The 55,070-nt window shown below is 69.5% G+C and carries 60 protein-coding genes and 1 riboswitch (1 of these 61 running past the window's edge); of the genes, 38 read left to right on the forward strand and 22 right to left on the reverse strand.

Features of this window, described 5'->3' with window-relative positions; all coding sequences use genetic code 11:
• Positions 1-317 precede the first annotated feature (317 nt).
• From pgeF to ACWF7A_RS33675, 7 genes are all read left to right on the forward strand, one after another.
• Complete coding sequence (gene pgeF / locus ACWF7A_RS33645) at positions 318-1,022, forward strand: peptidoglycan editing factor PgeF (protein ID WP_452254541.1); 705 nt, start codon at positions 318-320, stop codon at positions 1,020-1,022.
• Positions 1,019-1,717 carry a YggS family pyridoxal phosphate-dependent enzyme gene (locus tag ACWF7A_RS33650; RefSeq protein WP_452254542.1) on the forward strand — a complete coding sequence of 233 codons (699 nt, stop codon included), beginning with the start codon at positions 1,019-1,021 and terminating at the stop codon, positions 1,715-1,717. Before pgeF ends, ACWF7A_RS33650 begins: the two co-directional genes overlap by 4 nt.
• A 67-nt stretch (positions 1,718-1,784) precedes the next feature.
• The gene (locus tag ACWF7A_RS33655) at positions 1,785-2,438 is read left to right on the forward strand and encodes a cell division protein SepF (RefSeq protein WP_452254543.1); all 654 of its coding nucleotides are present in this window, start codon (positions 1,785-1,787) and stop codon (positions 2,436-2,438) included.
• An 18-nt stretch (positions 2,439-2,456) separates the two neighbouring features.
• Positions 2,457-2,732, forward strand: a complete 276-nt coding sequence (locus tag ACWF7A_RS33660) for a YggT family protein (RefSeq protein ID WP_089950699.1) — start codon at positions 2,457-2,459, stop codon at positions 2,730-2,732.
• Between the two features lie 48 nt (positions 2,733-2,780).
• Positions 2,781-3,596, forward strand: a complete 816-nt coding sequence (gene wag31 / locus ACWF7A_RS33665) for a DivIVA-like cell division protein Wag31 (protein WP_189158708.1) — start codon at positions 2,781-2,783, stop codon at positions 3,594-3,596.
• A 15-nt stretch (positions 3,597-3,611) separates the two neighbouring features.
• Positions 3,612-4,106 (forward strand): hypothetical protein, encoded by a 495-nt coding sequence (locus ACWF7A_RS33670; protein WP_452254544.1) that lies wholly within the window; start codon positions 3,612-3,614, stop codon positions 4,104-4,106.
• Between the two features lie 46 nt (positions 4,107-4,152).
• Positions 4,153-4,383 carry a hypothetical protein gene (locus ACWF7A_RS33675; protein WP_452254545.1) on the forward strand — a complete coding sequence of 77 codons (231 nt, stop codon included), beginning with the start codon at positions 4,153-4,155 and terminating at the stop codon, positions 4,381-4,383.
• Here the strand turns inward: ACWF7A_RS33675 and ACWF7A_RS33680 are convergent.
• The 4 genes from ACWF7A_RS33680 to ACWF7A_RS33695 all read right to left on the reverse strand — a co-directional run bounded on the left by ACWF7A_RS33680 (position 4,367) and on the right by ACWF7A_RS33695 (position 6,850).
• Positions 4,367-4,822: a hypothetical protein gene (locus ACWF7A_RS33680; protein WP_452254546.1), complete on the reverse strand. Its 456-nt coding sequence runs from the start codon at positions 4,820-4,822 to the stop codon at positions 4,367-4,369. The genes ACWF7A_RS33675 and ACWF7A_RS33680 overlap by 17 nt on opposite strands.
• Positions 4,822-5,286 (reverse strand): hypothetical protein, encoded by a 465-nt coding sequence (locus ACWF7A_RS33685; RefSeq protein WP_452254547.1) that lies wholly within the window; start codon positions 5,284-5,286, stop codon positions 4,822-4,824. The genes ACWF7A_RS33680 and ACWF7A_RS33685 overlap by 1 nt, the downstream gene beginning before the upstream one ends.
• A gap of 74 nt (positions 5,287-5,360) precedes the next feature.
• Positions 5,361-6,509: a BTAD domain-containing putative transcriptional regulator gene (locus tag ACWF7A_RS33690; protein ID WP_452254548.1), complete on the reverse strand. Its 1,149-nt coding sequence runs from the start codon at positions 6,507-6,509 to the stop codon at positions 5,361-5,363.
• Positions 6,506-6,850, reverse strand: a complete 345-nt coding sequence (locus ACWF7A_RS33695; protein WP_452254549.1) for a DoxX family protein — start codon at positions 6,848-6,850, stop codon at positions 6,506-6,508. The genes ACWF7A_RS33690 and ACWF7A_RS33695 overlap by 4 nt, the downstream gene beginning before the upstream one ends.
• A 250-nt stretch (positions 6,851-7,100) precedes the next feature.
• Between ACWF7A_RS33695 and ileS the strand changes: the two genes are divergently transcribed.
• Together ileS and ACWF7A_RS33705 are read left to right on the forward strand one after the other, a co-directional pair.
• The gene (gene ileS, locus ACWF7A_RS33700; protein ID WP_452254550.1) at positions 7,101-10,205 is read left to right on the forward strand and encodes an isoleucine--tRNA ligase; all 3,105 of its coding nucleotides are present in this window, start codon (positions 7,101-7,103) and stop codon (positions 10,203-10,205) included.
• Positions 10,206-10,325: 120 nt separating this feature from the next.
• Entirely contained in the window at positions 10,326-11,282 is a 957-nt protein-coding gene (locus tag ACWF7A_RS33705; RefSeq protein ID WP_452254551.1) for a hypothetical protein, read from the forward strand.
• 52 nt (positions 11,283-11,334) lie between these two features.
• Here the strand turns inward: ACWF7A_RS33705 and ACWF7A_RS33710 are convergent, their stop codons facing one another.
• The gene (locus ACWF7A_RS33710; RefSeq protein ID WP_452254552.1) at positions 11,335-11,811 is read right to left on the reverse strand and encodes an SRPBCC family protein; all 477 of its coding nucleotides are present in this window, start codon (positions 11,809-11,811) and stop codon (positions 11,335-11,337) included.
• A 56-nt stretch (positions 11,812-11,867) separates the two neighbouring features.
• Here ACWF7A_RS33710 and ACWF7A_RS33715 point away from each other — a divergent pair, with 56 nt between their 5' ends.
• Positions 11,868-12,404, forward strand: a complete 537-nt coding sequence (locus ACWF7A_RS33715; RefSeq protein ID WP_452254553.1) for a TetR/AcrR family transcriptional regulator — start codon at positions 11,868-11,870, stop codon at positions 12,402-12,404.
• On the opposite strand, the gene ACWF7A_RS33720 is transcribed toward ACWF7A_RS33715, so the two are convergent.
• Entirely contained in the window at positions 12,405-13,337 is a 933-nt protein-coding gene (locus ACWF7A_RS33720; protein ID WP_452254554.1) for a M28 family metallopeptidase, read from the reverse strand.
• Between the two features lie 130 nt (positions 13,338-13,467).
• Between ACWF7A_RS33720 and ACWF7A_RS33725 the strand changes: the two genes are divergently transcribed.
• The 5 genes from ACWF7A_RS33725 (at position 13,468) to ACWF7A_RS33745 (ending at position 18,928) form a co-directional block, all read left to right on the forward strand.
• Positions 13,468-14,955 (forward strand): potassium/proton antiporter, encoded by a 1,488-nt coding sequence (locus tag ACWF7A_RS33725; protein WP_452254555.1) that lies wholly within the window; start codon positions 13,468-13,470, stop codon positions 14,953-14,955.
• A gap of 72 nt (positions 14,956-15,027) precedes the next feature.
• Positions 15,028-15,142, forward strand: a riboswitch (SAM riboswitch).
• Positions 15,143-15,179: 37 nt separating this feature from the next.
• Positions 15,180-16,511 (forward strand): aminotransferase class V-fold PLP-dependent enzyme, encoded by a 1,332-nt coding sequence (locus tag ACWF7A_RS33730; RefSeq protein WP_452254556.1) that lies wholly within the window; start codon positions 15,180-15,182, stop codon positions 16,509-16,511.
• Between the two features lie 23 nt (positions 16,512-16,534).
• Complete coding sequence (lspA, locus tag ACWF7A_RS33735; RefSeq protein WP_452254557.1) at positions 16,535-17,278, forward strand: signal peptidase II; 744 nt, start codon at positions 16,535-16,537, stop codon at positions 17,276-17,278.
• A gap of 101 nt (positions 17,279-17,379) precedes the next feature.
• Positions 17,380-18,264: an RluA family pseudouridine synthase gene (locus ACWF7A_RS33740; RefSeq protein ID WP_452254716.1), complete on the forward strand. Its 885-nt coding sequence runs from the start codon at positions 17,380-17,382 to the stop codon at positions 18,262-18,264.
• 73 nt (positions 18,265-18,337) lie between these two features.
• Entirely contained in the window at positions 18,338-18,928 is a 591-nt protein-coding gene (locus ACWF7A_RS33745; protein ID WP_452254558.1) for an NAD(P)-dependent oxidoreductase, read from the forward strand.
• On the opposite strand, the gene ACWF7A_RS33750 is transcribed toward ACWF7A_RS33745, so the two are convergent.
• On the reverse strand, positions 18,917-19,813 hold the full coding sequence (locus ACWF7A_RS33750) for a LysR family transcriptional regulator (protein ID WP_452254559.1): 897 nt from the start codon (positions 19,811-19,813) through the stop codon (positions 18,917-18,919). The genes ACWF7A_RS33745 and ACWF7A_RS33750 overlap by 12 nt on opposite strands.
• Before the next feature lie 23 nt (positions 19,814-19,836).
• Here ACWF7A_RS33750 and ACWF7A_RS33755 point away from each other — a divergent pair, with 23 nt between their 5' ends.
• Positions 19,837-20,601, forward strand: coding sequence for an inositol monophosphatase family protein (locus tag ACWF7A_RS33755; RefSeq protein ID WP_452254560.1), 765 nt, complete (start codon positions 19,837-19,839; stop codon positions 20,599-20,601).
• On the opposite strand, the gene ACWF7A_RS33760 is transcribed toward ACWF7A_RS33755, so the two are convergent.
• Positions 20,598-21,437: an AsnC family protein gene (locus ACWF7A_RS33760; RefSeq protein ID WP_452254561.1), complete on the reverse strand. Its 840-nt coding sequence runs from the start codon at positions 21,435-21,437 to the stop codon at positions 20,598-20,600. The two genes, ACWF7A_RS33755 and ACWF7A_RS33760, sit on opposite strands and share 4 nt — an antisense overlap.
• A gap of 287 nt (positions 21,438-21,724) precedes the next feature.
• Between ACWF7A_RS33760 and dnaE the strand changes: the two genes are divergently transcribed.
• The gene (gene dnaE / locus ACWF7A_RS33765) at positions 21,725-25,237 is read left to right on the forward strand and encodes a DNA polymerase III subunit alpha (RefSeq protein WP_452254717.1); all 3,513 of its coding nucleotides are present in this window, start codon (positions 21,725-21,727) and stop codon (positions 25,235-25,237) included.
• Here dnaE and ACWF7A_RS33770 read toward each other — a convergent pair.
• The gene (locus ACWF7A_RS33770; RefSeq protein WP_452254562.1) at positions 25,234-26,829 is read right to left on the reverse strand and encodes an MOSC domain-containing protein; all 1,596 of its coding nucleotides are present in this window, start codon (positions 26,827-26,829) and stop codon (positions 25,234-25,236) included. The two genes, dnaE and ACWF7A_RS33770, sit on opposite strands and share 4 nt — an antisense overlap.
• Entirely contained in the window at positions 26,829-27,305 is a 477-nt protein-coding gene (locus ACWF7A_RS33775; RefSeq protein ID WP_452254563.1) for a CGNR zinc finger domain-containing protein, read from the reverse strand. The genes ACWF7A_RS33770 and ACWF7A_RS33775 overlap by 1 nt, the downstream gene beginning before the upstream one ends.
• 78 nt (positions 27,306-27,383) lie before the next feature.
• Here ACWF7A_RS33775 and ACWF7A_RS33780 point away from each other — a divergent pair, with 78 nt between their 5' ends.
• Genes ACWF7A_RS33780 through ACWF7A_RS33805 form a run of 6 tightly spaced genes read left to right on the forward strand, consistent with a single transcriptional unit; the run spans position 27,384 to position 32,333 of the window.
• Positions 27,384-28,238 (forward strand): DUF427 domain-containing protein, encoded by an 855-nt coding sequence (locus tag ACWF7A_RS33780; RefSeq protein WP_452254564.1) that lies wholly within the window; start codon positions 27,384-27,386, stop codon positions 28,236-28,238.
• Positions 28,235-28,891, forward strand: coding sequence for an SDR family oxidoreductase (locus ACWF7A_RS33785; RefSeq protein ID WP_452254565.1), 657 nt, complete (start codon positions 28,235-28,237; stop codon positions 28,889-28,891). Before ACWF7A_RS33780 ends, ACWF7A_RS33785 begins: the two co-directional genes overlap by 4 nt.
• A 1-nt stretch (position 28,892) precedes the next feature.
• Positions 28,893-29,297, forward strand: a complete 405-nt coding sequence (locus ACWF7A_RS33790; protein ID WP_452254566.1) for a VOC family protein — start codon at positions 28,893-28,895, stop codon at positions 29,295-29,297.
• Positions 29,298-29,333: 36 nt separating this feature from the next.
• Entirely contained in the window at positions 29,334-30,539 is a 1,206-nt protein-coding gene (locus ACWF7A_RS33795; protein ID WP_452254567.1) for a cytochrome P450 family protein, read from the forward strand.
• Positions 30,540-30,549: 10 nt separating this feature from the next.
• Complete coding sequence (locus ACWF7A_RS33800; protein WP_452254568.1) at positions 30,550-31,806, forward strand: adenosylmethionine--8-amino-7-oxononanoate transaminase; 1,257 nt, start codon at positions 30,550-30,552, stop codon at positions 31,804-31,806.
• An 11-nt stretch (positions 31,807-31,817) separates the two neighbouring features.
• Complete coding sequence (locus tag ACWF7A_RS33805) at positions 31,818-32,333, forward strand: RICIN domain-containing protein (protein WP_452254569.1); 516 nt, start codon at positions 31,818-31,820, stop codon at positions 32,331-32,333.
• Here ACWF7A_RS33805 and ACWF7A_RS33810 read toward each other — a convergent pair.
• Entirely contained in the window at positions 32,330-32,572 is a 243-nt protein-coding gene (locus ACWF7A_RS33810; RefSeq protein ID WP_452254570.1) for a glutaredoxin family protein, read from the reverse strand. The genes ACWF7A_RS33805 and ACWF7A_RS33810 overlap by 4 nt on opposite strands.
• Before the next feature lie 36 nt (positions 32,573-32,608).
• Between ACWF7A_RS33810 and bioD the strand changes: the two genes are divergently transcribed.
• The 4 genes from bioD (at position 32,609) to ACWF7A_RS33830 (ending at position 35,217) form a co-directional block, all read left to right on the forward strand.
• Complete coding sequence (gene bioD, locus ACWF7A_RS33815) at positions 32,609-33,328, forward strand: dethiobiotin synthase (protein WP_452254571.1); 720 nt, start codon at positions 32,609-32,611, stop codon at positions 33,326-33,328.
• Between the two features lie 68 nt (positions 33,329-33,396).
• Positions 33,397-34,413, forward strand: coding sequence for a biotin synthase BioB (bioB, locus tag ACWF7A_RS33820; protein ID WP_189158691.1), 1,017 nt, complete (start codon positions 33,397-33,399; stop codon positions 34,411-34,413).
• Positions 34,413-34,610, forward strand: a complete 198-nt coding sequence (gene bsaP, locus ACWF7A_RS33825; protein ID WP_452254572.1) for a biotin synthase auxiliary protein BsaP — start codon at positions 34,413-34,415, stop codon at positions 34,608-34,610. Before bioB ends, bsaP begins: the two co-directional genes overlap by 1 nt.
• A gap of 13 nt (positions 34,611-34,623) precedes the next feature.
• Positions 34,624-35,217, forward strand: a complete 594-nt coding sequence (locus ACWF7A_RS33830; RefSeq protein ID WP_452254573.1) for a DUF2567 domain-containing protein — start codon at positions 34,624-34,626, stop codon at positions 35,215-35,217.
• Positions 35,218-35,247: 30 nt separating this feature from the next.
• On the opposite strand, the gene ACWF7A_RS33835 is transcribed toward ACWF7A_RS33830, so the two are convergent.
• From ACWF7A_RS33835 to ACWF7A_RS33850, 4 genes are all read right to left on the reverse strand, one after another.
• Complete coding sequence (locus tag ACWF7A_RS33835) at positions 35,248-35,970, reverse strand: putative hydro-lyase (RefSeq protein ID WP_452254574.1); 723 nt, start codon at positions 35,968-35,970, stop codon at positions 35,248-35,250.
• Positions 35,967-37,211, reverse strand: a complete 1,245-nt coding sequence (locus ACWF7A_RS33840) for an MFS transporter (protein ID WP_452254575.1) — start codon at positions 37,209-37,211, stop codon at positions 35,967-35,969. Before ACWF7A_RS33840 ends, ACWF7A_RS33835 begins: the two co-directional genes overlap by 4 nt.
• A 612-nt stretch (positions 37,212-37,823) precedes the next feature.
• Entirely contained in the window at positions 37,824-38,504 is a 681-nt protein-coding gene (locus tag ACWF7A_RS33845; protein WP_452254576.1) for an LON peptidase substrate-binding domain-containing protein, read from the reverse strand.
• A gap of 10 nt (positions 38,505-38,514) precedes the next feature.
• On the reverse strand, positions 38,515-39,210 hold the full coding sequence (locus ACWF7A_RS33850) for an NUDIX hydrolase (protein WP_452254577.1): 696 nt from the start codon (positions 39,208-39,210) through the stop codon (positions 38,515-38,517).
• A 73-nt stretch (positions 39,211-39,283) separates the two neighbouring features.
• Here ACWF7A_RS33850 and nadA point away from each other — a divergent pair, with 73 nt between their 5' ends.
• Genes nadA through nadC form a run of 3 tightly spaced genes read left to right on the forward strand, consistent with a single transcriptional unit; the run spans position 39,284 to position 42,761 of the window.
• Positions 39,284-40,303: a quinolinate synthase NadA gene (gene nadA, locus ACWF7A_RS33855; protein ID WP_452254578.1), complete on the forward strand. Its 1,020-nt coding sequence runs from the start codon at positions 39,284-39,286 to the stop codon at positions 40,301-40,303.
• Entirely contained in the window at positions 40,303-41,916 is a 1,614-nt protein-coding gene (locus ACWF7A_RS33860; protein WP_452254579.1) for an L-aspartate oxidase, read from the forward strand. Before nadA ends, ACWF7A_RS33860 begins: the two co-directional genes overlap by 1 nt.
• Positions 41,913-42,761 (forward strand): carboxylating nicotinate-nucleotide diphosphorylase, encoded by an 849-nt coding sequence (gene nadC, locus ACWF7A_RS33865; RefSeq protein ID WP_452254580.1) that lies wholly within the window; start codon positions 41,913-41,915, stop codon positions 42,759-42,761. The genes ACWF7A_RS33860 and nadC overlap by 4 nt, the downstream gene beginning before the upstream one ends.
• On the opposite strand, the gene ACWF7A_RS33870 is transcribed toward nadC, so the two are convergent.
• Positions 42,732-43,157 (reverse strand): hypothetical protein, encoded by a 426-nt coding sequence (locus ACWF7A_RS33870; protein ID WP_452254581.1) that lies wholly within the window; start codon positions 43,155-43,157, stop codon positions 42,732-42,734. The two genes, nadC and ACWF7A_RS33870, sit on opposite strands and share 30 nt — an antisense overlap.
• Before the next feature lie 99 nt (positions 43,158-43,256).
• Here ACWF7A_RS33870 and ACWF7A_RS33875 point away from each other — a divergent pair, with 99 nt between their 5' ends.
• Positions 43,257-44,756 (forward strand): ABC transporter substrate-binding protein, encoded by a 1,500-nt coding sequence (locus ACWF7A_RS33875; protein ID WP_452254582.1) that lies wholly within the window; start codon positions 43,257-43,259, stop codon positions 44,754-44,756.
• A 4-nt stretch (positions 44,757-44,760) separates the two neighbouring features.
• On the opposite strand, the gene ACWF7A_RS33880 is transcribed toward ACWF7A_RS33875, so the two are convergent.
• Together ACWF7A_RS33880 and ACWF7A_RS33885 are read right to left on the reverse strand one after the other, a co-directional pair.
• Positions 44,761-45,252, reverse strand: coding sequence for a hypothetical protein (locus ACWF7A_RS33880; protein WP_452254583.1), 492 nt, complete (start codon positions 45,250-45,252; stop codon positions 44,761-44,763).
• A 10-nt stretch (positions 45,253-45,262) separates the two neighbouring features.
• Complete coding sequence (locus tag ACWF7A_RS33885) at positions 45,263-45,751, reverse strand: hypothetical protein (protein ID WP_452254584.1); 489 nt, start codon at positions 45,749-45,751, stop codon at positions 45,263-45,265.
• A 27-nt stretch (positions 45,752-45,778) separates the two neighbouring features.
• Here ACWF7A_RS33885 and ACWF7A_RS33890 point away from each other — a divergent pair, with 27 nt between their 5' ends.
• Positions 45,779-46,900: an aminotransferase class V-fold PLP-dependent enzyme gene (locus ACWF7A_RS33890; protein WP_452254585.1), complete on the forward strand. Its 1,122-nt coding sequence runs from the start codon at positions 45,779-45,781 to the stop codon at positions 46,898-46,900.
• Here ACWF7A_RS33890 and ACWF7A_RS33895 read toward each other — a convergent pair.
• A complete protein-coding gene (locus ACWF7A_RS33895; RefSeq protein WP_452254586.1) occupies positions 46,884-48,179 on the reverse strand; it encodes a M14 family metallopeptidase in 1,296 nt (431 codons plus the stop codon). The genes ACWF7A_RS33890 and ACWF7A_RS33895 overlap by 17 nt on opposite strands.
• 132 nt (positions 48,180-48,311) lie before the next feature.
• On the opposite strand from ACWF7A_RS33895, the gene hisD reads away from it, so the two are divergent.
• Genes hisD through ACWF7A_RS33915 form a run of 4 tightly spaced genes read left to right on the forward strand, consistent with a single transcriptional unit; the run spans position 48,312 to position 51,482 of the window.
• Positions 48,312-49,628: a histidinol dehydrogenase gene (gene hisD, locus ACWF7A_RS33900; RefSeq protein WP_452254587.1), complete on the forward strand. Its 1,317-nt coding sequence runs from the start codon at positions 48,312-48,314 to the stop codon at positions 49,626-49,628.
• Entirely contained in the window at positions 49,625-50,731 is a 1,107-nt protein-coding gene (locus ACWF7A_RS33905; RefSeq protein WP_452254588.1) for a histidinol-phosphate transaminase, read from the forward strand. Before hisD ends, ACWF7A_RS33905 begins: the two co-directional genes overlap by 4 nt.
• Complete coding sequence (gene hisB / locus ACWF7A_RS33910) at positions 50,728-51,327, forward strand: imidazoleglycerol-phosphate dehydratase HisB (RefSeq protein WP_452254589.1); 600 nt, start codon at positions 50,728-50,730, stop codon at positions 51,325-51,327. Before ACWF7A_RS33905 ends, hisB begins: the two co-directional genes overlap by 4 nt.
• Complete coding sequence (locus ACWF7A_RS33915; RefSeq protein WP_258947977.1) at positions 51,327-51,482, forward strand: hypothetical protein; 156 nt, start codon at positions 51,327-51,329, stop codon at positions 51,480-51,482. The genes hisB and ACWF7A_RS33915 overlap by 1 nt, the downstream gene beginning before the upstream one ends.
• Here ACWF7A_RS33915 and ACWF7A_RS33920 read toward each other — a convergent pair.
• From ACWF7A_RS33920 to soxR, 3 genes are all read right to left on the reverse strand, one after another.
• Entirely contained in the window at positions 51,479-52,084 is a 606-nt protein-coding gene (locus ACWF7A_RS33920; RefSeq protein ID WP_452254590.1) for a class I SAM-dependent methyltransferase, read from the reverse strand. The genes ACWF7A_RS33915 and ACWF7A_RS33920 overlap by 4 nt on opposite strands.
• Positions 52,081-52,605 carry an RNA 2'-phosphotransferase gene (locus ACWF7A_RS33925; protein WP_452254591.1) on the reverse strand — a complete coding sequence of 175 codons (525 nt, stop codon included), beginning with the start codon at positions 52,603-52,605 and terminating at the stop codon, positions 52,081-52,083. The genes ACWF7A_RS33920 and ACWF7A_RS33925 overlap by 4 nt, the downstream gene beginning before the upstream one ends.
• A gap of 964 nt (positions 52,606-53,569) precedes the next feature.
• The gene (gene soxR, locus ACWF7A_RS33930; RefSeq protein ID WP_452254592.1) at positions 53,570-54,034 is read right to left on the reverse strand and encodes a redox-sensitive transcriptional activator SoxR; all 465 of its coding nucleotides are present in this window, start codon (positions 54,032-54,034) and stop codon (positions 53,570-53,572) included.
• Between the two features lie 55 nt (positions 54,035-54,089).
• Between soxR and ACWF7A_RS33935 the strand changes: the two genes are divergently transcribed.
• On the forward strand, positions 54,090-54,752 hold the full coding sequence (locus tag ACWF7A_RS33935; protein WP_452254593.1) for a thiamine pyrophosphate-dependent enzyme: 663 nt from the start codon (positions 54,090-54,092) through the stop codon (positions 54,750-54,752).
• A protein-coding gene (locus ACWF7A_RS33940; RefSeq protein WP_452254594.1) for a transketolase family protein crosses the window boundary here: on the forward strand, positions 54,752-55,070 show its beginning. 575 nt of this gene lie beyond the right edge of the window; 319 of the gene's 894 nt are visible here — the first part of the coding sequence; its start codon is at positions 54,752-54,754; its stop codon lies off the right edge, out of view. Before ACWF7A_RS33935 ends, ACWF7A_RS33940 begins: the two co-directional genes overlap by 1 nt.

A 55,070-nucleotide genomic window follows, 5' to 3' on the forward strand; every position in this document is an offset into this window, starting at 1 on the left:
TTGCGTTGGCGGTGGGGTCCCATCACGAGCCGAGCCAAGAGCGAGCCACATGCCTGAGGGGGTGTCAAGCGGACGAAAAGCGTGTCCGCTTGACACCCCCTCAGGCATGCAGCAAGAGCTATGGCGCGACTCGTGATGGGACCCCACCGCCCAGCTCTTATGGAAAGACGGCTCGCCTTCGGCATCGCGGTGAGTGGGTGGGCCTGCACTGAGCTTGTGCTCTCGGACTGCTCGCCTTCGGCATTGCGATGGGTGGGCTCTCAGCGCGTCTTGGGCGTGGTCGGTGGGTGCTTCGTCGTGCGAACTAGGGTGTAGGCGTGCGCATTCGTCGTGTTGTCACCACCCGCGCCGGTGGCGTGTCCAAGGCGCCCTTCGACTCCTTCAACCTCGGCGATCACGTCGGGGACGACCTGCGGGCTGTCGAGGCCAACCGGGCGAGACTGGCCGAGGGGATCGGGCTGACGCCCGACCGGTTGGTCTGGATGGAGCAGGTGCACGGGCGGACTGTCGCCACCGTGGACGGGCCGCAGGGTGAGCCTCTTGAGGCCACTGATGCTGTTGTGACGAAACGGGCCGGGCTCGGGCTTGTCGTGTTGACGGCCGACTGCGTGCCGGTCCTTCTTGGTGATCAAGAGGCTGGTGTTGTCGGGGCTGTCCACGCTGGGCGTGTCGGGGCTCGTGTCGGGGTTGTGGTCGAGGCTCTCAAGGCGATGATGGCGTTGGGGGCCGAGCTCGAGCGCATCGAGGTGTTGCTGGGGCCCTCGGTGTGCGGTGAGTGTTACGAGGTGCCCGCCGAGATGCAGAAGGACGTCGAGAAGCACCTGCCCGGCAGCGCCTCCAAGTCACGGAAAGGTACGCCTGCCCTGGATCTTCGGGCCGGGTTGTGGAACCAGCTGGGGAGCGCTGGGGTCGGGAAGATCGGCGTGGATCCCCGGTGCACGTTCGAGGAGAAGGATCTCTTCAGTCATCGGCGGCAGGCGCCTACCGGGCGTCTTGCGTCGGTCATCTGGATCGAGCCGTGAACCGCGCCGAGGAGTTGAAGGAGAACCTCGCCGAGGTCGAGGAACGCATCGCCAAGGCCTGTGAGGTGGCGGGGCGGGATCGCGAAGAAGTGATGTTGCTCGCGGTGACGAAAACCTGGCCCGCCAGTGATGTGGAGATCCTTTACAGGCTTGGTTTGAGGAACTTCGCGGAGAACCGCGATCAGGAGGCGAGTCAGAAAGTCGGCCAATTAAGACATCTCGAAGAAGCGAGATGGCACATGGTCGGGCGGTTGCAGCGGAACAAAGCCAAGTCCGTCGTCGAGTGGGCCGATCAGGTCGACTCCGTGGACAGCGTGCGGCTGGCCGAGGCGTTGGCGAAGGCCGTGCATTCGCGAGGCACGACTTTGGACGTCCTGCTGCAGGTCAGCATCGACGGCGACACGTCGCGCGGTGGGGTTGCTGTTGCGGATGTGGCGGAACTGGCTGGCGTGATCACTCGTTCGGGTGATCTTATTCTCCGAGGTGCGATGACTGTCGCGCCTCGGACGATGAAGCCTGCGCAGGCGTTTCAAGCGTTGGTTTCGGTGGTATCTCGCCTACGTGATGATCATCCCACTGCCACCCATGTGTCAGCGGGAATGAGCGGTGACCTGGAAGATGCCATCTCGCACGGATCGACCTGTGTGCGTGTCGGAACGGCGTTGCTCGGCAGTCGGCGACTAACCTCGCCATAGGTTGTCGGGAACCTCGGGACCGTCCGCACCGTCCCTAAGAGTGGGGAACCGCCGAGGAGGGGCTGGAATGAGCGCTTTGCACAAGCTGAAGGCCTACTTCGGGATGGTCCCCGCCGAGTACGCAGACGACCCCGGCTACGACGACGACCGAGGTCGCTACGGCGACTACCGGTCCGAGTACGCGGCCGAGGCCGACGACTACGACCCGTATCCGCGGCGCAGCCGCGTGTTCACACCGGGCCGGTCGGAGCTCCAGGGCTCCGGATACCGGGCCGACATCGACGAGTCGGACGACTACGAGCCGGAGCCGCGGCGCGGGGGCAGCCCCTCGAGCACGCGACGCTGGAGCGCCGATGCACCCGTGCACGGCGCACTCGCTGTCGAGCCGCAGCGCGAGCCCGTGAGCAGGCTGCGTCCCGTGGCCGAGCCGGCAGGCAACCCGTTGGCGCGCATCACCACGCTTCACCCCCGTACCTACAGCGAGGCGCGCACGATCGGGGAGCACTACCGCGACGGCACTCCTGTGATCTTGAACCTGACCGACATGGACGACGCGGACGCGAAGCGTCTCGTCGACTTCTCGGCCGGTCTCGCGTTCGCTCTGCGCGGGTCCATGGACAAGATCACCAGCAGGGTGTTCCTTCTCTCACCGCCGAACGTTGACGTCACGGCGGAGGACCGCAGGAAGCTGGCGGAGGGTGGGTTCGGGAACCACGGTTAGAGTTGACCCGTGGACCCGATCCGTCTCGTCATCTTCTACGTCCTGTTCGCGTTCTCCCTGTTCCTGACCGCGCGTGTCGTGGTCGAGATGGTGCGGACGTTCGCGAGGGAGTGGCGCCCGGCTGGCGGCGTAGCCGTGACGCTTGAGACCGTGTACACGGTCACCGACCCACCTGTCCGTGCGCTCCGTCGGGTGATCCCGACTGTGCGGATCGGAGGCGTCGGGCTGGACCTATCGATTATTGTGCTGTGGCTGGTCGTTATCATTCTGATGCGATTCGCAGATCCCAGGTGACGGGGAACCGTGGGATGACCGCAGCCCAGGAGTGCGAGAGGTGATCCGATGCCGTTGACCCCCGCTGACGTGCACAATGTTGCATTCAGCAAGCCGCCGATTGGCAAGCGGGGCTACAACGAGGACGAGGTGGACGCGTTCCTCGACCTGGTTGAGGGCGAGCTCGCCCGCTTGATCGAGGAGAACAACGACCTCCGTCAGCAAGTCGAGCAGCTCGACCAGCAGCTCGAGACGTCGCGCGCCGACCTCGACGACGCGCGGGCCAAGGCTTCGGCCAGCCCCATGACGAGCCGCATGCCGGTGGAGGAGCCGCGCCGCCTGGCGCCGGTCCCGCCTCCCTCGGTGATGGAGCAGACGTCCCCCGGTGGTGGCGGAGACCACCACGTGCAGGCCGCGAAGGTCCTGGGCCTTGCCCAGGAGATGGCGGACCGGCTGACGGGCGAGGCGAAGGCCGAAGCGGACGGCATGCTGTCCGAGGCCCGTACGAAGTCCGAGCAGCTGTTGTCCGAGGCTCGCGCCAAGGCCGACACGATGGTCAACGAGGCGCGCACGCGTGCCGAGACCATGCTGAACGACGCGCGGACGCGTTCGGAGACGCTGGAGCGGCAGGCCCGTGAGAAGGCCACCGCGCTGGACCGTGACGCGCAGCGCAAGCACGCCGAGGTGATGGGCAACATCACCCAGGAGAAGAACACGCTCGAGAAGCAGATCGACAAGCTGCAGACGTTCGAGCGTGAGTACCGCACCCGCCTGAAGACGATGCTCGAGTCGTCCCTGCGCGACCTCCAGGACCGCGGCCCCGCCGCACCGTCCGAGGGTCGTTCCCAGGGCTACTCGTTCGGTGCACGCGCCGAAGCGGGCTGAACTACTGTTCGCTAGGTGCTCTTCGTAGTTCTGCTTCTGGTGCTGGCAGCCCTCGGGTTGCTCGTTCCCGCACTGGCCACGTCCAACACGATCTGGGCGTGGTCCTCCGTGGGCGCGAGCGTGCTCGCCGCCCTGGTCCTCGCTTGGGACTGGTGGCGGAGGCGTCCGGGGGACCCCGCTGCCGACGCGCAGAGTGTAGATCAACAGGCTGTAGCTGATGATCAACGGGTAGTCGATTCGGCAGAAGCCGACACGCCGCCCGCTGACGAGGAACCACCGGAAGAGGACACCGACGCGGCAGACCTGCTCGTCGTGGCTGATCTGGTGGACGAGGTCCGGGTGCTGGACGAGCGGCCCCGGTACCACCTGAGCTCGTGTTCCTGGCTTGCCGGGAGGCCCACGCTGGGCCTCCCGGTGCAGGAGGCACGGCAGTTGCAGTTCACGCCCTGTGCGCTGTGCACCCCTGACGCGGTGCTGGTGCGCAGGAGTCGCACGACACAGTCCGGCTGAGTCGCACGCGAATGGTCCCGGCCTGGGGTGAGATGTCCCCGGGGCCTTGGTCCGCGTTGCGGTTGTCGCCGCATTCCTCTTCGTCACCGCCGCCGTGCCGGCCCATGCCGGGCTCGACGGGTGTGTGCCCGCCGACCTGCGGGAGAAGGCCGGTGACCTCCCGCACCACCTGGAGTTCGCGCAGTCGCCGGCGGAAGCGCATCCGGCGGCGACGTTGGACGTGGTGCTCCGCAGGCGGAACGCGACCACCGGTCAGGACGTCAGCGCCGGTAGCTGATCTTCGCGCGGAACGTGGTGCCCGGCTCGTCGCTGCCGTGGTGCTCGACGGCTCCCTCGAACTCGGAGATGTTCCCGTCGGGCCCGTACGCGAGGTGCTCGACGGTGAACACTCCGCGGTCGTCGGGTGGCCCGAGGCCGCGGTTCACGACGCGCACCCACTGGTCCCTGTAGCCGCCCTCGGTGATGCGCTGCCCGTCGTGGCGGGCCAGGTCGATCTGCAGGTACTCGCCGCCGGTAGGGGCGTTCGCCTTGACCCGGATCATGTGGTCGGGGTGTTCCCAGACCGAGAACAGGTCGGGCGGTGCCCACGTGCCCGAGCGACCGTCCGCGGGGGACGAGTGCGGCTCGGAGTCCCAGATCAGGTAGTCGGTGCCGGCGGCGGACGCCGGTGCGGCGGTGGCCATCAGCAGCGCTGCGGCGAGCAGGGCGGTGCGCATCAGGCGCCGCTCCGGTAGCTGATCTTCGCCCGGAACGCGTTGTCGGGCTTGTCACCGCAGCGGTGCTCGACGGAGCCGTCGAGTGCGGTCGCGAGTCCCCCCTCGTCGAGGTCGACACGGTCGATGGTGAAGTCCGCCTTGTCGTCGGCGCAGTAGAAGCCTCCACCGATGACGATCGCCCGCTCGTCGGTGTAGGTGCCCGGTGTGATCGGCAGTCCGTCGTGGCGAGAGAGGTCGACGACGTAGTAGGTCCTGGCCTTGCTGCTTTCGACGTCGATGTGCAGGGTGTTGTTGCGCCGTTGTCCCACGATGAACTCCGCGTCCGGCGTGCTCCACTCGCCGCTGACGGAAGAGATCGGGAAGGCGTTGGCCTCGGCGTCGAACGTGAAGGTCGACGGCTCGTCGGCGGAGGCGACTCCCGCGCCCAGCAGTGTGAGAGCGCAGGTCAAAGCTAAGACACGCATCTGATCCCCCCAGAGAGATGGTCTGTGGGGCCAGTCTGGCGCAGGAGTGGAAGGCCCGGCATGAGTGCTTCTACTCAGAGCACGACCGGGCGCGCGCCGTGGGCCGTGACGAGGCCAGGCAGGCGTTCGCGGCTCGTCACGACGACCCGGCAGCGCGGGGTGCCCGGCAGGAGCGGCACGACCTGCGCGGTGTTCGCGGCGTTGTCGAGCACGATCAGCATTCGCCGGTCGGCCAGCAACGTGCGGTAGAGCGCTGTCTGCGCGTGTGGCTCCGGTGGGATGCCGTCCTGGCTGGTGCCGAGCGCGGTGAGGAACTCGCGGACCACGTCCGCCGGGTCGGAGCCGTCGAGAGCGACGAACAGGTGGCCGTCGGGGTAGTCGGTGGCGTGTTCGTGCGCCCAATGCAACGCGAGTCGTGTCTTGCCCGTGCCCGCCGGTCCGGTGATCGTCACGATCGGACCGTCCAGGTCGAGGGCCGCCAGTTCGGCCGCCATACCGGCGAAACCCTTCGGGGCTGGCGGAAGTCGGCGTGGGCTCCACTGTGGACGTTCGATCAGCGACGCGTGCAGGTCGCGCAGTGCGGGGCCGGGGTCGAGGCCCAGTTCGTCCGCCAGCCGGGCGCGCAGGCCCGAGTAGTAGGCGAGTGCGTCTGCGCGTTGGCCGGCGCCGATCAACGCACGCATCAGTTGCCCCGCGAGTCGTTCGTCGAGGGGACGTTCGGACGTGCGCGCGGTCAGTTCAGCGACGAGAGAGAGGTGTTCGCCGGCGGCGAGGCGGGCGTCGGTGCGGTCCAGTTCGGCGGCGGTGATCTCGCCCGCCAGTGTCTCGCGCAGACCGTCGAACCACGTGCCGTGCAGCCCCTCGAACGGTTCGCCGCGCACGAGCGCCATGGCCTCGTCGGGCCGTCCGTGCGTCACGAGGGAGCGGAAGCAGTGCAGGTCGATGGACAAAGGATCGGCCTCCAGCACGTAGCCGCCGGAACGGCGCACGATCGGGACGTCGTCCAACGCCGTGCGCAGCCGTGACACGTAGCTGTAGAGCGCGGCCTTCGCCTGCCGTGGCGGCGCGTCACCCCACACCCGTGAGAGCAGCTTGTCGACGCCGACGACCTGGTTGACGTCCACCAGCAACACCGCCAGAACGCTCAGCTGGCGTGCGTGACCCACGTCGACGAGGGCGCTGCCCCGCCGGACCTCGGGTGCGCCGAGAAGGTGGAACCTCACCGGTCCAGGAACAGCAACGTGATCAACAGGCCCAGCAGCACCAGGTCCAGGACCACGCCGGTCGGCTTCGAGTCGTACCGCAGCCGGGTGATCGTGGCGCCGACCATCAGCAGCCCGAGCCCGACGGTGGCCGCGTGCGCCACCCACTGCCACGTGACCAGGCCGACGACCAGGCCCGCGGCACCCGCCCACTCCAGCGCGCCGATGGTGCGCCACAGCGCCGGGTTCATCCGGAAGTGGTCGCGGGCCTCCAGTGACGCCTTCGCGCCGAAGAGCTTGCCCGCGCCTGTTGCGACGAACAGCAGGGCCAGCAGGATCGACAACGCGATGGTCAACGTCATCGGGCGAGCATACGGTTTGCGCCTCCGGTTACCCTGTAACTCACAGGCACCGATCCGGCCATCACCGGGGAGCCTCCGGAAGAACGGGTGCGCGAGCACCTCAGTAGAACCGGACGGGACCGGCCCGTCACAGCCGAAGAACGAGAGGCTCGCCCCACGAGGGCGGGCAAGCGGGGTGGTACCGCGGCGGGCCGAGCCACATCGGCGTGTCGTCCTCGCGTGTCCAACGTGACCGCGAGGAGCAGTGGAGATGGCCTACCCCAGGGCCGGACAGAACGAGGTCCCGGCGCAGCCGTCCTTTCCGAACCTCGAGCAGGACGTGCTCGGGTACTGGAAGGACGACGAGACCTTCCAGGCGAGCATCGAGCGCAACGCGGCCGGCGAGAACGGTGACAACGAGTTCGTCTTCTACGACGGCCCGCCGTTCGCGAACGGTCTGCCGCACTACGGCCACCTGCTGACCGGGTACGTCAAGGACGTCGTGCCGCGTTACCAGACGATGCGCGGCAAGCACGTCGAGCGCCGGTTCGGCTGGGACACGCACGGCATGCCGGCCGAGTACGAGGCCGAGAAGCAGCTGGGCATCACGCAGAAGCACGAGATCGACGAGCTCGGCATCGAGAAGTTCAACGAGGCGTGCCGCACGTCCGTGCTGCAGTACACGGACCAGTGGCGCGAGTACGTGACGCGCCAGGCTCGCTGGGTCGACTTCGACAACGACTACAAGACGCTCGACCTCGACTACATGGAAAGCGTCATGTGGGCGTTCAAGGCCTTGTGGGACAAGGGCTTGATCTACGAGGGCTTCCGGGTGCTCTGGTACTGCTGGCGTTGCCAGACGCCGTTGTCCAACACCGAGACCAAGATGGACGACGCCTACCGGGACCGGCAGGACCCCGCCGTCACGGTGGCGCTGCGCCTCGAGTCCGGCGAGAAGGCCCTGGTCTGGACGACGACGCCGTGGACGCTGCCGAGCAACCTGGCCGCCGCCGTGCACCCGGACGTCGACTACGTGACGGTCGTGGGCTCGGACGGCGACAAGTACCTGCTGGCCGAGGCCCGAGTCGCGGCGTACGCGCGTGAGCTGGGCGAGGAGCCCGAGGTCGTCGCGCGCTTCAAGGGCTCGGACCTGGTCGGCAAGAAGTACCTGCCGCCGTTCGACTTCTTCGTGGGCCGCGAGAACGCGCACCAGGTGCTCACGGCCGACTACGTGACCACCGACGACGGCACGGGCATCGTCCACATCGCACCGGCGTTCGGTGAGGACGACAAGGTCGTGACGGACGCGGCGGGCATCGAGGTCGTCGTGCCGGTCGGACCGGACGGCAAGTTCACCGCGGAGGTGGCGCCGTACCAGGGCGTGCACGTCTTCGAGGCGAACAAGCTGATCATCCGCGACCTCAAGGACGCAGGCCTGCTGCTGCGCCACGAGACCTACGACCACCCGTACCCGCACTGCTGGCGCTGCCAGAACCCGCTGATCCAGCGCGCGCTGTCGGCGTGGTTCGTCGCGGTCACGCAGTTCAAGGACCGGATGGTCGAGCTCAACCAGCAGATCAACTGGGTGCCCGGCCACATCAAGGACGGCCAGTTCGGCAAGTGGCTCGAGAACGCGCGCGACTGGAACATCTCGCGCAACCGGTACTGGGGCTCGCCGCTGCCCGTGTGGACCTCGGACAACCCCGAGTTCCCGCGCACGGACGTGTACGGGTCGCTGGACGAGCTGGAGCGCGACTTCGGCGTGCGCCCGGACAACCTGCACCGGCCGTTCATCGACGAGCTGACGCGGCCGAACCCGGACGACCCGAGCGGCCAGTCGGTCATGCGGCGCATCCCGGACGTGCTCGACTGCTGGTTCGAGTCGGGCTCGATGTCGTTCGCGCAGGTGCACTACCCGTTCGAGAACGCGGAGTGGTTCGAGAACCACTTCCCGGGCGACTTCATCGTCGAGTACAACGGCCAGACGCGCGGGTGGTTCTACACCATGCACGTGCTGGCGACGGCGTTGTTCGACCGGCCCGCGTTCCGCGACTGCATGGCGCACGGCATCGTTCTCGGTGACGACGGCCAGAAGATGTCCAAGTCGCTGAAGAACTACCCGGACGTCACCGAGGTCTTCGACCGCGACGGCTCCGACGCCATGCGCTGGTTCCTCATGGCGTCGCCGATCCTGCGCGGTGGCGACCTCGTGGTGACCGAGCGCGGCATCCGCGACGCGGTGCGCCAGGCGGTGCTGCCGCTGTGGAACTCCTGGTACTTCCTGGCGTTGTACTCCAACGCCTCCGGGAAGGAGGGCACGTGGCGCGTCGACTCGAAGAACGTGCTCGACCGGTACGCGCTGGCGAAGACGCACGACCTGGTGCGCGACGTCCAGGCTGCGATGGACGTCTACGACATCTCCGGCGCGTGCCAGCTGGTGCGCGAGTACCTGGAGGTGCTGACGAACTGGTACGTGCGCCGGTCGCGGCAGCGGTTCTGGGACGGCGAGCAGGACGCGATCGACACCCTGCACACCGTGCTGGAGGTCGTCACGCGCGTGACGGCGCCGTTGCTGCCGTACACGGCCGAGGTCGTGTGGCGCGGGCTGACCGGTGGCCGTTCGGTGCACCTGACGGACTTCCCGTCGGTGTCGGACGTGCCGGCGGACGACGCGCTGGTGGCGGCGATGGACGAGGTGCGCGACGTCTGCTCGACGGCGTTGTCGCTGCGCAAGGCGAACAAGCTGCGCGTGCGGCTTCCGCTGGCGCGGCTGACGGTGGCGTCGCCGGTGGCGGGCTCGCTGGAGGACTTCGCCGGGATCGTGCGCGACGAGGTCAACGTCAAGGAGGTGTCGCTGTCCACGGACGTCGACGCCTACGGGCAGTTCCAGCTGGTCGTCAACGCGCGTGCGGCCGGCCCGCGCCTCGGCCCGAACGTGCAGAAGGTCATCAAGGCCGTCAAGGCCGGTGACTGGTCCGAGGAGAACGGCAGGATCGTCGCCGCCGGCGTCGAGCTGTTCGAGGGCGAGTACGAACAGCGTCTGGTGGCAACGGATCCCGCCGCCACGGCCGCGCTGCCCGGTGGTGCCGGTGTCGTCGTGCTCGACACGGTGGTGTCGCCGGAGCTGGAGGCCGAGGGTGTCGCGCGCGACCTGGTGCGCGTGGTGCAGCAGGCCCGCAAGGACGCTCAGCTCGACGTGTCCGACCGGATCACGCTGACGCTGGAGCTGCCGGACGCGGTGAGGACCGCGGTGGAGCCCCACCTGGCGTTCGTCCAGGCGGAGACGCTGACGTCCGCGGTGGTGTTCGGTGAGGGCACCTCCGAGGGCACGGTCGGCGACGGCGCCAAGGTGAAGGTGGCGGTCGCGAAGGCGTGACCTGAACGAGTGAACCGAGGGGCCGCTGTCTTCGGACGGCGGCCCCTCGGCGTGCGACCGCGAAAAACTGTCGGACCCCGTCGCTACGGTCGGAACAGGCCAACAGCAAAGGGGATTGTGATGGTTCTGTCTGGGGGATGGCGCGTCTTCGCGAGCGCACTGCTCCTTTCGGCCGGTGTGCTGGCTCCGGCCACCGCGGTGGCCGATCCGGTGGCTGATCCGGTGGCGGCGTGCCGGTCGTGGGACTTCGTCGAGCTGCCGGTGCCGCCTGCCGTGAGAAGCGAGGGCGTGGCGGCCGCGGCCGGCTCGTTCGCGGTGGGCACCGGCTCTTTCTGGTCGATGTCCGGGAGCACGGCGCTGGTGTGGAAGGACGGGCAGCTGCTCGACCAGCTGTCGTTCTTCCGCAACCCGACGTCGGCGCAGGACATCAACTCGTCCGGCGTGGTGATCCTGTCGGCGTCCCTGTTCCCGGCCGCCGCGCGGTGGCGGCCGGGAGTTCCCGACTCGGTGCAGGGCCTGCAAGGGTTACCGGGCGAGTACCGGGTGGAGGCGTTCGACCTCAACGAGCGCGGCGACGTGCTCGGCCGTTCGGACGGCAAGCCCGTGGTGTGGCCGGCGGATTCCGCTGTACCGCACCAGGTCCCGGGTACGGACGCGTCGTGGAGCCCGGTGGGCATCGCCGACGACGGGTCGGTGCTGGCCGGCTCGAGCGGTGGCACGCACTGGATCCGCCCGTCCGGCGAGGTCGTCTCTCTCGGCAACGCCGAAGTGCGCACGGTGCGCGGGAACCACGCGGTCGGCGTCGTGGACTCGCAGGTCGTCAGGTGGGACGTGACGGGTGCCGCGAGCGAGCCGTACGCCTTCGCCGCCGAGGTCCTGGCGGCGAACTCGCACGGTCACGTGCTCGGCAGGACCCTGTGGGGTGACAAGGAGTTGTGGGCTGATCCCAGCGGTTCTCGTGCGGTGCCCACCGTTCCGGCGTACCCCTCGCTCACCGACGAGGGCGACATCTACGGCGCGTCCAGCACGGAACCGGGATCCGTTCCGCTGCTGCTCGACTGTTCCGGAGGTGTGTGAGGACGGTGACGGCGTGGGTTCGGCTGTTCCGGACCGCTCTCGGGAAACCGGCTCACGCGTGTCGTGAGCGATCGCGGCCAGCCGCCGGCTGACGCCGTGGCGTGAACAGGCGTCGCACCAGTCGGACCCATGGTGACCAGCGGGCCGGAACAGCCGGCTCGCTGCCCGCCGCGCGTTCGCAGGCGTCGAACAGGTCCTCGATGCACGCGTCGTGCAGCCAGCGGATCACGAGCGCCCAGCGCAGCCGGTCCGCGAACCCGAAGGTTCCGATCAGCTCGTGCCGCAACACGTCCCCGGAAGCCGAGAGCGTGTGGCTGCCCGACATCCCGGTGAACTCGAAGGTGATCGACTCGCCGGGCACGAACTCCGTGCAGCGGTAGCGGATCGGGCCGTGCCCGCCGTCGGCGCCGACCCCCAGCGGGCGGTCGAACTCCTGCTTGCCCCAGGCGGGTGGCCAAAGCTCCTGGACGCGTTCGACGAACGGGCCGGCGGGCACGCCGAGGTCGCGGGTGTGGACGTTCCTGATCATGACCGACCTCCATACGGTGGCGTATGTTCCGAGAACGTACGGTAGCGTATGGAAGCGTGGTGCGGCGGAATCGTGACGACTGGACTGAGATAGCGCTGAGAGCCCTGGCCGAAGGCGGGCTCCACGCCGTCGCCGTCGAGCCGCTCGCCGCGCGGGCCGGAGCCACGAAGGGCAGCGTCTACCACCACTTCCCGACCCGCGACGCGTTGCTGCAGGCGACGGTCGAGCGGTGGGAACGGGAACACACCGAGAAGGTCATCGAGCTCGTCGAGTCCGAGCAGACCCCCGAGGACAAGCTGCGGACGTTGTTCGCCATGGTGCTCGACACCACCCGCAAGGGGTCGGTGGAGATGGCGTTGCAGGCGGCCGCGCAGAACGAGGTGATCGCGCCGGTGCTCCAGCGCGTCACGGAGAAGCGGATCGGCTACCTGACGGAGCTGTTCGGGCAGCTCGGGTTCGGCGAGGCCCAGGCGAGGAAGCGCGCGTTGATCGCGTTCAGCCTCTACCTGGGCCAGGCCCAGATGTGGATCACCCTGCCCGGCCTCGTCGAACCGGTGCTCGACGAGGCCGTGCAGGTGCTCACCGCGAAGTGATCAGGCCGCGGTGGCCCAGAGCGTGCTGGCGATCACGTCGGCGTTGCGGTCGAGCGCGGTCGCGTTGACGTTCGACGTGGTGTCGCACGAGCGGTGGTAGCAGCGGTCGAAGGCCTGACCGGCCGTGCCACCCCACTTCGACGCCTGCGCCGAGGTCTTGATGCCCTCGGCGCCGGTGAAGGTGCCACCGGTCGGGATGCCCGCGCGGGCGAACGCCGCGTGGTCCGAACGGCCACCGACGTTCGTCAGCTCCGTCGAGACGCCCAGTGAGCTGAAGCCCGCCTGCAGCCGCTGCGTCAGCGCCGCCGAACCGGTGGGCTGGCCTGAGGAGCTGTAGACGAAGTAACCCGGGTTCGGCGAGCCGGTCATGTCGAAGTTCAGGTACGCCTTGATCCTCGACTTCTCGGTCGACGACAGGGAGTTCACGTAGTACGTCGAGCCGACGAGGCCGAGTTCCTCCGCGCCCCACCAGCCGAACCGCAGGTGCTTGGTCGGCTGGAACCCGGTCGCCTTCACCTGGAGCGCGATCTCCAGGATCGACGCCGAGCCGGTGCCGTTGTCGTTGATGCCGGGACCCGCCGAGACGCTGTCGAGGTGGCCACCGACCATCACGACGTTGTTCAGGTCACCGCCGGGGTAGTCGGCGATCAGGTTGTAGCCCGTCGAGCCGTTCGAGGTGAACGACTGGACGCGCGTGGTGTACCCGGCCTGGTCGAGCTTGCTCTTCACCCAGTTGATCGAGGCCAGGTACCCCGGTCGTCCGTGTGCGCGGTTGCCGCCGTTGGAGTTGGCGATGGACTGGAACTGGTTCAGGTGAGCTTGTACGTTCGCGACGTTGATGTTCGGCGCCGCCAGTGCGGCCGGCGCCGCTGCTTGCGCTGAGGTCGCTCCGGTCACCATCAAGGCGGCCGCCAGCGCGATCAGGATCCTCATGGTTCAACTCCGTGCAGGGTAGGGATTGAGCCACTGATCAACATGCTCCGTCGTGCATGGGCTCGGTAGGGGCGAACGGCTGGAGTTGTTGACTCGTCTGATTCGTCGGATTCGGTGGTGATCAACCAGAATGGTCCAGGTGGGTGACGTGACAGCGGTCCTGGGCATCGGCGCTGCCGTACTGCTGATCTCCGTGATCGCGGTGCGGGTGTCGACCAGGCTCGGCCTGCCCTCACTCCTGCTGTACCTCGGCATCGGCGTGCTGCTCGGCGAGTCTGTGTTCGGCATCAAGTTCGACGACGCCGACCTGACCCAGTCGCTCGGCATCGCGGCGCTGGTGCTGATCCTCACCGAGGGTGGCATCACGACCCGCTGGAACGCGGTGAAGTCATCGCTGTGGCTGGGCGTCGCACTGTCCACAGTGGCCGTTGTCGTCAGCGTGGCGGTGACCGGGACGGCGCTGCACTTCCTGCTGGGCCTCGACTGGCGGATGGCGTTGCTGTGGGGCGCGGTGCTCTCGTCCACCGACGCGGCCGCCGTCTTCAGCGTCCTGCGTTCACTGGGCGTCGGCGCGCGGCTCACGGGCGCGCTCGAACTGGAGTCCGGCCTCAACGACGCGCCGGTCTACATCGCCGTGGTGCTGCTGGCCTCGTCGGACCAGATCTCCTGGACCGCGCCGCTGCTGGTGATCTACGAACTCGGCGCGGGCGCGCTCGTCGGCGTAGCGCTGGGGTTCCTCGGCGGGGCCGGGCTGAGACGCGCGGCACTGCCCTCCACCGGCCTGTACCCGCTCGCCACGGTGGCGGTGTGCGTGATGGCCTACACGGCCGGCGATCTCGTGCACGCCTCCGGATTCCTCGCCACGTACGTCGCCGCGCTGGTCCTCGGCAACGCCCGCCTGCCGCACCGCGCCGACACGCTCTCGTTCGCCGAAGGTCTCGGCTGGCTCGCCCAGATCGGGCTCTTCGTGCTGCTCGGCCTCTACGCCTCGCCGTCGCGGCTGCTCGACGTGCTGTTCCCCGCGTTGATCGCGGGTCTGGTGCTGACGTTCGTCGCGCGCCCGCTGTCGGTGGTGCTGGCCTCGTTGCCGTTCAAGGTGCCGTGGCGGGAACAGGCGTTCCTCTCCTGGTCGGGGCTGCGAGGCGCGGTGCCGATCGTGTTCGCGCTGATCCCGCTGATCCAGGGCGTCGAGGGCGCACGACAGCTGGTCGACGTGGTGTTCCTGCTGGTCATCGTGCTGACGATCGTGCAGGGCACGACGCTGCCGTTGCTCGCCCGGCGGCTCGGGCTGGTGAAGACCGGCGAGGCGGTGGAGGTCCAGGTCGACTCCTCGCCGCTCGACGAGCTCGGCGCCGACCTGCTGCAGGTCCACATCCAGCGCGGTTCGAAGCTGCACGGCGTCTACATGTCCGAGCTGCGGCTGCCCAGCGGCGCCACGGTCAGCCTCGTGGTCCGGTCGGGGAAGAGTTTCACGCCACAACCGACGACCCGGCTGCAGACCGAGGACCAGTTGCTCATCGTCACCACCGAGGAGGCGCGCGATGCCGCTGAGCGGCGCGTTCGTGCCGTCGACCGGGCCGGTCGCTACGCCAGGTGGAAGGGCGAGACCGGGGATTAGTCGGTCTCCGAGGCTTCTCAGCATGTGATCGGGTGTCGACGAGGCGGTCACCCTCCGCTAACGTCGTCGGCAGGTCATGAGAGCCAGCGTCAAGCCCAAGCTTGCTGGCCGGCAACCCTCCAACCGCGGTGGGGTGCCCTTGGTGAGGACCTGGTCCGGCGCGTGGGGCGCCGGTCAAGCGCGGGCCTTCGCACAACGGGGCCCCTGGCCTCGGAGGCAGCTCGATGACGCTCGCGATCACCCCTGGAACCACCACCGCCGTTCCGGCCGTCGTCGGCGCCGACCTGCGCGTCCCCCTGGTCACCGGAGAGCGCGTGACCTACGCCAACCTCGACCACGCCGCGTCGGCACCCTGTCTGCAGGAGGTGCGCGACGCCGTCGACGAGCTGTTGCCCTGGTACGCCAGCGTGCACCGCGGCGCCGGGTTCGCCTCCCAGGTCTCGACCCGCGTCTACGAGCAGGCCCGCGACCGCGTCCGCCGGTTCGTCGGGGCGCACGCCTCCGACGCCGTCGTCTTCACCCGCAACACCACCGACTCGCTGAACCTGTTGGCGCGCAGCGTTCCCAAGAACACCGCCGTCGTCCTGTTCGACAGCGAGCACCACGCCGCTCTGCTGCCCTGGAAGGGTCCGCACGTCCAGCGGATCCCCGCACCTTCTTCGTCCGGCGCTGCGATCGTCGCGCTGGACCGGGCCCTCGCCGCCGCCCCGGTCGGCCCCCGGCTCGTGATCGTCACCGGGGCGTCCAACGTCACGGGGGAGCTGTGGCCGGTCGCCGAGCTCGCGAAGGTCGCCCGCCGCCACGGCGCGCGGATCGCGCTCGACGCCGCCCAGCTCGCCCCGCACCGCCCGATCAACGCCCGTGAGCTGGGCGTCGACTACGTGGTGTTCTCCGGCCACAAGATCTACGCCCCGTTCGGCGCCGGTGTGCTCGTCGGCCGCGCCGACTGGTTGCAGCAGGCCCAGCCGTACCTGGTCGGCGGCGGCGCCACGTCGAAGGTGACCGACCACGGCGACCGCCTCGGCGTGGCCTGGTCCGCGGTGCCCGAGCGGCACGAGGCCGGCAGCCCGAACGTCGTCGGCGTGCACGCGCTGGCCGCGGCGTGCGAGATCCTGTCGCGGCACTGGGAGCAGACCGTCGCGCACGAGCAGGAGCTGCTGGCCCGCCTGCGGTCCGGGCTGCGCACGATCCCGGGCTTCCGCGAGCTGGCGATCCTGACCGACGCGGACAAGGTCGGCGTCGTGAGCTTCACCATCTCCGGCTTCGACGCGGGCTTCCTCGCGGCGGCGCTGTCCGCCGAGTACGGCATCGGTGTGCGCGACGGCGCGTTCTGCGCGCACGTGATCGTGGGCCGCCTGGTCAAGCAGGTCGGATCGCACGAGGAACGGGCCGTGCGCGCGTCGATCGGCCTCGGCACGACGGCCGAGCACGTGGATCGTTTGGTCGCGGCGCTGCGCGCTCTCGTCACCGAAGGTCCGAAGTGGACCTACGAGCAGCGCGACGGCCGCTGGGTTCCGCAGAACGACGACCGAACCCTGCCGCCGTTCCTCGCGTAGTCCCTGTAGTGGACACTGACCTGGTGAGCGACGAGGCCGAGACCCCGGACAAGGCCGCTGCGAAGACCTCGGGCGAGGTCGCCGAGAAGCCTGCGGAAACGCAGGTCGGCGAGCCCGGGACGGTGGCCGGGGAGCCGGACGCGCAGGAGAAGCCCGCGGAGTCCCCCGCCAAGGTGGAGGACGACGAGGAGTTCTCGATCTCCGGCTCGTTCGCGGGTTCGCTGCCGGAACCGAAGATCAGGATGCTGGCGATCCTCGCGGCCGCCGTGCTGGCACTCGACGTGCTCACCAAGGTCGTGGCGGTCGCGCTGCTGGAGGGCGCGGACCCGATCAAGATCTTCGGCGGCGCGCTCTACCTGACGTTCGTCCGCAACCCCGGTGCCGCGTTCGGCCTGGCCGAGAGCATGACGTGGGTCCTCGCGCTGATCGCGTTCGGCGTCGCCGGGTTCATCGTCTGGATCTCGCGCAACCTGCGCTCGCAGAAGTGGGCCGTCGGTCTCGGCCTGGTGCTGGGCGGTGCGGTCGGCAACCTGGCAGACCGGCTGTTCCGCGAACCCGGCCCGATGCGCGGCCACGTCGTCGACTTCCTGTCGCTGTTCGACCCGTACGGCCGGGTGTGGCCGGTCTTCAACATCGCCGACATGGCGATCGTCGGCGGTGGCGTGACGATCATCGTCCTGGCGCTGCTGCAGCACGACTACGACGGGACCGTCGTCAAGGAGGTCGAGCCGCTCGTGGAGACCGACGGTCTCCAGGAGACGAAGTAGCTGGTCCTGGTAGATTTAGCGGGTTCTGCAAGGAGAAGAAGGTCGAGGCACCCCGCGTGAGCGGTTACCGAACGCTGCCGATTCCCGACGGTCTGGACGGCATGCGCGTCGACGCCGGCCTCGCGAAGCTGCTCGGTCTGTCCCGCACCGTCGTGGCCGGCATCGCCGACGCCGACGACGTGCTGGTCGACGGCCGGGTCGTGGGCAAGTCCGACCGGCTCACCGCCGGGTCGATGCTGGAGATCACGCTGCCGGCCCCGCCGCAGCCGATCACCGTCCAGGCGATCCCCGTCGAGGGTCTGGTCATCATCCACGAGGACGACGACATCATCGTCGTCGACAAGCCCGTCGGTGTCGCCGTGCACCCGTCGCCGGGCTGGACCGGGCCGACCGTCGTCGGTGGCCTCGCCGCCGCCGGCCACCGCGTCGCCACGTCCGGGGCCGCCGAGCGTCAGGGCGTCGTGCACCGGCTCGACGTCGGCACGACCGGCGTGATGGTGGTCGCGAAGTCCGAGTCCGCGTACTCGGCTTTGAAGCACGCCTTCAAGGAACGGACCGTCGACAAGGTCTACCACTCGATCGTCCAGGGGCACCCGGACCCGATCAAGGGCACCATCGACGCCCCGATCGACCGTCACCCCAAGCACGACTACAAGTTCGCCGTGATGCAGGACGGCAAGCCGTCCATCACGCACTACGAGGTCATCGAGGCGTTCCGCGCGGCGTCGTTCGTCGAGGTGCACCTGGAGACCGGGCGCACGCACCAGATCCGTGTGCACTTCTCGGCGCTGCACCACCCGTGCGTGGGCGACCTGACGTACGGCGCCGACCCGACGCTGGCCAAGCGGCTCGGCGTGACGCGGCAGTGGCTGCACGCGCGTCAGCTCGGTTTCCACCACCCGGCGGACGGCCAGTGGGTGTCCTACACCTCCGAGTACCCGGCTGACCTGGCCGCTTCCCTGGAGAAGCTGCGCGAAGAAGGCTGATTGCGTCTGGGTAAATCGCCGGTTAGCTAGGTTGCACTTGATGTTAACCGGCGTGCTCAATAGCGTTCTGGGCATGCACCTGACGATTCTCGCGGCCTCGGGCCGCACCGGTCTCGCCCTCACCCGCCAGGCGTTGGAGCGGGGCCACACCGTCACCGCGATCGCCCGCGACCCCGAGCGGATCACGCTCGAACACCCGCTGCTGACCAAGGTCGCGGGTGACGTGAGCGGTCCGCTGACCATCGACGCCGAGTCGGTCGTCCTGTCCGGCCTCGGCACGGACCGTCCGGGTGTCCTGCTCGACGGCGCCCGGGCCGTCGTCGCCGCCGGGCCGCGCCGGATCATCTGGCTCGGCGCGTACGGGACGGGCGCGTCGGCCGAGGCGGCGGGCGAGGGTGCGGCCGTGCTCTGGAAGTTCTTCGGCGACCGGATCCCGGACAAGGTCGCGGCCGACGACACCGTTCTCGCCGCCGGCGGCACCGTCTTCCACGCCGGGGTGCTCACGGACGAGCCGTTCGAGCCCGGCCGCACGGTCGGGCTGGACGCCGCGCCGCCGTTCGACCTCGGGGCCAAGGTCAGCCGCGAGACCGTGGCCGCCGCGATGCTCGACGAGGCCGAGAACCCCCGCTTTCCCGGTGCCGTCGCGTTGCCGCTAGCCGCCTAGGACCTCCTGCACGGTCGTCCGCACCTGGTCGCGCAGCCAGGCGTGGGCGAGGTCGGAGTCGTAGCGCTGGTGCCAGTTGCAGTTGATCGACGCTTCCGGGGACTCGGCCGGCAACGGCAGGGTGACCAGCCCGAACGCCTCGATCAACGGCCGGCACAGGAGTGTCGTGGTGGTGACCAGCGCGTCGCTCGCGGCTGCGATCTGCACCGCCGAGTGCACCGTCGCCACGGTCGCGATCACCCTGCGCCGCAAGCCTTCCGCCGCCAGCAGGTCGTCGATCGGGGCGGTCAGCCTTCCTCGCCGCGACACCAGCACGTGCGGGTAGGCCGCGTACGCGTGCAGGTCCAGTTCGGTGCACGGGTGGCCGGACCGCATGACCACCGCGAGCGGATCGGTGCCGAGCGTCTCCGAGCGGAACTCGGGAAGCTCGGGCCTGCCACCGCCGAGCTCCAGGTCGACCCGGCCGTGCCGCAGGTCGTCGGTGTCGGCGGAGTGCTCGGCGAGCACCCGCAGCCGCACACCGGGTGCCTGCTCCGCGATCCGCCCGATCAACGCCGGCACCACCGACGAGGCCAGGGCGTCGTGGCACTGGACGGTGAACGTGCGGTCCAGCTCGGCCAGGTCCAGCTCACGGCTCGGCGCCAGCACGGCGTTCGCTTGGCGGACCAGCCGCCGCACCTCGTCGGCGATCCCGAGCGCGTACGGCGTGGGCGTCATCGTGTGGCCCGTCCGCACGAGGATGTCGTCGCCGGTGACCTTCCTGATGCGCCCGAGCGTCCGGCTGACCGCGGGCGACGACAGGTGCAGCCGCTGTGCGGCCCCCATCACGCTGCCCTCCTCGAGGAGTGCGTCCAGCACGGTCAGCAGGTTCAGATCCGCTTGCATAACAGCCAATCTTGGAGGATGACATGCTCGCCGCCACTACCGCCGCCGTTCGCCGTGCCGGAGCGCGACTGCTGAAGCGCTACTCGACGGAGTCCCGCGCGTCCTCTCTCACGGAACTCGTCGCCGCCTTGAAGGCCAACGACGCCGCCGTCGCGGACCTGCTGATGCTCGCGCTGGCCGAGATCCGCCCTGAGGCGAGGTGGCTCGACGACGAACACGGCTCCGGCCCCCTCGGCTCCGGCGAGTGGTGGCTCGTCGACCCGGTCGGCGGCAACATGAACGCGGTCCAGGGCATGACCGACTGGAACATCGGCGTGAGCCTCGTCCGCGACGGCCGCCCGGTGCTCGCGGTCGTCTACTTCCCGCTGTTCGACGAGATGTTCACAGCCGTCGAGGGCGAGGGTGCGTTCCTCAACGGCGTGCGGCTGCGGGTCTCGGACAAGACCTCGCTGGACGGCGCGCTGGCCGGCACCGGTCAGGCCCAGCCCGGCCAGGGACCGGAGATGGCCGACCGGGTGGGCGCCTCCTACAGCGCGATGGCGAAGCACGCCCTCTACGTCCGGATCTCCGTGCCGGTCACGCACCAGCTCGCCCAGGTCGCCGCCGGACGGATGGACGTGCACTGGCAGAACGACAACGTGCGCGCGCACGCGTCAGGTGTGCTGCTGGTGCAGGAAGCGGGCGGTGTCGTCACCGACCTCGACGGCACACCGTGGGAGCTGACGAGCCGTGAGTACCTGGCGGCCGCACCGGGCGTGCACGCCGAGGCACTGCGGGTGCTGAGTTAGTCCTCGACGGTCCAGACCAGGGTGTTCTGGTCGACCTCGGGACGCACGCTCCAGCGGACCTGGATGACCTGCGTCTCGTCCGGCAGCACGAACACGCTGTGCCCGCCCGCCGTCTCACCGGGCTGCACGCCGAGCTTGTGCGCGGGCCGCGAGGACAGCGACACGGGCGCCTTCGTCACGGTCTCGCCGGTCTTCGTCACCAGCACCAGGTACATGTCCGGCAGCGAGGTGTAGGGCACCTGCGAGGCGTTCGTCACCTCGGTGTGCACGACCACGGCCCGTTCGCCCTCGGCGAGCTTGTAGCCGGCCGCGGTGAACAGGAAGTCCGCCGGGTCGACGACCTCGACGAGCTGGATCGTGAGACGGGCACCCTCGAGGCTGTCCGCCTCCAGGGCCGTGCCGATCTTGCCGGTGCGCGAGACGACGGCCTTGGGCTGCGGCTGGTCCGCGCGCACCCAGCCCGCGGACTGCGGCGGACCCCACGTGGCCTGCGGCGGAGGCTGCTGCGCGGGGAACGGCTGGCTGATCGGCGCCTGGTACTGCTGCTGTTGCTGGACCGGGTGGGGCCCGCTCTGGTGCACCGCGTACGGACCGGACGGCGGGCCGCCCATGTAGTTGCCGTAGGCGGCGGCGTTCGCGAGGGCCCTGCGCACGCCGTTCGGGTCGCACTCCACCCCGACCAGCAACGGCAGGCCGCTGCCCGAGAGGGTGATCAGGCGCATGGCGGCCTCGCGCGGGTCCATGCCCAGGCGTTGCGCGATCTCGTGCACGGCGGCGCGACCTGACTCGGCGAGAACGGCGAGCAGGCGGGCGTCTACGGGATCGGGGGGCACCACGAAAAGAACGCTACCCGCCGCTCGCGATCACCGTGACACCGCGTACCGGATCGAGATCAAGGCAACGTGCGCTGTCGTGCGGGGGTCGTACAATGCCCGGCTCCGCACGGTAGAAGATCTTGGATTTCCTCCGGCGGGGCCGCGTGCCCCAGCCCGCTCCGGTCGGCTAGTCTCGACGGGCGCCAGGGGCCTTCCGTTCCCCTCATTCGCGCTAAAACGCTTGCCATACAAGGGGGTTGCCGGTGGCGGACTCGTTTGTGCACCTGCACGTGCACACCGAGTACTCGATGCTCGACGGTGCGGCCAAGGTGGCCCCGCTGTTCGAGGAGGCCGAGCGGCTCGGCATGACGGCCGTGGGCATGAGCGACCACGGCAACATGTACGGGTCCGACGAGTTCTACCAAACGGCGATGAAGACCGGCATCAAGCCGATCATCGGCATCGAGGCCTACCTCGCGCCTCACAACCGCCTGCACAAGAAGCCGGTCGCCTGGGGCGACCCCGGCCAGCGCAGCGATGACATCTCCGGTGCCGGCGCGTACACGCACATGACGATGTGGGCGCGCAACGCGGACGGTCTGCGCAACCTCTTCCGGCTGCACACCGAGGCGAGCAAGACGGGCTACTACTACAAGCCCCGCATGGACCGCGAGCTCGTCTCGGAGCACGCCGACGGCATCATCGCGACGACCGGCTGCCCGTCCGGCGAGGTGCAGACCCGCCTGCGGCTCGGGCAGGTCGACGAGGCGTTCAAGGCCGCCGCCGACTACCAGGAGATCTTCGGCAAGGAGAACTTCTTCCTGGAGCTGATGGACCACGGCCTGGAGATCGAGCGCCGCGTCCGCGACGGTCTGCTGGAGATCAGCAAGAAGCTCGGCATCCCGCCGCTCGCGACGAACGACAGCCACTACGTCACCAAGGACCAGGCGGACACGCACTCCGCGTTGCTCTGCGTGCAGTCCGGCAAGATGCTGACCGACCCGAACCGGTTCAAGTTCGACGGCGACGGTTACTACCTGAAGTCGTCCGAGGAGATGCGGCAGATCTGGAAGGACCTGCCGGAGGCGTGCGACAACACGCTGCTCGTCGCGTCGATGGTCGAGTCCTACGACGACATCTGGAGCGTCAAGGACCGCATCCCGAACTTCGAGGTCCCCGAGGGCGAGGACCAGGCGTCGTGGTTCCGCAAGGAGATCCGGCGCGGCCTGGAGTGGCGGTTCGCCGGCAAGGAAGTTCCCGACGAGTACATCAAGCGCTGCGACTTCGAGGCCCAGGTCATCATCGACAAGGGCTTCCCGGCGTACTTCCTGATCGTCGCCGACCTGATCAGCTACGCCCGCAGCGTGGGCATCCGCGTCGGTCCCGGCCGTGGTTCGGCCGCGGGTGCCGCCGTGTCGTGGGCGATGGGCATCACGAACATCGACCCGATCCCGCACGGTCTGCTGTTCGAGCGGTTCCTGAACCCCGAGCGCACCGCCATGCCCGACATCGACATCGACTTCGACGACCGCCGGCGTGGCGAGATGATCCGCTACGCCAGCGAGAAGTACGGCGCCGACAAGGTCGCGCAGGTGATCACGTTCGGCACGATTAAGACGAAGGCGGCGCTGAAGGACTCGGCGCGCGTGCACCACGGTCAGCCGGGCTTCGCGATCGCCGACAAGATCTCCAAGGCGCTGCCGCCGCCGATCATGGCGAAGGACATCCCGCTCAACGGCATCGTCAACAAGAGCCACCCGCGCTACGGCGAGGCGGCCGAGGTCCGGTCGCTGCTGGAAACCGACGTGCAGGTGAAGGAGATCTTCGACACCGCGCTCGGTCTCGAGGGCCTGATCCGCAACGCGGGCGTCCACGCCTGCGCGGTGATCATGTCGAAGGACCCGCTGACGGAGTCCATCCCGCTCTGGTACCGCGACGACGGCTCGTTCATCACCGGCTGGGACTACCCGTCGTGCGAGAACATCGGCCTGCTCAAGATGGACTTCCTCGGGCTGCGCAACCTCACGGTCATGGGCGACGCGATCGAGAACATCGAGGCCAACCGCGGCAAGGACGCGGTCCCGGACTTCGACAAGCTCACGCTGGACGACCCGGAGACCTACGCGCTGCTCGGCCGCGGTGACACGCTCGGCGTGTTCCAGCTGGACGGCGGGCCGATGCGCGACCTGCTGCGCCGCATGCAGCCGACGACGTTCGAGGACATCGTCGCGGTCGGCGCGCTGTACCGCCCCGGTCCGATGGGTGTGAACGCGCACAACGACTACGCGGACCGCAAGAACGGCCGTCAGGAAGTCAAGCCGATCCACCCGCAGCTCGAGGAACCGCTCAAGGTGATCCTCGGCGAGACGCACGGTCTGATCGTCTACCAAGAGCAGATCATGTTCATCGCCCAGGAGGTCGCGGGCTACTCGATGGGCCGCGCGGACGTGCTCCGCAAGGCGATGGGCAAGAAGAAGGCCGAGGTCCTCGCGAAGGAGTTCGAGGGCTTCCAGCAGGGCATGCGCAACGACCCGCGCGGGTTCTCCGACGAGGCGATCCAGGCGCTGTGGGACACGATCCTCCCGTTCGCCGGCTACGCGTTCAACAAGTCGCACGCCGCCGCGTACGGCCTGATCTCGTACTGGACGGCGTACCTCAAGGCGAACTTCCGCGCCGAGTACATGGCCGCCCTGCTGACGTCGGTCGGTGACAACAAGGACAAGTCCGCGGTGTACCTCGCGGAGTGCCGCCGCCTGGGCATCAAGGTCCTCCCGCCGGACGTCAACGAGTCGGCGCTGCGCTTCGGTGCGGTCGGCACGGACATCCGCTTCGGCCTGGGCGCGATCCGCAACGTCGGCGCGAACGTCGTCGAGTCGATCATCAAGAGCCGCAAGGAGAAGGGCGCCTACACGTCCTTCACGGACTTCATGGACAAGTCCGAGCTCGTGGCCTGCAACAAACGTGTGATCGAGTCGTTGATCAAGGCGGGCGCGTTCGACGCGTTCGGCCACCCGCGGCTGTCGCTGATCCAGGTGCACGAGGACGCGGTCGACGCCGTCGTCCCGATCAAGCGCAAGGAGGCGGAGGGCCAGTTCGACCTGTTCGGCGGCGACAGCGCCGACGACCAGGACGACAGCACCTCTCCGTTGGCGCACCTCAAGTTCGGCACCGACGAGTACCCGCGCAAGCAGATGCTGAGCCTCGAGAAGGAGATGCTGGGGCTGTACGTGTCCTCGCACCCCCTCGACGGCGCGGAACGGATCCTGCGCAAGTTCGCGCCGAGGCCGATCGCGGTCGTGCTCGACGATCCGCCCAAGGAAGGCGAGCTGATCGTCTCGGGCATGATCTCGTCGATCGAGCGCCGGGTGAACAAGAACGGCCTGCCGTGGGCGATCACGGTCATCGAGGACCTGGACGCGTCCATCGAGGTGCTGTTCTTCCCGAAGTCCTACGAGGTGCTGCGCGACGACCTCGAGCTCGACTCGGCCGTGTGCGTGAAGGGCCGGGTGAACTGGCGCGAGGACAAGATGGCGATCTTCGGTGACGGAGTCGTCCCGCTCGACATCAGCGACGCGGAGGCGAACCCCGGCGCTGACCCGCCCCTCGTCCTCGGACTGCAGACCAAGACGCTGACGCCCGAGCTGATCGAGGAACTGAAGAGCGTGTTCAAGTCGCACGAGGGCCAGGTCGCCGTGCACCTGGAGGTGCAGAAGCGCGACAAGTCGAAGGAGATGCTGGTGGTGGGCAACTTCCGGGTCGACACGACGCCGTCGCTCTTCGGTGACCTCAAGACCATCCGCGGCATCACGATCCACCGCTAGAGATCGAGGACCAGGTCCGTCTCCGGTCGCGCGCAGCAGATCAGCGCGCTGCCGGGGGCCGGTGGTTCCAGCGGGTCCGGCCGGGTGGTCACCGTGCCGGACAGCACCGGGGTCACGCACGTGTGGCAGACGCCGGTGCGGCACGACCACCGGGTCGGCACGTCGCAGGCCTCGGCCAGGTCGAGCAGGGACGCGTCGTCGCGCCACGCCACCGTGAGTCCGCTGCGGGCGAACGTGATCTTCGGGCCGGTGCCTGCGGGAACGGGCTGGTGCGGGGCAACGGCGTCGGTGGCGACCAGGCCCGGGTTGATGGCCGTGCGGGCACCGAACAGCTCGCTGTGGATGCGGGCGGGGTCGAGGCCCCGTTCGATCAGTGCCTCACGCATGTCGGCCATGAAAGCGTTGGGGCCGCACAGATACGCGCTCGCGTTGGCGGGCAGATCGGCGAGGCTCGCGCGGGTGAGCCGGCCGTTGTCCGAGTAGTGGACGAGCTCGTGCGTGGGGTTGAGCGCGCGTACCTCGGCGGTGAAGGCGTGCTCGGCTGAGCGGGTGGTGTGCAGCCACCAGACCTCGCGGCCGCTGTCCTTCAGCGCGTGCAGCATCGCGAGCACCGGGGTGACGCCGACTCCCGCGGACAGCAGGATCACCGGTTCGTCGCCGGGGTGCAGCGTGAAGTCGCCTCGGGGAGCGGCGACGTCGAGCGTGTCGCCGGCCTTCAGGTGCTCGTGCAGCCAGGTGCTGACCACGCCGTCGCGTTTGACGCTGATCCGGTACGAGTCCGACGAGATCGAGTAGCTCCGCACTCCCGCCGGAGTGCGCACGGTCAGGTACTGGCCCGCCTCGGGACGCGGACCGTCCCCGGTGAGGTGGAACGACCTGATGGACGGGCTCTCCTGTGTGATCGCCTCGACCCGCAACGGCCGGAACCCCTCCCAGCCAACGGGTTCGGGCTCCGCAGGTGTCAGCAGGTCGTGGAACGAGCCCTGCCAGCCGGGGCTCAGCGCGGGGATGTCGACGGCCTTGCGGAGCTGCTCGGTGTCGCGGTCCGGCAGGTACAGCAACGCGTCGATCGTGGCGACGCTCATCCGGTGGCGCCCGACGCGGGTCCGGACGATCTCGTCGCCCGCCTGGACCTCGCCCTCGGTGATCACGCGCAGGTAGAAGCCGGGACGGCCGTGCGCGACCATCAGCGACGGCATGCGCGGTTCGTCCAGCCGCATGCCGACGCGGTAGCAGGTGACGCGCGGCTGGGTGACCTCGAACTCGGCCGTGCCGACGCGGTACCGGTCGCCGATGTGGACCTCGGTGTCGGCCAGGCCCTCGACCGTGAAGTTCTCCCCGAACTGGCCGTACTCGAACTCGCGACCCAGCTCGGTCCGCCAGTGCTCGTAGGACTCCCGCTGGTACACCAGCACCGCACGGTTCTCGCCGCCGTGCCCGCCGAGATCGCCTTGGCCGTCGCCGTCGATGTTGAGCCTGCGGACCGTCAACGGCCCGTCGACCGGCTGCTTGAAGATTCCGGTGTGGACGGTCCGGTCGTGCCACGAGACGTCCTTCGGCAGACCGACGTTGAGCGACAGCAGGCGGGCCATCACTGTTCTCCTCGCGTGCGCTGGTAGTGGCGGCGGGCCTTCATCCTGTTGCCGCACACCGCCATGGAGCACCACCGGGCGCTGTTCGGCTTGCTGTGGTCGATCAGGAACAGCCGGCAGTCGGGGTTCGCGCACGGCCGCAGCCTGCCCGGGCTCGACAGCCGCAGCGCGTCCCAGGCGAGCACGGCCCGTGCCGCCGCCGTACGTCCTTCGGGCAGGTCGAGGTGCCAGACCACGCCCGTCGAGTCGACGCCGGCCCGTTGCCGGACGCCCTCGACGAACGGGGCGAGCGCCGCCGCGTCCTCCTGCCCTCGCACCACGGCCTGCAGTGCGTCCCGTGCCGCGATCAGGGCGCGCAGCTCGTCGTCGGAGGCGGGCTGGTCGTGGGCCGCCAGCCAGCGCCGACCTTCCTCCGCGAGCACGTCGTGCTGCCCGTCGTCCAGCACGGGTGTCGTGTTCAGCAGGTCGAGCAGCATTCCTAACCTCCAAAGTGACCCTTGACAGGTTATAGGACCCTCTGTCTAACTAGCAACAATCATTTAAAAGGTTAGGAGATGCTCATGGGTCTGTCGTGGCAGCAAGGACCGTTGGGCACGAAGGCCGTGGGCCGGTTCCTCACGCCGGAACCGTTGCCGGAGCGGCTGTTGTTCGCCGAACCGCTGCGCCGCCGGATGCGCGTGAAGCACGGCGGGAAGTGGGTCGCGGACAGCGAGGACGTCGTGCTGCTGCACGAACCCGGCCGCTATCCGGTCGCGTACTTCCCGCGAGACGACGTCACGGGCCTCGAAGAGGAAGCGCGCACGACGAACCATCGCGACCTCGGCGCCACCACGTGGTTCGCGGTGGGGGACACGAAGCACGCGGCGTGGCAGCACGTCGACCTGCCGGCCCACGCGAGCGTGCTGGAGAGCAGGGTCGCGTTCGCTTGGCGCGCAATGGAAGCGTTCTACGAGGAGGACGAACGCATCGTCGGGCACGCGGCCGACCCCTACCACCGCGTCGACATCCGCCAGACCTCACGGCATCTCGTCGTCCGTGACGGCGACCGGGTCGTCGCGGACACGAAGAGGCCGCTGGCGCTGTACGAGTCGGGTTTCGCGCCGCGCTGGTACGTGCCGCGCGAGGACGTCGACGCATCGGCCCTGAAACTCGTCGAGGACGAGACCTTCTGCCCCTACAAGGGTTTGGCGAGTTACTACGACATCGGTGACCGCGAGCGCGCCGCCTGGTCGTACCCGGAGGCGTGGGCCGAGGTCGCGCCGGTGAAGGACTGGGTCTCGTTCGAACCGGACGTCGTCGACGTCTACCTCGATGACCGCAAGCTCGCCCTCGAGCCAGGGCAGACCGTGGTGCCGCACGGCGTCGACCGCGGCCTCACCCCGGAAGAGATCAAGGAGCAGCAGCGATGAAGGTGCTGGTCATCGGTCGCGACAGCGGCATCGCCGGGGCGGTGGCGGCGAAGGTGCGCGCCGCGGGTGGAGAGGTCGTCCTCGCCGGACGCGACCAGGACGAGCACGTCGACCTCACCGACGAGGGCAGCGTCGCCGCGCTCGCCGACCGGGTCGGGCGCGTCGACCACGTCGTGTCCACCGCGTCGGCCAGGGCCCGCGGCACCGTCGCGGACCTCGACCGCGACGCCGTGCGGGCCTCGTTCGACGTCAAGGTCATCGGCCCGATCCTGCTGGCCAGGCACTTCGCGCCGTGGATGCCGCGCGACGGCTCGTTCGTCTTCTTCTCCGGTGCCTCGGCGCGCAAGGTCATGCCGGGCATGCTCGCGGTCGGCGCCACCAATGCCGCCGTCGACGCGGTGACGAGGAGCCTCGCCGTCGAGCTCGCACCGATCCGGGTCAACGCGATCTCGCCCGGAACCGTCGACACCGGCGCCTACGACGGCCTCGGCGCGGAGAGGAAGGCCGCGCTGTTCGCGTCCCGTGAAGCCACCAGCCCCGCCGGCCGCGTCGGACGGGCCGAGGAGATCGCGGACGCGGTGTTCTTCGCGCTCACGAACACGTTCACGACCGGCGCCTCGCTGGGCGTCGACGGCGGCGAGGTGCTGGTCTGACGTGGACTACCGCATCGAGGTGCTCACGATCCCCGTCAGCGACGTGGACCGGGCCATCGCCTTCTACACGAAAATGGCCGGATTCGAGTTGGATGTCGACTATCGGCCCAATGACCACTTCCGCGTCGTTCAGCTCACTCCGCCGGGTTCGGGGTGTTCGATCCAGTTCGGCACGGGATTCGGCGCGTATCTCGTGGTGAGCGACATCGAGGCCGCGCATCGTGACCTGGCCGCGCGAGGCCTGGACGTGAGTCCGTTGCGGCACAAGGCCGGGATGCCCGAGTGGCAGGGCGGCTTCGTGCCCGGCAGGGACCCGGCACGCCGCAACCACGCCAGTTTCTTCGACTTCACGGACCTCGACGGGAACGTGTGGACAGTCCAGGAACGAGGGTCGCTCGAGAAATAGTGGCGAGGCCTGAGTAAACGGGGTTAACTGGGTGAGGTGACGACACTCACCCGGTTGCCCGCCGACTACGTCCAGAACCCGCACGAGGTGCACGACCTGTTGCGCGCCGAGGGTCCTGTGCGGGAAGTGATCCTGCCGCACGGTCTCAAAGCCTGGCTTGTCACTCGGTACGACGAGGCGAAGATCGCTCTCACCGACCCCAGGGTCAGCAAGAACATCCAGACCGGCGGCCACCTGATGGCCAAGCACGCCACCGAGACGCACGTGCGCCGCGAGGTCGAGCCCACGCTCGCCGTCCACATGCTCAACCTGGACCCGCCCCACCACACCCGCCTGCGCAAGCTCGTGACCAAGGCCTTCACCGCCCGCCGCATCGAGCTGATGCGCCCGCGGGTGGAGCAGATCTCGGCCGAGCTGATCGCGAAGCTGAACGACGGCGACGAGGTCGACCTGCTGGAGGTCTTCGCGTTCCCGCTGCCCATCACGGTGATCTGTGAGCTGCTCGGGATCCCGATCGACAACCGCGACGACTTCCGCGAGTGGTCCAACCAGCTGCTGTCGTTCGGCACGCCCGAGCAGGTCCAGGCCGCCGCGGGCGCGATGGCCGGTTTCCTGTACCAGCACGTCACGGCCATCGCCGAGGCCGAGCCGAACGACACGTTCTTCTCCGCACTCGTGCACGCCGACGACTCCGGTGACCGGCTGAACACCGAAGAGCTGATCTCGATGGCGTTCCTGCTGCTCGTGGCGGGCCACGAGACGACGGTGAACCTCATCGGCAACGCCGTGCTCTCGTTGCTCAAGAATCCGGACCAGCTGCAGATCCTCAAGGACCGCCCGGAGCTGATCCCGGCGAGCACCGAGGAGTTCCTGCGGCTCGAAGGGCCGGTCAACGTCGCGACCTTCCGCTACACCTTGGAACCCGTCGACCTCGGTGGCGTCACCGTGCCCGCCGACGAGATCCTCATGGTGTCGCTGATCGCCGCGAACCGGGACCCGCAGCGCTACGAGAACGCCGACCAGCTCGACGTGACGCGGTCCGCGCAGGGCCACGTGGCGTTCGGGCACGGCATCCACTTCTGCCTCGGCGCGCCGCTGGCCCGCCTGGAGTTCGACGTGGCGCTCACGCAGCTGCTGGCCCGGTTCCCGAACCTGACGCTCGCAGCCGTTCCGGAGACGCTGGGGTGGCGGGACAGCACGCTGATCCGCGGCCTGCACACCCTCCCGGTACGCCTCGCCTAACCTCAGCCGGGTGGACGACCTGCTGAAGCTCGACCAGGCGCACGTCTGGCACCCGTACGGCCCGATGCCGGGCACCCAGGAACCGCTGCTCGTCTCCGAGGCCTCGGGTGTCCGGCTGAAGCTCGCGGACGGCCGCGAACTGGTCGACGGCATGTCGTCGTGGTGGGCGGCCATCCACGGCTACCGCCACCCGGTGCTGGACGCGGCCGTCACCGGCCAGCTCGGCCGGATGAGCCACGTGATGTTCGGCGGGCTCACGCACGAGCCCGCCATCAGGCTCGCGGCGAAGCTCGTCGAGATCACGCCCTCGGACCTGCAGCACGTGTTCCTCTGCGACTCCGGCTCGGTGTCGGTCGAGGTCGCCGTGAAGATGTGCCTGCAGTACTGGCGTTCGCGGAACCGGCCGGAGAAGAGCCGCCTGCTGACGTGGCGCGGCGGCTACCACGGCGACACGTTCAACCCGATGTCCGTGTGCGATCCCGAGGGCGGAATGCATTCGCTGTGGCGTGGAATCCTGCCGCAGCAGGTGTTCGCGGACGCGCCGCCGGCCGAGATGGACACCGCGTACGTCCAGCACCTCGCGGACCTGATCGAAGAGCACGCCGGGGAGCTCGCCGCGATCATCGTCGAGCCGGTCGTGCAGGGCGCCGGGGGCATGCGCTTCCACGACCCGCGCTACCTGCACGTGTTGCGCGAGCTGGCCTATGCGCACGACGTGCTGCTGGTGTTCGACGAGATCGCCACGGGCTTCGGGCGCACCGGTGAGCTGTTCGCCGCCGACCACGCGAACGTAAGCCCGGACGTCATGTGTCTCGGCAAGTCGCTGACCGGCGGTTACATGACGATGGCCGCCACCCTGTGCACGTCGCGGGTCGCGGACGGGATCAGCAAGGGCGAGGTGCCGGTGCTCGCGCACGGGCCGACGTTCATGGGCAACCCGCTGGCCTCGGCGGTGTCGCTGGCGTCCATCGACCTGTTGCTGTCGCAGGACTGGAAGCGCGAGGTCGCCCGCATCTCCGCCGGGCTCTCGGCGGGACTGGCGCCTGCACGCGCGTTGCCCGGAGTTCGGGACGTACGAGTGTTGGGGGCCATCGGTGTTGTGCAACTGCACGAGCCCGTGGACATGGCCCGGGCCACCCGCGCCGCCGTCGACGAGGGCGTCTGGCTGCGGCCTTTCCGCGACCTGATCTACACGATGCCGCCGTTCGTCAGCACGGACGCCGACGTTGCACAGATCTGTTCCGCCGTGGTGGCCGCAGCCCGCTAGCGTTCCATCCCATGGGGAAGATCGCGGCCGCGCTGAGCGTGGCCATCCTGGCGCTGACGGGTCTCGCCGCACCGGCCCGGGCCGCGGACGAGCCGATCGTGTTCAGCAGGCTCACGGGGTCCATCGCCGGCGCCGGCGGGAAGATCTACTTCCAGGAACCGGGGAACAGGACGGACAAGTGCCTCGACGCGGCGCTGGAGGAGATCGACCGCGACGGCGGCAAGGTCCAGATGTGGAAGTGCGGCTTCGGCGGCGACGAGCAGATCTGGACCTGGGCGGAACACCCGCTGGGCGGTACCCAGATCATCAACAAGGCCAACGGCAAGTGCCTCGACGTCGCTCTCGAGGAGATCGACCAGGAGGGCGGCAGGCTGCAGCTGTGGCAGTGCACCGGCAGCATCGAGCAGGCGTGGTACGTCAGCCCTCACATGGGTGACCTGTTCCTCGACAGCCGGGCGACCAAGGGCTCGTTCGGGGCGCCGGGCGACTACGACGGCGCCCCCGTGGGCCTCTACCGCAAGAGCTAGACGCTGATCGCGGCCGCCAGCTGGGTGTCGGTCGGCTCGACCATCACATCCCCGTCCGGCAGCACCAGGACGGGGATGTTCTTGCGTCCGGAGAGCTCGATCGCGCGATCCCGCGCCTCGTCGTCGTTCTCGACGTCGACATAGGTGAACGGCACGTTGTTGCGGGTCAGCCACGACTTGGCCCGGCGGCAGTCGCCGCACCACTCGGCGCCGTACATCACGATCGGTTGCTCGGTCATGCCGTCACGGTATGTCACGTCCTAAGGTGAGTTCCTGTGAGCGTGCTGGTGATCACCGGAACCGGGACCGAGGTCGGCAAGACCGCCGTGACCGCGGGCATCGCGGCGCTGGCCAGGGCAGAAGGCAGACGGGTCGCGGTGCTGAAGCCCGCGCAGACCGGCCTGCTGCCCGGCGAGCCCGGCGACGTCGCGGAGGTGGCGCGGCTGGCGGGCGACGTGACGACCCGTGAGCTGGCGAGATACCCCGACCCGCTGGCGCCCGCGACGGCGGCGCGCAGGGCCGGGATGGCCACCGTGCACCCCCAGGACGTCGCCGCCGAGGTGACCGCGCTCGACGAGACCCACGACCTGGTGCTGGTCGAGGGCGCGGGCGGCCTGCTCGTCCGGTTCGACGAGGCCGGGTCGACGCTGGCGGACATCGCCTGGGCGGTGAACGCGCCCGTCCTGATCGTGGCCCAGGCGGGGCTCGGCACGCTGAACACGACGACTCTGACGGCCGAGGCGCTGCAACGGCGCGGGCTCGAGTCGATCGGGGTCGTCGTCGGCAGCTGGCCGTCGCACCCGGACCTCGCGTCGCTGACCAACCTGGCGGATCTGCCCGAGGCGGCGGGCGCTCCCCTGCTCGGCGCGCTGCCGCAAGGTGTGACGAAGCTCGGCCCCGTGGACTTCCTCGCGGTCGCCAAGAGATCGTTTTCACCCTGGTTCGGGGGTGCGTTCGACCCGGACACGTTCGCGGCTCAGTTCGCGGTCCAGTGACCTACGTCGCTGCACGATGAAGGATTCAGTGCGGCATAGTGCACGCCAGGCCACAGGAGGAGGAGAACGTGACCGCAGCGCCGGAACAGATCGACGTGCTCGACGAAGCTCGTGAGCAGGTGCTCGAACGAGGCGTCGGGCTCACCGAGGCTCAGGTGCTGAAGGTGCTGGAGCTCCCCGAAGAGCGCATCCCGGACCTGCTCGCACTCGCGCACGAGGTCCGCGAACGCTGGTGCGGCCCCGAGGTCGAGGTCGAGGGCATCGTCTCGCTCAAGACCGGCGGCTGCCCCGAGGACTGCCACTTCTGCTCGCAGTCGGGCCAGTTCCCCTCGCCCGTGCGGTCGGCGTGGCTCGACATCCCCGGACTGGTGCGCGCGGCGCGGCAGACCCGCGACACCGGCGCGACCGAGTTCTGCATCGTCGCGGCCGTGCGCGGCCCGGACAAGCGGCTGCTCTCGCAGGTGCGCGACGGCATCAAGGCCATCCGCGCGGACGGCAACGACATCCAGATCGCCTGCTCGCTCGGCATGCTCACGCAGGAGCAGGTCGACGAGCTCGTGGCGATGGGCGTGCACCGCTACAACCACAACCTCGAGACGGCCCGCTCGCACTTCCCGGAGGTCGTGACCACGCACTCCTGGGAGGAGCGCTGGGACACGCTGCGGATGATCCGCGACGCCGGCATGGAGGTCTGCTGCGGCGGCATCATCGGCATGGGGGAGACGCTGGCGCAGCGCGCGGAGTTCGCCGTGCAGCTCGCCGAGCTCGAGCCCGACGAGGTCCCGCTCAACTTCCTCATCCCGAACCCCGGCACGCCGTACGAGAACTACCCGGTCGTCGAGGGCGCCGAGGCGCTGCGCACGGTCGGCGCGTTCCGGCTCGCGCTGCCCCGCACGATCCTGCGGTTCGCGGGCGGGCGTGAGCTGACGTTCGGCGACCTGGGCGCGAAGCAGGGCATGCTCGGCGGCATCAACGCGATCATCGTCGGCAACTACCTGACGAACCTCGGCCGCCCGGCGCAGCAGGACCTCGACATGCTCGAAGAGCTGTCGATGCCCATCAAGGCGCTGAGCCAGACCCTGTGATGATCACGACCATGTACTGCTCCTTCTGCGGCAAAGAGGAAGCTGACGGCGACCACGCGTTCTGCCGTCAGCGCCTGTCGATGATCGACCCGCCGCGGTACTGCCCGGAATGCGCGCGCCGCATGGTCGTCCAGGTGACCCCGGACGGCTGGACGGCGCGCTGCAGCCGCCACGGAGAGACCGCGTCGGCTCGGTAGTAACCTCTCGCGAATGGACGAGAACGCAGCGCCGGTGCGCATCGAACCCGTGCCGGAGCCGCCGTACGTCTACCACTACTACCCCCGGCCACGGCCGAAGGTGGTGGTGAAGCGGGACCTGCTGCCGGGCCTCGTGGTGGCGCTGACGACGTTCGCCTTCGGGCTGCCCGCCGCGTACCTGTGGTCGTGGCTCGCGCCGGCCCAGCTCAAGATCGTCTCGGCGCAGGACAGCAAGTTCTACCCGATCGGGGTGGAGAGCTACCACCGGCTCGACGCGCTGATGGTGTTCGTGCTGATCGGTCTCGGCGCCGGGGTGATCACGGGCATCGCGACGTGGCTGCTGCGGCAGCGGCGCGGGCCGGTCGTGATGCTGGGGATGACCGCCGGGTCGTTCGCGGCGGGCTGGTTCGCGCAGTTCCTCGGCGGCTCGCTGGCCGCGGGCGCGTACCCGATGCCGTCGACGATCAAGGCGAACGACACGTTGCTCGTCGCGCCCGCCCTGGAGACGTGGTGGGGGATCATGGCGTGGCCGCTGGGCGCCGCGCTGGCCTACGGCTGCTGTGCGGCGTGGAACGGCCTGGACGACCTGGGACGACGCCTCGGCTGAGGTGCTCCGGGGCGCCGTCCTCGTGCCCGCCTATCCGACGCGGTAGGCGAAGTCGGGCATGTCGGTCACGAACATCTGGCCGGGCGCGTGCGTGATCGCGAACGGCGGCTTCGACTTCATCAGCACGGCCTGGGGAGTCACCCCGCACGCCCAGAACACCGGCACGTCACCGGGTTCGTGCTCGATCGCGTCGCCGAAGTCCGGTGCGTCGACGTCCCTGATCCCCAGCATCCTGGGGTCTCCCGCGCCGACCGGTGCCCCGTGCACCGACGGCATGAGGGCGGTGACCTTGTGCGCCATGTCCACAAGGGACTCCGGGATCCAGCGCATCGACACGACCATCGGGCCGTGCAGCCTCCCCGCGGGCCGGCACTGGATGTCGGTGACGAACATGGAGACGTTCTTCTTCTGATCCACGTGCCTGAGCGGCACACCCGCGTTGGTCAGCGCCGTCTCGAACGTGAAGCTGCAGCCGATCAGGAACGTCACCAGGTCGTCACGCCAGTAGCCGGTGGCGTTCTCGGGTTCGGCCACCAGTGCGCCGTTCTCCCAGATCCGGTACTGCGGCGCGTGCGTGCGCACGTCGGCGTCCTGCTTGAGCGCGCTGACCGTCTCGCCCGCGTCCAGCACGTCGAGCACCGGGCACGGCTTGGGGTTGCGGTGGGTGAAGAGCAGGAAGTCGTACGCCCAGTCCTTCGGGATGGCGATCAGGTTGGCCTGGGCCTGGCCCGGCGCTTGTCCCGCGGTCGTCATTCGAGCTCCTTGTTGACCGTCTCCGGCAGCCAGATGAGTGCGACGACGGCGATCCCGTACGCGGCCGCCCCGAACAGCATCGCACCACCGATGCCCATCCGGTCGGCCATGAACCCGACCAGCCCGGGGAACACCGCGCCGAACGCGCGCCCGAAGTTGTAGGTGAAGCCCTGGCCCGTGCCGCGCAGGTGCGTCGGGTAGAGCTCGGACAGGTAGCTGCCGAACCCGCTGAAGATCGCGGACATGCAGAACCCGAGCGGGAAGCCGAGGAACATGACCAACGTGTTGGCACCGTTGGGAATCTGCGTGTACGCCACGATCAGCAACGCACTCGCGACCGCGAAGAGGACGAAGGTCTTCTTGCGTCCCAGGTAGTCCGTGAGATAACCGCCGCACACGTACCCGATCCACGCGCCGGTGATGAGGAACGCGAGGTACCCGCCCGTGCCGATGATCGTGAGGCCGCGCCCGGTCTGCAGGAACGCCGGCAGCCAGCTCGCGAGCGTGTAGTAGCCGCCCTGCACACCGGTCGCGAGGAGCCCGGCGAACAACGTGGTCTTGAGCATCCCGCCCTGGAAGATCTTGGGGAACGTGCCCTTCGGCCGGGGCTGCGCCTTGACCTCGGGGGCGTCGTCGACGTTGCGGCGCACGTAGAAGATGAGGACCGCGGGCAGCGCACCCGTCCAGAACATGATCCGCCAGCTGATCGCCGGATCCGCGAAGCTCGCCACGAGCGTGTTGACGACGACCGCGAGCCCCCAGCCCACGGCCCACGCGCTCTGGATGAACGCGACCGTGCGCCCGCGGTACTGCGGCTTGCAGTACTCGGCCACGAGGATCGCCCCGGCCGCCCACTCGCCACCGAAGCCGAGTCCCTGCAGCGCACGGAAGATCAGCAGGGTCTCGTAGTTGGTCGCGAAGCCGCACAGGACCGTGAAGAACGCGTACGCCGCCACCGTGATGATGAGCGTTTTCGAGCGGCCGAACCGGTCGGCCATGACGCCCGCGACCGCGCCGCCGATGGCGCTCATCAGCAGCGTGCTGGTGCCCAGCAGGCCGGCCTCGGCCTTGGTGAGGCCGAAGTAGCCGGTGATCGCGACCAGGCTCAGGGGCAGGACCCAGTAGTCGTACGAGTCCAGTCCGTAACCGCCGAAGGCGCCGACGAACGCGCGCCTGCCCTTCTGGCCGAGACTGCGGAACCAGGCGAAACGGCCTGTGTCCTCGGTCGTGGACGTGCTCATGGGACACCTCGCAGCGTGGTGGAGGAGTGGTCGAGTGTGATGTGGGACTCAGAGTAAGGATTGTTCAACAATCCCACAAGGCCACAATTCAACGATCCGACGATCGGTGGGTGGGGGATGCGCTGGGTGGCGTCGGTGGGTGCGGCTCAACGGGGTGGCGGGGCGAGCCAGCGGGGCTTGGTGGGAGCGGTCACCGGGCGGCGGCCGGGTTTGACGGGCGGGGATGCGCGGGGCTCCGCTGGAGAGCCGATCAGCCGGGGCGCGCCCTCCGACCGGGAGTGGCGGCGGGAAGGCGAAGGCGGCGGGCCGGGGTCGGCGGGCAGCGCACTCGTGGCTTGCCGCCCGGGAAGCACTCCTCGGGAACGGCTTCGGCAGCCTGCGGCGAAGGGCTCAGCAGCCCGAAGTCGCTTCCATCAGGGCGAGAAGCGACGCGCAACCCTCAAGGCGCGCGAGAGCCGCACACAACCTCACCCTCAGGGCGCGCGAGAACCGCACGCAACCTCACCGAAACGCGAGAAATCGCGCGCAGCCTTCAGAATGCGACCCGCCAAGGGCCCCGCGACCTCGCATCGAGCGAGCCCCAGCAGGTGCCCGAACTCCGGCACCCCGGCCTCAGTTGGGGCTGGGCACGTGCCCGAACTCCGTCAACGGCACCGGAACCGCCTTCAGGGTGGACAAGATCCCGGTCTCCCGGTGCAACATCCGCCGAACCAACCGCAACCGCCGAGCCGGCGACCTCTCCTCCAGCAGCCGCTGCCGATCCTCCACAGGCAACAGGCAGTCGGCGGCCAGCAGATAAGACAGATCCCCCAACGGAACATCGTCCGAAGGCGCGGACCAGTCCTCCCGATGCCAGGCGGCCCCGCAGTACCGTTCGTGCGCCGCCCGAGCCCCGCGCTCCAGGATCGGCACGACCTCCAGGGCGGCCTCGGGCACCGGAGCGTCGTCCAGGTAGTCGACGTGGGCCAGCAGGTACGGCGCGGTCGTCGTGTCCACGTCCAGCAGCCGGAACCGGCGCACTCCGCGCGTCACGATGTCGAAGCGGCCCTCGGGCAGCGGTCGGGCGTCGAGCAGGTCCGCCGAGCAGCCGATGTCCTGCAACGAGTGGACGTTGTCGGCGCCGACCTCCCAGCCCTGCTTGATGCTCACGATGCCGAACGTCCGCCCGAACAGCGAGCCCGTCATCAGGTCCACGACGAGCTGGCGGTAGCGAGGTTCGAAGATGTGCAACGGCAAAGACGCCCCTGGCAGCAGCACGGTGCCCAGGGGGAACAACGGAAGCGTCTCTGCCACTCGCACAACGTTACGTGGTGCCACCGCCGCCCGCCGGACGGCCGGATCCCGGCGGTCTCAGCACGGCGAACGGATCGGTCACCTTGATTCCCTTGGCGCTGAACCGGAACAGGGCGGCGGGGCGGCCGCCGGACGGGCCGGGGGGAGCGGTACCGCCAGTTGGCTCCAGCAGGAGTCGCCGCGAGAGGACCCGCTGCAGGTTCGTCGCGGACACCCGGTACCCCAGGGCCGCGGAGTAGTGGTCGCGCAGCAGGGAGATCGTGAACTCCGGTGGCGCGAGGGCGAAGCCGACGTTCGTGTACGACAGCTTCGAGCCGAGCCTGTGCCTCGCCCGGGCGACGATCGAGGCGTGGTCGAACGCCATCGCGGGCAGCTTGTCGACGCAGTGCCAGGCCGTGTCCGAAGGGACCTCGGGATCCACGTCCGACGGGACCAGTCCGAGGAACGCGGTCGCCACGACGCGGGGCGCGGGGACTCGGTCGGGGGCGCTGAAGACGGCCAGCTGTTCGACGTGTGACAACTGTCGCACGTCGACTTTCTCCGCCAGCTGACGGCGAATGGAGGACTCGACGTCCTCGTCCACCCTGAGCTCGCCACCCGGCAGCGACCAGCGGTGAGCGTGCGGTTCCCGTGCGCGCTCCCACAGCATGACCTGGAGTGACGCACCTCTCACCCGCAACACAGCGGCCAGAACTTCGTGCCCCACACCTGCCACCTGGCTGATACTATCGGCCACGTTTTCGACCAACAGGCGAAAACCCTGGATCGAGGAGGCAGTGATGGTCGCTACCGCAACCGTGGAGCGAACCGCGTCGGGTGTGTACGGCGGAGTCGAGCCGAACGCCGCGTGGCGGGACGAGGTGCTGCGCCTCGCGAAGGAGCGGGATGCCGTCATCCTGGCGCACAACTACCAGCTGCCCGAGATCCAGGACATCGCCCACCACACCGGCGACTCCCTCGCGCTGAGCCGGATCGCCGCGCAGTCCGACGCGCAGACCATCATCTTCTGCGGCGTGCACTTCATGGCCGAGACCGCGAAGATCCTCGCGCCGCAGAAGACCGTGCTGATCCCGGACGAGCGCGCGGGTTGCTCCCTCGCCGACTCGATCACCGGCGCGCAGCTGCGCGAGTGGAAGGCCGAGCACCCCGGCGCCGTCGTCGTGTCGTACGTGAACACCACGGCCGAGGTGAAGGCCGAGACGGACATCTGCTGCACGTCCTCGAACGCCGTCGACGTGGTGCGCTCGATCCCGGCCGACCGCGAGGTGCTGTTCTGCCCGGACCAGTTCCTGGGTGCGCACGTCAAGCGCGAGACCGGCCGCGAGAACCTGCACATCTGGGCCGGCGAGTGCCACGTCCACGCCGGCATCAACGGCCCCGAGCTGGCCGAGCGCGCCGCCGCGAACCCGGACGCGGACCTGTTCATCCACCCCGAGTGCGGCTGCGCCACGAGCGCGCTCTACCTGAGCGGCGAGGGCATCGTCCCGGCGGAGAAGGTCAAGATCCTCTCGACCGGCGACATGATCACCGCGGCCCGCAGCACCAAGGCCACCAAGGTGCTCGTCGCGACCGAGGTCGGCATGCTGCACCAGCTGCGCAAGGCCGCCCCGGAGATCGACTTCCGCGCCGTCAACGACCGCGCGTCCTGCACCTACATGAAGATGATCACGCCGGCCGCTCTGCTGCGGTGCGTGCGCGACGGCCTGGACGAGGTGCACGTCGACCTGGAGACCGCCAAGCGCGCCCAGGGCGCCGTGCAGCGCATGATCGAGATCGGCCAGCCCGGCGGCGGTGAGTGATGGCCGCGCGCTGGGAGGCGCGAGCCGACCTGATCGTGGTCGGCACGGGCGTGGCGGGTCTGACCGCCGCGCTGCGGGCTCGTGAGCTGGGCCTGCGGGTCCTGGTCGTCACGAAGGCCGCGGGGGACGACGGCAACACGCGCTGGGCGCAGGGCGGTGTCGCCGTCGTCATGGAGGACCAGCACGACCCCGGCGACTCGGTCGCCAGGCACGTCGAGGACACGCTGACGGCGGGCGCGGGCCTCTGCGACGACACGGCCGTCGCGGCGATCATCACCGACGGCCCCGCGGCCGTCGCGAAGCTGCGTGAACGCGGTGCCGTGTTCGACGCGAAGCCGGACGGCCTGCTCGAACGCACCCGGGAAGGCGGCCACAGCGCGTTCCGCGTCGTGCACGCCGGCGGTGACGCCACCGGTGCCGAGGTCGAGCGCGCGCTGCTCAAGGCCACTGTGGACGGACGGGTTCCCCTGCTGGAGAACCACGTCGCGGTCGACGCGGTGAAGACGCCGCTCGGTGCGGTGGCCGGACTCCTGGTGCTCGACGGCAACGGCGTGCCCGGCGTGCTGACCGCGCCCGCCGTGCTGCTGGCGACCGGCGGCCTCGGCCAGATGTACCAGGCGACCTCGAACCCTTCCGTGGCAACGGGTGACGGCCTGGCGCTGGCACTGCGGGCGGGCGCGCTGGCCGCGGACGTCGAGTTCATCCAGTTCCACCCGACCGTCCTCTACACGGGCCGTGGCGCCCGTGGCCGCTGCCCGCTCGTCACGGAGGCCGTGCGCGGCGAGGGCGCCGTGCTGGTCGACGCGACCGGCGCCCGCGTGATGAAGGGCGTGCACCCGCTGGAGGATCTGGCCCCGCGCGACGTCGTGGCCGCCGCGATCACCCGGCACATGGCCCTGGAACCGGGCGGCGTCGACGACCACGTCTTCCTGGACGCGACGGCGTTGCACGACATGGCGACGCGCTTCCCGACGGTGTACTCGGCGTGCGTCTCGGTCGGCGTCGACCCGTCCGTGGACCCGATCCCCGTCGCCCCGGCGGCGCACTTCGCCTGCGGTGGCGTGGTGTCCACCGTCGACGGGCGCACCGGCGTGACCGGCCTGTACGCGGTCGGCGAGGTCGCCCGCACGGGCCTGCACGGCGCGAACCGCCTGGCCTCCAACAGCCTGCTCGAAGGCCTGGTCTGCGGCACCCGTGCCGCCGAGACCGTCGCCGCGGACCTCGCGATCGGCCTGATCGCGCCCGCGCGTGCCACCGAGGTCTCGCTGCCCACCGCTCCCGTGGCGGACCGCGACCTGCTGCAGCGCGTGATGTCCCGCTACGCCGCCATCGGCCGCGACGCCGAGGGCCTGGCCGTCGTCGGCTCGGTGCTCGACGTGTCCACTGTGGACAAGCAGTTGGAGTCGCGCGAACTGGTCGAGGACGCCGCTCTCACCACGGCGGCCCGCGCCCTGATCGCCGCGGCCCAGCAACGCACCGAGTCGCGCGGCTGCCACGTCCGCACGGACTTCACCGAGCGTTCTCCGGCGTGGCAACGCAGTCAGCTCGTCCGGCTCACCCCGACCGGTCAGCCCGTGCTGGCCGATCCTGTTCTCGCAGAGGGTGTCGCATGACCATCGACCCGACCATCGACTGGGACGACGCGAACCGGGTCATCCAGCTCGCGCTGGAGGAGGACCTCCGCTACGGCCTCGACGCCACGACGCTGGCGACCGTGCCCGAGAAGGCCGTCGCCACCGCCGAGATCACCCCGCGCGCGGCGGGCGTGCTGTGCGGCGTCTCCGTCGCCCGCACGGCTTTCCAGCGCTACCTGCCCGAGGTCGAGGTGCTCTCCGAGGCGCAGGACGGCGACAAGGCGGTCCCCGGCGAGCCGGCGCTCGTGCTGACCGGGCCGACCCGCGGTCTGCTCACGGTCGAGCGCACGGCGCTGAACCTGATCTGCCACCTGTCCGGCATCGCGACGCGGACCGCGCGCTGGGTGACCGCGATCGAGGGCACCGGCGCGGCCGTCCGCGACTCGCGCAAGACGTTGCCGGGCCTGCGCCTGCTGCAGAAGTACGCGGTGCGCGCCGGCGGCGGCGTGAACCACCGCATGGGCCTCGGCGACGCGATCCTCATCAAGGACAACCACGTCGCTGCGGCCGGGTCGGTCGGCGCCGCGATCCGGGCGGCCCGCGCGCACGCGCCCGAGTTGCTGATGGAGGTCGAGGTCGACAGCCTCGACCAGCTCGACGAGGCGCTCGCCGAGGGCGCTGAACTGGTGCTGCTGGACAACTTCACGCCCGAGCAGTGCGCCAGGGCCGTCGAGCGACGTCCGGACGGGGTGAAGCTGGAGGCGTCCGGCGGGCTCACGCTGGACGTGGCCCGCGCGTACGCCGAGACCGGCGTGGACTACCTCGCGGTGGGCGGCCTCACGCACTCCAGCCCGTCACTCGACCTCGGCCTCGACCTTCGCTAGCGGCCGGTACCGCTCGACGCTCACGTGCTGGACGCCGGGGAAGTTCTGCACCCGGCGCCAGTCGGCGGTGCTCGAACCGACGCCGCCACCGGTGGACACCGCGTCGACGTGGTCGGCGGCACTGACCCACTCCGCGTAGTTGACGACGCGCCTGCCGTCGTCCCTGATGTGGAAGGCGGCCGAGATGCCGCCGGGGTGCGGGTTCGGCTCGCTGGCGAGTGCCACGAAGACCGAGTCGACCCACGCCCGCGCGGTCTCCTCGTTCTCGGTGTCCACGGTGACGAGCACGACGCAGCCGGCCTCCCGGCGGTCGCGCGGGTCACCGGAGCGGTAGAGCGTGAAGCCGTCGAGGTCCTTGCGGTCGCGGACGAAGGCGGGCAGTTCGGGAAGAGTCATGCCCCTCATCCTGTTGTCTCGACCTAGCTGGAGGTCAAGCGCCGGCGACACCGGCCGACTCACGGCGGGGCGGACCGGGATCACTGTAGGGTCCGAGACGTGCGTTCCCCACTGCTCCTAGTCGTGTTGCTGGCCGTCGCGGGCTGCACCGAGACCGCCACACCCCGCCCGGACGGTGGGTCGAACGGCACCTCGATCGTGCTGGCCGACCGCGACGAGCCGACGACGTTGAACCCGCTGCTCGGCTACGGCGCGCAGGGCGTCTCGAAGATCTACGACGGGCTGGTCGAGCACCGCCAGGACGGGTCGCTGACCCCGCAGCTCGCCGCCGACCTGCCCGACCCGTCGGCGGACGGCCTGAGCTGGACCGTCAAGCTGCGCGGCGACGTGAAGTTCACCGACGGCAGCACGTTCGGCGCGGAGGACGTCGTCGCGACCTACACCGCGGCGCTGCAGAACCCGGTCAAGGACCGCTTCAGCACCCTCAAGGGCGTCGAGCAGCTCGACCCGTCGACGGTCCGCTTCACCCTCACCCAGACGCAGGCCGCGTTCCCGCACCTGCTCGTGCTGGGCATCCTGCCGAGCGAGCAGGCGAATCCGGCCGGGCAGCCCGTCGGCACCGGCCCGTACAAGGTCACCGAGTGGAAGAAGGGCGACCGGCTGCTGCTGGAGTCCAACGACGCGTACTTCGACGGCGCGCCGAAGGTCAAGAAGGTGACGGTCGTCTTCGTCACCGACGACAACCAGCGCGCCCGCCGCATGCAGGACGGCGAGTTCGACGGCACGGTGCTGCCGCCCAAGATCGCCACGCAGTTCGCCGGCAGGTCCGGCCTGCAGGTCAACTACCACCGCAGCGCCGACTACCGCGCCGTGCGGCTGCCCGCGGCCAACGCCGTCACCGGCAACGCGTCCGTCCGCCTCGCGCTGAACTTCGCCGCGAACCGCCAGGCCATGATCGACAGCCTGCTGGAGGGCAAGGGCACCATCGCGTACACGCCGGTGCCGGACGCGCTGGCCGAGGAGTTCGACCCGACCGCGAAGTTCCGCTTCGACAAGAACGAGGCGACGCGGCTGCTCGACGTGGGCGGCTGGGTGCCCGGCGCGGACGGCATCCGGGTCCGCGAGGGCGTCGCGGCCCGCTTCACGCTGATGTACCCGCTGGGCGACGACCTGCGCGCGGACCTGGCCACGGCGTTCGCCGCCGATGCCAAGGCCGTGGGCGTCGACGTGCAGCTCGCGGGCCTGTCGTGGGAGGCGATCCGCCCGCGCATGGCCCAGGACGCGCTGCTGTTCGGCGAGGGCTCGCCGTTCGACCCGGACCTGATGCTCTACGACCTGCGCGGCCAGGGCAGCCCCGCCGCCGACGCCGCGCTCGAGAACGGCCGCAGGCTGATCGACCCGGCGCAGCGGGCCGTCGCGTACAAGCTCTTCCAGCAGGCGTTCGTCTCCGCGCCGTCGATGGCGGTGCTGGTCTTCCCCGAGCACGCGTACGTGATGCGCGACTCGTGGAACGGCTACCAGCCCGTGGTCGACCCGAACTCCTACGGCGCGCTGGCCTGGGGCCCGTGGTGGAACCTGGAGAAGTGGGAGCCCAAGTAGGCCGTCACGTGGTGCGGGCGTTGATCTCGCGGACGGCGCGCTCCGGGTCGTCCGCCCAGAACTCGACGCGCTCGACCTGCTGCACGCTCGTCTTGCCGAGGTTCACGAGCTGCGGCTCGTGGAACGGCACGGACACGTTCGTCCTGGTCAGCGACTGGATGACGAGCGCGTCGCCGATCACCTCGACGGTGCGCTGCCCCTTGTGGGTGCGCTCGGCGATCTGCGCGGACCCGAGGTCGGCCGTCGGGATGCGCCAGTCGAAGAACCCCAGCTGCCGCAGCCGCAGCTCGTCGTCGGAGACGGTGTGCGGCTGCTTCGCCAGCACGTAGAGAGCGCCCACGCACACGACGGTGTTCAGCACGCCCAGGACGATCAGCGTGATGAGCAGCCACGGGATGTCCAGGCCGAACGCGACCAGCGCGATCCCGACCGCCGTGATGATCAGGAACCGCACGTACCGCGGCTTCATGCGCTTGCCGTAGGGGATCTCCACCATGGCGCTGAGCCTATTTTCGCAGCGCGCGAACCACGTCGCCGGGGTCGTCGGCCCAGAACTCGATCTTCGTCACGTCGTGCGCGCCCCGCCGGCCGAGGTCGATCTCCTGCGGCTCGTTCAGGTGCAGCGAAACGTTGGTGGAACCGGAGATCTCCAGCACGAGAGTGCCGTCCACAACGGACCGCGTCCTGTGCAGCGACCGGCTGGTCGTGCCCTGCGTCACGCTTTCGATGGCCGCCAAGGGAATCCGGTACTCGAACTCCCGCGCGTACCGCAGCCACAGGTGCTCGTCGTCGACGGAGTGCTTGAACTTCTGGAGCATCCAGAGCTGCCACCCCAGCAGCAGCCCGCTCAGCACGCCGAACGCGAGGAGCACGGCCCGCAGCCAGAACCACGGCACGATCAGCTCGACGAGCAGGATCTCCAGGGGTGTCAGCACGATGAACACCCAGAGGAACGGTCTGACCTGTGCGCTGTAGCCGAAAGTGCGATCCCCCATGACCTCGATGGTGGCACAGTGGGGCGGGTGAGCGACCTGATCTTCCTGGACAGCGCCGGTTCCTCGATTCCTCCCGCCGAGGTGGTGGACGAGGTGGTCGGGCACCTCCGCCGGGAGACCGAGATCGGGGGCTACCGGGCCGCCGCGGAACGCCGTGACGACCTCGAGGCGGGCTACGGCGTGCTGGCCGAGCTGTTCGGCTGCGAGCCGTCCGAGGTCGCGTTCACCGACAGTGCGACCCGCTCGTGGCTCACCGCCTTCGACGCCGTGCCGCTCGCGAAGGGCGACCGGATCCTCGTCACCGAGGTCGAGTACGGCGGCAACGCGGTGCCGATGCTGCGCCGCGCCGAGGAGACCGGCGCGACGGTCGAGGTGATGGCGTCCGACCGGCACGGGCAGGTAGACGTCGAAGCGCTGGAGCTGGACGAACGGGTCAAGCTGATCTCGCTCGTGCACGTGCCCACCAACGGAGGCCTGGTCAACCCGGTCGGCGAGGTCACGGCGAAGGCGCGGGAGGTGGGCGCGCTCGTGTTGCTCGACGCCTGCCAGTCGACGGGACAGCTCGACCTGAGCGGCCTCGACTACGACATGCTCGTGTGCACCGGCCGCAAGTGGCTGCGCGGACCGCGGGGCACCGGTGCGCTGGTGGTGCGCGACGACGTGCGCAGGAAGCTTCGGCCGCGCCTGATGGACCACAGCGCGGCGGAGTGGGTCGCGCCCGACCGCTACGAGCCGCGGGACGACGCGCGGGTCTTCGAGCTGTGGGAGTACAGCGTCGCGGACCGGCTCGGCCTGATCGCCGCGGTCAGGTACGCGCTGGCCAAGGGGCTGGACGTGATCGAGGCCGAGGTCGCCGACCGCGCCAGGCGCTTGCGCGAAGGGCTCGCGGCCCTAGACGGGATCACCGTGCGGGACCTGGGCGAACGGCAGGCGGGCATCGTCACGTTCACGAGCGACCGGGTGCCGGCGACGGAGCTCAAGGACAGGTTGTGGCAGCGCGACGTCGCCGTGACGGTGTCGCAGCGCGCGTCCACGATGTTCGACATGACCCGGCGGGGCCTGGACGAAGTAGTGCGGGCCTCCCCGCACTACTTCGTCACGCCGGAAGAGATCGATCAGGCGTTGGACCGCGTCAGCAGCTCACGTTGATGACGCGCTTCACGCAGTCCGAGTAGCTCACGAACAGGTCGACGGCGCGGTCGTTGCGGCTCGTCTGCGCCGCGATGACCGTGTCACGCGGGTAGAAGCCGTTGAGGCCGCCGCTGCTCGGGTACATCTCGAAGGTGTACGACCAGATCTTGTGCTGGCCCCACATCCAGTCGTCGATGCTGCCGTCGGTGATGTACAGGTCGCTCGCCTGCTCCGGCGTGTAGCCGTTGGTGGCGGCCATCTGCTGGCCGAGCGTGCGGAACGCGCGTTCCTCGGTCGCGTCCAGGCCCGGCGCGGTGTTCGCGGTCGTGTAGCCGAAGGGCCACAGCACGAGCTCCGAGAACGAGTGGAAGTCGATGTTCGTCTTGATCTGCTGGACGCCACCGACGACACGGGAGTTCACGAAGTTCTTGACGACGTTGGTCTCCGGTGCGGAGAACGCCGCCGTGCCGCGGTAGGTGTCCGAGGTGCTGGAACCGCTGGAACCGCCGCAGCAGCCCCACTTGAAGCCCCAGTTGCGGTTGAGGTCGGTGCCGTTGCCCTGGCGGTTCTTGCGCCAGCCGCGGAACGACCCGGTGGCGATGTCGTACTCGACGCCGTCCGGGTTGACCATCGGGATGAACCAGACCTCGCGCGTGTCCACCAGGTTCTTGATCGCCGAGTTGGCGTAGTTGTCGGTGTAGCGCTTGATGATCTGCAGGCACTGCTCGACCGTCAGGTGCTCACGGGCGTGCTGGTTGCAGGTGAAGATCACCTCCGGCTCGCTCTCGTCGGTCGCGACGTTGTCGCTGACCTTGAGCGCCCAGATGTCCCGGTTCTCGTAGCTCTTGCCGATGCTGCGCAGGCTCGCCAGGGTCGGGTGGTCGGCCACGGTCTGCCGCAGCTCCGCGGTCATCTCCGCGTAGTTGTGGTAGCCCGCGTATCCGGACGGGAAGTCCTGGGTGCCGACCTGGCCGGGCTTCTGGTCGGTGAAGTCGACCTTGCCGAGGCTCTTGAGCTGCTGCTCGAAGTCGCCGACGTAGGTGATCGGGAGTCCCGTCGCCTGCAGGGCGCGGTACTGGGACTTGTCCGCCACGACCGAGATCGTGGTGAGCTTGGTCGCTCCGAGCACGTCGACGCCGATCTGGGCGATCCGGGTGCGTTCGGCGGACGTGTTCGCGGTGACCTCCAGCAGGTAGCGGCCGGAGTCGGCCGTGCTGGGTGTCGCCATGCCCGCGACCAGCACGGGCAGGCATATCGCGAGCACTGCGGCGATCTTGCCGCGGCGCTTGGTGAACATGGTTCCTCCATCATCAGCAGGGGTTTGCGACGGAGTGGTGCTCGACCGAGCGTGGCCGGGGTGTCACAGGCTGAGTAGCGCCGATAGCGGGCTGACCGTTGACAGATTTCTGCAGGAACTAGGCTGTAAGACATGCTCAACCGCATCGACCTGCGAGGTCGCACCACGACCCCTGCTCAGTTGCGCGCCGTCGTGCCGCGCGCCGAGGTGGACGTGGACGCGGTTCTGCATCATGTACGGCCGATGGTGGACGCGATCGCGGAGCGCGGCGTCGACGCGGCCCTCGAGTACACGGAGAAGTTCGACGGCGTTCGTCCTGCTTCTGTCCGTGTGCCCGCTTCGGAGATTTCGTCTGCTTTGTCCTCGTTGGACCCGGCGGTGCGCGAGGCCCTGGAAGAGGTCATCGCCCGCACCCGGCGCGTCCACGCCGACCAGCGCCGCACCGAGACGACCACGCAGGTCGTGCCCGGCGGCACCGTGACGGAGAAGTGGGTCCCCGTCGAGCGCGTCGGCCTGTACGCGCCCGGCGGCCTCGCGGTCTACCCGTCCACGGTCGTGATGAACGTCGTGCCCGCGCAGATCGCCGGCGTGACGTCGCTGGTGGTGTGCTCGCCGCCGCAGGCCGAGTTCGGTGGCCTGCCGCACCCGACGATCCTGGCCGCCGCCGCGTTGCTCGGCGTCGACGAGGTGTGGGCCGTCGGTGGCGCCCAGGCCGTGGCGCTGCTGGCGCACGGCGGTGTGGACACCGACGGGGCCGAACTGGCGCCGGTCGACATCGTCACCGGTCCCGGCAACATCTACGTGACGGCGGCGAAGCGGTTGCTGCGCGGCCTGATCGGCATCGACTCCGAGGCGGGCCCGACGGAGATCGCGATCCTGGCCGACTCGTCGGCCGACCCCGTGCACGTGGCCGCCGACCTGATCAGCCAGGCCGAGCACGACCCGCTCGCTGCCTCGGTGCTCGTGACGGACTCCGACGAGCTGGCGGACGCGGTGGACGTCGAGCTGGAGCGCCAGATCGGCGCGACCAAGCACACCGACCGGATCCGCACGGCGCTGGGCGGCAAGCAGTCCGGCACCGTCCTCGTGTCCTCTGTGGACGAAGGCGTCCGGGTCGTCGACGCGTACGCCGCCGAGCACCTGGAGATCCAGACGCGCGACGCGCGTTCGGTGGCGAACCGGATCCGGTCCGCCGGCGCGATCTTCGTCGGTGCCTACGCGCCGGTGTCGCTGGGCGACTACTGCGCGGGCTCGAACCACGTGCTGCCGACCGGTGGCTGCGCACGGCACTCGTCCGGCCTGTCCGTGCAGACGTTCCTGCGCGGCATCCACGTGATCGACTACTCCGAGGACGCACTGCGCGAGGTGGCCGACAAGGTCGTCGCGCTGGCGAACGCGGAGGACCTGCCCGCGCACGGGCAGGCCGTCACGGCGAGGTTCCCCCGATGAAGCCGGTGATCGGCGCACGGGTGGAGCTCTCCGACCTGCCCCTGCGCGAGGACCTGCGCGGCCGCACGCCCTACGGCGCGCCGCAGCTCGACGTCCCGTACCGCCTGAACACCAACGAGAACCCGTACGCGCCGACGGACGCGCTGGCCGCCGACGTCGTCGCCGCGGTCGCCGAGATCGCCGGTGAGCTGCACCGCTACCCGGACCGCGACGCCGTGGCGTTGCGCGAGGACCTGGCGGCGTACCTGAGCGACGCGACCTCGGTCCCGCTGACGTCGGAGAACCTCTGGGCCGCCAACGGGTCCAACGAGATCCTCCAGCAGATCATGCAGGCGTTCGGCGGGCCGGGCCGCGTGGCGCTGGGCTTCGAGCCGTCGTACTCGATGCACCCGATCATCGCGGCGGGCACCCGCACCGAGTGGTCGCCGACCCCGCGTCGCCCGGACTTCTCGCTCGACGTGGAGAAGGCCGTCTCGGTGATCTCCGAGACGAGGCCGGACATCGTCTTCGTGACGTCGCCGAACAACCCGACGGGCCAGTCGATCCCGCTCGACGACCTGCGGCTGCTGATCGCGTCCACCACGGGCATGATCGTGGTCGACGAGGCGTACGCGGAGTTCTCCCCGCAGGAGAGCGCGATCAAGCTGCTCGACGAGTTCGGCTCGCGCCTCATCGTCTCGCGCACGATGTCGAAGGCCTTCGCGTTCGCCGGCGGCCGCCTCGGCTACCTGGCCGCCGCCCCGGCCGTCGTCGACGCGCTGCAGCTCGTGCGCCTGCCGTACCACCTGTCCGCACTGACGCAGGCCGCCGCGCGCGCCTCGTTGCGGCACGCCTCGGAGACGCTGGGTTCGGTGGCTCTGCTGGCCGCGGAACGCGACAGGGTCGTCGCCGAGCTGGCCTCGATGGGCTTCCGGGTGGTGCCCTCGGACGCGAACTTCGTGCTGTTCGGCTGGTTCGAGAACGCACGGGAGATCTGGAAGTCCTATCTGGACCACGGCGTGCTCATCAGGGACGTCGGAATCGCGGGTCACCTGCGGGTGACCATCGGAACACCCGAGGAGAACGACGCTTTCCTCGCGGCCAGCAAGGAGGTCAGCCGGTGAGTCGTGTCGGCAAGGTGGAACGCACCACCAGGGAGTCGTCGGTCTACGTGGAGATCGACCTGGACGGCACCGGCCAGGTCGAGATCAACACGGGTGTGCCGTTCTACGACCACATGCTCACCGCGTTCGGCGTGCACGGCAGCTTCGACCTGATCGTCCGGGCGACCGGCGACGTGGAGATCGACGCGCACCACTCGGTCGAGGACATCGCGATCGTGCTGGGCCAGGCGCTGCGGGAAGCGTTGGGGGACAAGAAGGGCATCCGCCGCTTCGGCGACTGCTGGATCCCGATGGACGAGACCCTCGCGCACGCCGCGGTGGACGTCTCTGGCCGCCCGTACACCGTGCACAAGGGCGAGCCGGAGCAGTTCAACAGCTTCGTGATCGGCGGCAACTACCCGTTCGTGCTCAACAGGCACGTCTTCGAGTCGCTGGCCTTCCACGCCCAGATCGCACTGCACGTGCGCGTCGAGTACGGCCGCGACCCGCACCACATCGCGGAGGCCGAGTACAAGGCCATCGCCCGTGCCCTGCGCGTGGCGACGGAGCCCGACCCGCGCGTCGGCGGCATCCCGTCGACCAAGGGCGTTCTCTGATGCCGAAGGAAGTGGTCGTCATCGGCCTGCTGGCCCTCGCGGGCTTCCTGGCCGGTGGCGTCTACACCACGTGGAAGACCGCGAAGGTCCTGGCGGTCATCCTGCTGGTGCTGCTCCTGGTGGCGGTCGGCGGCGCCGTTCTCTGGCTGCTCTAGCCCTTCCGGGCGAGCACCCAGTGGAACGTCGCGGGGCCTGGCTCGTGCATGGTCACGAGGTCGTCGACGACGATCTCCAGGTCCCGCGCGAGCAGGTCCCGGTTCACGTCGGGCGTGTTGCTGCCGAAGAACATCTCGACGCCGAGCCAGGTCTCGGTGACGTCCGGCGTGCCGACCCCGAGCGAGGCGAGGAACAACCCGCCGGGCTTGAGCCACCGCGCGACCTTCGCGAAGAGCGCGGGTTGCTCGGCACGCGGCACGTGCAGGATCGAGTAGAACGCGGCGACACCGTCGAACTCGCCTTCCGCGAAGTCGAGCGCGGTCATGTCGGCCTTCTCGAACCGAGCCCCGGGCACGTTCGCGCGGGCCAGCTCGATCTGCGTGGCCGACAGGTCGACGCCGAGGACGTCGTGCCGCTCGGCGAGCCTCCGCCCGCAAGGGACGCCGGCACCGCAGCCGAGCTCGAGCACCTTGGAGCCCTCGGCCAGCCTCCCGTCGAACTCCGCGAGGTAGCGCAGCCGGGGATCGTCCGCGATCTCCGAGGACCAGTCGAGGTATCGCTGCGCGATGACGTCGTACCCGGCCTCGACGGTGCGCTTCACGCTTCCGCCAGATAACCAGCGGGCACGTGCTGCGCGAGCCACACCCCGTTGGCGCTGAGCCGGAACTCGTGCCCGTCCGAGTGCATCCGCCGAGCGTCGACGGTGAGGATCAACGGCCGCCCGCGCCGCGCCCCGACCCGCCGAGCGGTCTCGCGATCGGGCGAGAGGTGCACGTCGTGGCGAGACATGGGCCGGAGCCCGTCGCGCATGATGTCGTCGAGGTACCGCGCGACGGTGCCGTGGAACAGCTGGTCGGGCGGAACCGCCGCGGGCAGCCCGAGCTCGACCTCGACACTGTGCCCCTGGTTGGCCCGGATCCGATCGCCGTCGACGGTGAAGCGCTTCTTGTCGTTGCGCTCCACGACCTCGAGCATGTCGGCCTCGGAGATGCCGAGCGCGCCGAGAAGGTCGGCCACCGGCACCCAGCCCGCGGGGTCGAGGGTGAGGCCGACGCGCTCGGGCTTGTGCCGGAGCGCCTTGGACATCCGCTTCGAGAGGCGGATCATTCTTTCGTCTTCCATTTCGTTCCCAGGAAACCACAGCGCGTCCACCGGTTTTGCGCTTTCGCGGCGGGCCGTGCTGGATGACGGCTGTCACTCGGACGGGTGGTCTTCGTCCGGATCCACGCCTGACGCCCTCTGGTGGATGTCCTGAAACCGTGGTTGGCGTCCCCCGCAAGTATGCGGAGCGCGGGATGCGGACCGACGGAGTCGGGGGCGGACGGACAGCCGACTGCTGCCTGGCCTGCATGGGTGCGACTGGTCCGGCCAGGATCTGGAAAGGCTGGTGGGCGACTGGGCATGCCAGACGCGTTCGGCGCCGGGAGTGCTGCCGAGAGCGCTGGCGCGCTTGGGCACTCGCGCGGTGGCGCGGCGGTGCGGTCGTGTGGTGGGTGCGGTGGTGCGGCAGTGCGGTCGTGTGGTGGGTGTGGTGGTGCGGCGATTCGAGGTCACCGTCCTCAAGCGGGTGTGCAACCTGGTCGCGTCGGCAGCTGCCTGCCACCGGTACCGCGGGACGCCTCCGAAGGGAGAGCGGAGCGGTACGCGCTCCCGCCCAGCCGGGAGGAACCGCGGCAGCCCGAGGACGTGTCGCCTGAGGACGTGTCGCCTTCGGGCCGAGGACGTGCGGACCGAGGACGTGTGACCGAGGCGTTCGCCGCGGCACCAGCCAACATCTGGCAGCCCGAGGCGACGCCCGGCTACCAGCGCCGTCTGGAGGACGTTCGGCTCGGTCTGGAACAGCTGCCGCAGCTCCAGACCGGACCCCTCGTCACGCCGCGCCTCCCCGAATCCGCCCACCGGATCGCCGAGCTCGACACCCCGGTCCTCCCGCCGCACGGCCGCCACGACATGTCGGCTCCCGGTCGGCCTAGTCGAACCGACGCTCGACCTGATCCCGTGAGCACTGGCCGTGGTACTGGAAGACGCCGGGCACATGCTGCACGTCAACGCCCTCGAGGGCTACGTGCGCGCTGTGCGGGAGGTCCTAGTCGGTGCCGCCCTCGAGGGCGGGCTTGAGCTGAGGCGCGCCCGGCCCGTGTGAGGCCTGCTCGTCGTCGATGTTCTGCAGCGCGCAGCTGCGCAGCGACAGGCAGCCGCACCCGATGCAGCCGGTGAGCCGGTCGCGCAGGCGGTACAGGGCGTCGATGCGGGCGTCCAGCTCCGTCTTCCACGAGCGGGAGAGGCGTTCCCAGTCGGACTTCGTCGGGGTGCGGTTGTCCGGGAGCTGGGCCAGGGCGTCGCGGACGTCCTCCAGGGTGAGGCCCACGCGTTGCGCGGTGCGGATGAACGCCAGCCGGCGCAGCACCGAGCGCAGGTAGCGCCGTTGGTTGCCCGCGGTGCGGACCGACGTGATCAGACCCCTGTCCTCGTAGAAGCGCAGCGCGGTGTGGGGGACGCCGCTGCGGTCGGCGACCTGGCCGATGGTCAGCATTTCCGGCAACTTGCTCACCGGATCATCGTAACCGCTTGACCTCCAGCATGGTCGAGGTTGAACAGTTGGTGCCATGCAACGGATACCAGGGCTCTTCGCGAGGATGACCGGGGACGAGAAGCACGAGTGGGCTGCGGCTTCCACCGTCGACGTGCTCTGGGTCCTCTACGACAAGGTCCTCAACGTCACGCCCGCGACGGCCGACGATCCCGACCGCGACCGGTTCCTGCTCTCCAAGGGGCACGGGCCGATGGCCTACTACGCCGTGCTGGCGGAGAAGGGGTTCATCGACGAGTCCATTTTGGACGACTGGACTTCATGGGACAGTCCGCTCGGCCAGCATCCCGACCGAGTGCTCGTCGCGGGCGCGGAGATCAGCAGCGGCTCGCTCGGTCACGGGCTGCCGATCGCGGTCGGCACGGCGATCGGGCAGCGCATCGCCGGGAGCCGCGGTCGCACGTTCGTGCTGGTCGGCGACGGTGAGCTGGACGAAGGCAGCAACCACGAGGCGATCGCGGTGGCGGCACGGCTGCGGGTCGCGAACCTCACCACGATCGTGATCGACAACCAGTCCGCGATGTACGGCTGGCCCGGTGGCATCGCGGGGCGGTTCGCCGTCGAGGGGTGGCAGACCGCCGAGGTCGACGGCCGCGACCACGAGGCCCTCTTCGCCGCACTGACAGCGCCGCACGACCGCCCGTACGCGGTCGTCGCCAAGATCGAGAAGAGCTACTGATGACCACCATGCGCCAGGCCTTCGTCGAGACGGTCAACGACGAGATCGCCGCCGATCCGCGGATCGCCGTGGTGACCGCGGTGATCTCCAGCAACGAGTTCCCTCAGGAGAACGAACGCGTCGTGGACGTCGGGATCCGCGAGCAGACCATGGTGGGCGTGGCCGGCGGCCTGGCGTTGGCGGGGCTGCGGCCGGTCGTGCACAGCTACGCGCCGTTCCTCGTCGAACGGCCGTACGAGCAGATCAAGCTCGACATCGGGCATCAGGACGTGGGCGCGGTCTTCGTGAGCATCGGAGCGTCCTATGACGACCCGGCGT

It is taken from the genome of Lentzea sp. NPDC055074 (genome assembly GCF_053608005.1).

Coding starts and splice junctions, on each gene's coding strand:
- ACWF7A_RS33655 (WP_452254543.1), top strand. CDS start 1,785: ATGAGCGCTTTGCACAAGCTGAAGGCCTACTTCGGGATGGTCCCCGCC.
- wag31 (WP_189158708.1), top strand. CDS start 2,781: ATGCCGTTGACCCCCGCTGACGTGCACAATGTTGCATTCAGCAAGCCG.
- ACWF7A_RS33680 (WP_452254546.1), bottom strand. CDS start 4,822: ATGCGCACCGCCCTGCTCGCCGCAGCGCTGCTGATGGCCACCGCCGCA.
- ACWF7A_RS33685 (WP_452254547.1), bottom strand. CDS start 5,286: ATGCGTGTCTTAGCTTTGACCTGCGCTCTCACACTGCTGGGCGCGGGA.
- ACWF7A_RS33695 (WP_452254549.1), bottom strand. CDS start 6,850: ATGACGTTGACCATCGCGTTGTCGATCCTGCTGGCCCTGCTGTTCGTC.
- ileS (WP_452254550.1), top strand. CDS start 7,101: ATGGCCTACCCCAGGGCCGGACAGAACGAGGTCCCGGCGCAGCCGTCC.
- ACWF7A_RS33705 (WP_452254551.1), top strand. CDS start 10,326: ATGGTTCTGTCTGGGGGATGGCGCGTCTTCGCGAGCGCACTGCTCCTT.
- ACWF7A_RS33710 (WP_452254552.1), bottom strand. CDS start 11,811: ATGATCAGGAACGTCCACACCCGCGACCTCGGCGTGCCCGCCGGCCCG.
- ACWF7A_RS33720 (WP_452254554.1), bottom strand. CDS start 13,337: ATGAGGATCCTGATCGCGCTGGCGGCCGCCTTGATGGTGACCGGAGCG.
- ACWF7A_RS33725 (WP_452254555.1), top strand. CDS start 13,468: ATGGTCCAGGTGGGTGACGTGACAGCGGTCCTGGGCATCGGCGCTGCC.
- ACWF7A_RS33730 (WP_452254556.1), top strand. CDS start 15,180: ATGACGCTCGCGATCACCCCTGGAACCACCACCGCCGTTCCGGCCGTC.
- ACWF7A_RS33740 (WP_452254716.1), top strand. CDS start 17,380: ATGCGCGTCGACGCCGGCCTCGCGAAGCTGCTCGGTCTGTCCCGCACC.
- ACWF7A_RS33745 (WP_452254558.1), top strand. CDS start 18,338: ATGCACCTGACGATTCTCGCGGCCTCGGGCCGCACCGGTCTCGCCCTC.
- ACWF7A_RS33750 (WP_452254559.1), bottom strand. CDS start 19,813: ATGCAAGCGGATCTGAACCTGCTGACCGTGCTGGACGCACTCCTCGAG.
- ACWF7A_RS33755 (WP_452254560.1), top strand. CDS start 19,837: ATGCTCGCCGCCACTACCGCCGCCGTTCGCCGTGCCGGAGCGCGACTG.
- dnaE (WP_452254717.1), top strand. CDS start 21,725: ATGCTCGACGGTGCGGCCAAGGTGGCCCCGCTGTTCGAGGAGGCCGAG.
- ACWF7A_RS33770 (WP_452254562.1), bottom strand. CDS start 26,829: ATGGCCCGCCTGCTGTCGCTCAACGTCGGTCTGCCGAAGGACGTCTCG.
- ACWF7A_RS33775 (WP_452254563.1), bottom strand. CDS start 27,305: ATGCTGCTCGACCTGCTGAACACGACACCCGTGCTGGACGACGGGCAG.
- ACWF7A_RS33780 (WP_452254564.1), top strand. CDS start 27,384: ATGCTCATGGGTCTGTCGTGGCAGCAAGGACCGTTGGGCACGAAGGCC.
- ACWF7A_RS33785 (WP_452254565.1), top strand. CDS start 28,235: ATGAAGGTGCTGGTCATCGGTCGCGACAGCGGCATCGCCGGGGCGGTG.
- ACWF7A_RS33805 (WP_452254569.1), top strand. CDS start 31,818: ATGGGGAAGATCGCGGCCGCGCTGAGCGTGGCCATCCTGGCGCTGACG.
- ACWF7A_RS33810 (WP_452254570.1), bottom strand. CDS start 32,572: ATGACCGAGCAACCGATCGTGATGTACGGCGCCGAGTGGTGCGGCGAC.
- bsaP (WP_452254572.1), top strand. CDS start 34,413: ATGATCACGACCATGTACTGCTCCTTCTGCGGCAAAGAGGAAGCTGAC.
- ACWF7A_RS33830 (WP_452254573.1), top strand. CDS start 34,624: ATGGACGAGAACGCAGCGCCGGTGCGCATCGAACCCGTGCCGGAGCCG.
- ACWF7A_RS33835 (WP_452254574.1), bottom strand. CDS start 35,970: ATGACGACCGCGGGACAAGCGCCGGGCCAGGCCCAGGCCAACCTGATC.
- ACWF7A_RS33840 (WP_452254575.1), bottom strand. CDS start 37,211: ATGAGCACGTCCACGACCGAGGACACAGGCCGTTTCGCCTGGTTCCGC.
- nadA (WP_452254578.1), top strand. CDS start 39,284: ATGGTCGCTACCGCAACCGTGGAGCGAACCGCGTCGGGTGTGTACGGC.
- ACWF7A_RS33860 (WP_452254579.1), top strand. CDS start 40,303: ATGGCCGCGCGCTGGGAGGCGCGAGCCGACCTGATCGTGGTCGGCACG.
- nadC (WP_452254580.1), top strand. CDS start 41,913: ATGACCATCGACCCGACCATCGACTGGGACGACGCGAACCGGGTCATC.
- ACWF7A_RS33870 (WP_452254581.1), bottom strand. CDS start 43,157: ATGACTCTTCCCGAACTGCCCGCCTTCGTCCGCGACCGCAAGGACCTC.
- ACWF7A_RS33880 (WP_452254583.1), bottom strand. CDS start 45,252: ATGGTGGAGATCCCCTACGGCAAGCGCATGAAGCCGCGGTACGTGCGG.
- ACWF7A_RS33885 (WP_452254584.1), bottom strand. CDS start 45,751: ATGGGGGATCGCACTTTCGGCTACAGCGCACAGGTCAGACCGTTCCTC.
- ACWF7A_RS33895 (WP_452254586.1), bottom strand. CDS start 48,179: ATGTTCACCAAGCGCCGCGGCAAGATCGCCGCAGTGCTCGCGATATGC.
- hisD (WP_452254587.1), top strand. CDS start 48,312: ATGCTCAACCGCATCGACCTGCGAGGTCGCACCACGACCCCTGCTCAG.
- ACWF7A_RS33905 (WP_452254588.1), top strand. CDS start 49,625: ATGAAGCCGGTGATCGGCGCACGGGTGGAGCTCTCCGACCTGCCCCTG.
- ACWF7A_RS33915 (WP_258947977.1), top strand. CDS start 51,327: ATGCCGAAGGAAGTGGTCGTCATCGGCCTGCTGGCCCTCGCGGGCTTC.
- ACWF7A_RS33925 (WP_452254591.1), bottom strand. CDS start 52,605: ATGGAAGACGAAAGAATGATCCGCCTCTCGAAGCGGATGTCCAAGGCG.
- ACWF7A_RS33935 (WP_452254593.1), top strand. CDS start 54,090: ATGCAACGGATACCAGGGCTCTTCGCGAGGATGACCGGGGACGAGAAG.